Origin of the sequence: Flagellimonas pelagia (assembly GCF_003584135.1) — a bacterium.
GTDB classification, from domain to species: domain Bacteria; phylum Bacteroidota; class Bacteroidia; order Flavobacteriales; family Flavobacteriaceae; genus Flagellimonas; species Flagellimonas pelagia.
The window spans coordinates 519,042-562,213 of the sequence record NZ_QXFI01000026.1; the positions used below are offsets into that span (position 1 = coordinate 519,042).

The 43,172-nt window shown below is 45.4% G+C and carries 49 protein-coding genes (1 of these 49 only partly in view); 16 read left to right on the forward strand and 33 right to left on the reverse strand.

What is annotated here, in order from left to right; genetic code table 11:
- From D2V05_RS12305 to D2V05_RS12330, 6 genes are all read right to left on the reverse strand, one after another.
- A protein-coding gene (locus D2V05_RS12305) for an MFS transporter (protein WP_235855452.1) crosses the window boundary here: on the reverse strand, positions 1-544 show its beginning. It extends 707 nt beyond the left edge of the window; 544 of the gene's 1,251 nt are visible here — the first part of the coding sequence; its start codon is at positions 542-544; its stop codon lies beyond the left edge, outside the window.
- Between the two features lie 133 nt (positions 545-677).
- Positions 678-1,478, reverse strand: coding sequence for a hypothetical protein (locus D2V05_RS12310; RefSeq protein ID WP_119647935.1), 801 nt, complete (start codon positions 1,476-1,478; stop codon positions 678-680).
- Between the two features lie 21 nt (positions 1,479-1,499).
- On the reverse strand, positions 1,500-3,215 hold the full coding sequence (locus D2V05_RS12315; protein ID WP_119647936.1) for a SusD/RagB family nutrient-binding outer membrane lipoprotein: 1,716 nt from the start codon (positions 3,213-3,215) through the stop codon (positions 1,500-1,502).
- 30 nt (positions 3,216-3,245) lie between these two features.
- The gene (locus D2V05_RS12320) at positions 3,246-6,488 is read right to left on the reverse strand and encodes a SusC/RagA family TonB-linked outer membrane protein (protein ID WP_119647937.1); all 3,243 of its coding nucleotides are present in this window, start codon (positions 6,486-6,488) and stop codon (positions 3,246-3,248) included.
- 375 nt (positions 6,489-6,863) lie between these two features.
- Positions 6,864-7,334, reverse strand: a complete 471-nt coding sequence (locus tag D2V05_RS12325) for a helix-turn-helix domain-containing protein (protein WP_119647938.1) — start codon at positions 7,332-7,334, stop codon at positions 6,864-6,866.
- A 72-nt stretch (positions 7,335-7,406) separates the two neighbouring features.
- The gene (locus D2V05_RS12330) at positions 7,407-8,921 is read right to left on the reverse strand and encodes a helix-turn-helix domain-containing protein (RefSeq protein ID WP_119647939.1); all 1,515 of its coding nucleotides are present in this window, start codon (positions 8,919-8,921) and stop codon (positions 7,407-7,409) included.
- Positions 8,922-10,223: 1,302 nt separating this feature from the next.
- Between D2V05_RS12330 and D2V05_RS12340 the strand changes: the two genes are divergently transcribed.
- A complete protein-coding gene (locus D2V05_RS12340; RefSeq protein ID WP_119648012.1) occupies positions 10,224-10,826 on the forward strand; it encodes a DUF6088 family protein in 603 nt (200 codons plus the stop codon).
- 9 nt (positions 10,827-10,835) lie between these two features.
- On the opposite strand, the gene D2V05_RS19900 is transcribed toward D2V05_RS12340, so the two are convergent.
- From D2V05_RS19900 to D2V05_RS12350, 3 genes are read right to left on the reverse strand one after another with little or no spacing between them, the layout of a single operon-like run.
- A complete protein-coding gene (locus tag D2V05_RS19900) occupies positions 10,836-10,958 on the reverse strand; it encodes a hypothetical protein (protein ID WP_262706553.1) in 123 nt (40 codons plus the stop codon).
- A complete protein-coding gene (locus D2V05_RS12345; protein ID WP_147378274.1) occupies positions 10,955-11,266 on the reverse strand; it encodes a hypothetical protein in 312 nt (103 codons plus the stop codon). Before D2V05_RS12345 ends, D2V05_RS19900 begins: the two co-directional genes overlap by 4 nt.
- Before the next feature lie 10 nt (positions 11,267-11,276).
- Positions 11,277-11,657: a group III truncated hemoglobin gene (locus tag D2V05_RS12350; protein ID WP_119647941.1), complete on the reverse strand. Its 381-nt coding sequence runs from the start codon at positions 11,655-11,657 to the stop codon at positions 11,277-11,279.
- A 98-nt stretch (positions 11,658-11,755) separates the two neighbouring features.
- On the opposite strand from D2V05_RS12350, the gene D2V05_RS12355 reads away from it, so the two are divergent.
- Complete coding sequence (locus D2V05_RS12355; RefSeq protein WP_183114826.1) at positions 11,756-12,328, forward strand: 5-formyltetrahydrofolate cyclo-ligase; 573 nt, start codon at positions 11,756-11,758, stop codon at positions 12,326-12,328.
- A 253-nt stretch (positions 12,329-12,581) separates the two neighbouring features.
- Here D2V05_RS12355 and nadA read toward each other — a convergent pair whose 3' ends face one another.
- Entirely contained in the window at positions 12,582-13,508 is a 927-nt protein-coding gene (gene nadA / locus D2V05_RS12360; RefSeq protein ID WP_119647943.1) for a quinolinate synthase NadA, read from the reverse strand.
- Positions 13,509-13,707: 199 nt separating this feature from the next.
- Here nadA and D2V05_RS12365 point away from each other — a divergent pair, with 199 nt between their 5' ends.
- Positions 13,708-14,151 carry an RrF2 family transcriptional regulator gene (locus D2V05_RS12365; RefSeq protein WP_119647944.1) on the forward strand — a complete coding sequence of 148 codons (444 nt, stop codon included), beginning with the start codon at positions 13,708-13,710 and terminating at the stop codon, positions 14,149-14,151.
- Positions 14,152-14,206: 55 nt separating this feature from the next.
- Here the strand turns inward: D2V05_RS12365 and nrdD are convergent, their stop codons facing one another.
- From nrdD to D2V05_RS12450, 17 genes are all read right to left on the reverse strand, one after another.
- Positions 14,207-16,051 (reverse strand): anaerobic ribonucleoside-triphosphate reductase, encoded by a 1,845-nt coding sequence (nrdD, locus tag D2V05_RS12370; protein ID WP_235855454.1) that lies wholly within the window; start codon positions 16,049-16,051, stop codon positions 14,207-14,209.
- 8 nt (positions 16,052-16,059) lie between these two features.
- The gene (gene nrdG, locus D2V05_RS12375; protein ID WP_119647945.1) at positions 16,060-16,509 is read right to left on the reverse strand and encodes an anaerobic ribonucleoside-triphosphate reductase activating protein; all 450 of its coding nucleotides are present in this window, start codon (positions 16,507-16,509) and stop codon (positions 16,060-16,062) included.
- A gap of 239 nt (positions 16,510-16,748) precedes the next feature.
- Positions 16,749-17,096: a hypothetical protein gene (locus tag D2V05_RS12380; RefSeq protein WP_235855455.1), complete on the reverse strand. Its 348-nt coding sequence runs from the start codon at positions 17,094-17,096 to the stop codon at positions 16,749-16,751.
- Positions 17,053-17,514 carry a hemerythrin domain-containing protein gene (locus tag D2V05_RS12385; protein WP_119647947.1) on the reverse strand — a complete coding sequence of 154 codons (462 nt, stop codon included), beginning with the start codon at positions 17,512-17,514 and terminating at the stop codon, positions 17,053-17,055. Before D2V05_RS12385 ends, D2V05_RS12380 begins: the two co-directional genes overlap by 44 nt.
- Before the next feature lie 7 nt (positions 17,515-17,521).
- Positions 17,522-18,250: an iron-sulfur cluster repair di-iron protein gene (gene ric, locus D2V05_RS12390; RefSeq protein ID WP_119647948.1), complete on the reverse strand. Its 729-nt coding sequence runs from the start codon at positions 18,248-18,250 to the stop codon at positions 17,522-17,524.
- Positions 18,251-18,311: 61 nt separating this feature from the next.
- Positions 18,312-18,746 carry an RrF2 family transcriptional regulator gene (locus tag D2V05_RS12395; protein WP_119647949.1) on the reverse strand — a complete coding sequence of 145 codons (435 nt, stop codon included), beginning with the start codon at positions 18,744-18,746 and terminating at the stop codon, positions 18,312-18,314.
- Positions 18,747-18,877: 131 nt separating this feature from the next.
- Entirely contained in the window at positions 18,878-20,080 is a 1,203-nt protein-coding gene (locus tag D2V05_RS12400; RefSeq protein WP_119647950.1) for a hypothetical protein, read from the reverse strand.
- A gap of 33 nt (positions 20,081-20,113) precedes the next feature.
- Positions 20,114-20,896: an ABC transporter permease gene (locus tag D2V05_RS12405; RefSeq protein WP_119647951.1), complete on the reverse strand. Its 783-nt coding sequence runs from the start codon at positions 20,894-20,896 to the stop codon at positions 20,114-20,116.
- Positions 20,889-21,602, reverse strand: coding sequence for an ABC transporter ATP-binding protein (locus D2V05_RS12410; RefSeq protein WP_119647952.1), 714 nt, complete (start codon positions 21,600-21,602; stop codon positions 20,889-20,891). Before D2V05_RS12410 ends, D2V05_RS12405 begins: the two co-directional genes overlap by 8 nt.
- Entirely contained in the window at positions 21,599-22,849 is a 1,251-nt protein-coding gene (locus D2V05_RS12415; protein WP_119647953.1) for a nitrous oxide reductase family maturation protein NosD, read from the reverse strand. The genes D2V05_RS12410 and D2V05_RS12415 overlap by 4 nt, the downstream gene beginning before the upstream one ends.
- The gene (locus tag D2V05_RS12420) at positions 22,846-23,283 is read right to left on the reverse strand and encodes a CopD family protein (protein WP_119647954.1); all 438 of its coding nucleotides are present in this window, start codon (positions 23,281-23,283) and stop codon (positions 22,846-22,848) included. Before D2V05_RS12420 ends, D2V05_RS12415 begins: the two co-directional genes overlap by 4 nt.
- Before the next feature lie 5 nt (positions 23,284-23,288).
- Complete coding sequence (locus D2V05_RS12425; RefSeq protein WP_119647955.1) at positions 23,289-23,588, reverse strand: cupin domain-containing protein; 300 nt, start codon at positions 23,586-23,588, stop codon at positions 23,289-23,291.
- 19 nt (positions 23,589-23,607) lie between these two features.
- On the reverse strand, positions 23,608-24,039 hold the full coding sequence (locus tag D2V05_RS12430) for a nitrous oxide reductase accessory protein NosL (protein WP_119647956.1): 432 nt from the start codon (positions 24,037-24,039) through the stop codon (positions 23,608-23,610).
- Positions 24,040-24,045: 6 nt separating this feature from the next.
- The gene (locus D2V05_RS12435) at positions 24,046-24,660 is read right to left on the reverse strand and encodes a hypothetical protein (protein ID WP_119647957.1); all 615 of its coding nucleotides are present in this window, start codon (positions 24,658-24,660) and stop codon (positions 24,046-24,048) included.
- A 131-nt stretch (positions 24,661-24,791) separates the two neighbouring features.
- Entirely contained in the window at positions 24,792-26,744 is a 1,953-nt protein-coding gene (nosZ, locus tag D2V05_RS12440; protein ID WP_119647958.1) for a Sec-dependent nitrous-oxide reductase, read from the reverse strand.
- A gap of 20 nt (positions 26,745-26,764) precedes the next feature.
- The gene (locus D2V05_RS12445; RefSeq protein ID WP_119647959.1) at positions 26,765-27,364 is read right to left on the reverse strand and encodes a fasciclin domain-containing protein; all 600 of its coding nucleotides are present in this window, start codon (positions 27,362-27,364) and stop codon (positions 26,765-26,767) included.
- A 5-nt stretch (positions 27,365-27,369) separates the two neighbouring features.
- Positions 27,370-27,882, reverse strand: a complete 513-nt coding sequence (locus D2V05_RS12450; RefSeq protein ID WP_119647960.1) for a c-type cytochrome — start codon at positions 27,880-27,882, stop codon at positions 27,370-27,372.
- A gap of 115 nt (positions 27,883-27,997) precedes the next feature.
- Between D2V05_RS12450 and D2V05_RS12455 the strand changes: the two genes are divergently transcribed.
- Positions 27,998-28,429, forward strand: a complete 432-nt coding sequence (locus tag D2V05_RS12455; RefSeq protein ID WP_119647961.1) for an RrF2 family transcriptional regulator — start codon at positions 27,998-28,000, stop codon at positions 28,427-28,429.
- A 121-nt stretch (positions 28,430-28,550) separates the two neighbouring features.
- On the opposite strand, the gene D2V05_RS12460 is transcribed toward D2V05_RS12455, so the two are convergent.
- From D2V05_RS12460 to D2V05_RS12470, 3 genes are all read right to left on the reverse strand, one after another.
- The gene (locus tag D2V05_RS12460; RefSeq protein WP_119647962.1) at positions 28,551-29,405 is read right to left on the reverse strand and encodes a hypothetical protein; all 855 of its coding nucleotides are present in this window, start codon (positions 29,403-29,405) and stop codon (positions 28,551-28,553) included.
- Positions 29,406-29,445: 40 nt separating this feature from the next.
- The gene (locus D2V05_RS12465) at positions 29,446-31,506 is read right to left on the reverse strand and encodes a TonB-dependent receptor (RefSeq protein WP_119647963.1); all 2,061 of its coding nucleotides are present in this window, start codon (positions 31,504-31,506) and stop codon (positions 29,446-29,448) included.
- 87 nt (positions 31,507-31,593) lie between these two features.
- Positions 31,594-31,971 carry a hypothetical protein gene (locus D2V05_RS12470; protein ID WP_119647964.1) on the reverse strand — a complete coding sequence of 126 codons (378 nt, stop codon included), beginning with the start codon at positions 31,969-31,971 and terminating at the stop codon, positions 31,594-31,596.
- Positions 31,972-32,257: 286 nt separating this feature from the next.
- On the opposite strand from D2V05_RS12470, the gene D2V05_RS12480 reads away from it, so the two are divergent.
- From D2V05_RS12480 to D2V05_RS12520, 9 genes are all read left to right on the forward strand, one after another.
- A complete protein-coding gene (locus D2V05_RS12480; protein ID WP_119647966.1) occupies positions 32,258-33,346 on the forward strand; it encodes a sensor histidine kinase in 1,089 nt (362 codons plus the stop codon).
- A 2-nt stretch (positions 33,347-33,348) separates the two neighbouring features.
- Positions 33,349-34,680 carry a sigma-54-dependent transcriptional regulator gene (locus D2V05_RS12485; protein ID WP_119647967.1) on the forward strand — a complete coding sequence of 444 codons (1,332 nt, stop codon included), beginning with the start codon at positions 33,349-33,351 and terminating at the stop codon, positions 34,678-34,680.
- A 210-nt stretch (positions 34,681-34,890) separates the two neighbouring features.
- A complete protein-coding gene (locus D2V05_RS12490; RefSeq protein ID WP_119647968.1) occupies positions 34,891-35,340 on the forward strand; it encodes a GreA/GreB family elongation factor in 450 nt (149 codons plus the stop codon).
- Positions 35,341-35,369: 29 nt separating this feature from the next.
- Entirely contained in the window at positions 35,370-35,732 is a 363-nt protein-coding gene (locus D2V05_RS12495) for a hypothetical protein (protein WP_108423177.1), read from the forward strand.
- A 135-nt stretch (positions 35,733-35,867) separates the two neighbouring features.
- Positions 35,868-36,488, forward strand: a complete 621-nt coding sequence (locus tag D2V05_RS12500) for an MCP four helix bundle domain-containing protein (RefSeq protein WP_072880128.1) — start codon at positions 35,868-35,870, stop codon at positions 36,486-36,488.
- A gap of 230 nt (positions 36,489-36,718) precedes the next feature.
- A complete protein-coding gene (locus D2V05_RS12505; RefSeq protein WP_108423175.1) occupies positions 36,719-38,011 on the forward strand; it encodes a Glu/Leu/Phe/Val family dehydrogenase in 1,293 nt (430 codons plus the stop codon).
- 63 nt (positions 38,012-38,074) lie between these two features.
- Complete coding sequence (locus D2V05_RS12510) at positions 38,075-38,494, forward strand: GreA/GreB family elongation factor (RefSeq protein ID WP_072880124.1); 420 nt, start codon at positions 38,075-38,077, stop codon at positions 38,492-38,494.
- Entirely contained in the window at positions 38,491-38,883 is a 393-nt protein-coding gene (locus D2V05_RS12515; RefSeq protein ID WP_072880122.1) for a hypothetical protein, read from the forward strand. Before D2V05_RS12510 ends, D2V05_RS12515 begins: the two co-directional genes overlap by 4 nt.
- Positions 38,884-39,133: 250 nt before the next feature.
- A complete protein-coding gene (locus tag D2V05_RS12520) occupies positions 39,134-41,017 on the forward strand; it encodes a SulP family inorganic anion transporter (RefSeq protein WP_119647969.1) in 1,884 nt (627 codons plus the stop codon).
- Between the two features lie 44 nt (positions 41,018-41,061).
- Here the strand turns inward: D2V05_RS12520 and D2V05_RS12525 are convergent, their stop codons facing one another.
- Positions 41,062-41,244 carry a hypothetical protein gene (locus D2V05_RS12525; protein ID WP_119647970.1) on the reverse strand — a complete coding sequence of 61 codons (183 nt, stop codon included), beginning with the start codon at positions 41,242-41,244 and terminating at the stop codon, positions 41,062-41,064.
- Positions 41,245-41,330: 86 nt separating this feature from the next.
- Here D2V05_RS12525 and D2V05_RS12530 point away from each other — a divergent pair, with 86 nt between their 5' ends.
- From D2V05_RS12530 to D2V05_RS19700, 3 genes are read left to right on the forward strand one after another with little or no spacing between them, the layout of a single operon-like run.
- Positions 41,331-41,519 carry a hypothetical protein gene (locus tag D2V05_RS12530; protein ID WP_119647971.1) on the forward strand — a complete coding sequence of 63 codons (189 nt, stop codon included), beginning with the start codon at positions 41,331-41,333 and terminating at the stop codon, positions 41,517-41,519.
- Positions 41,520-41,571: 52 nt separating this feature from the next.
- Positions 41,572-41,715 carry a hypothetical protein gene (locus D2V05_RS19695; RefSeq protein ID WP_183114827.1) on the forward strand — a complete coding sequence of 48 codons (144 nt, stop codon included), beginning with the start codon at positions 41,572-41,574 and terminating at the stop codon, positions 41,713-41,715.
- The gene (locus D2V05_RS19700; protein WP_183114828.1) at positions 41,712-41,873 is read left to right on the forward strand and encodes a hypothetical protein; all 162 of its coding nucleotides are present in this window, start codon (positions 41,712-41,714) and stop codon (positions 41,871-41,873) included. Before D2V05_RS19695 ends, D2V05_RS19700 begins: the two co-directional genes overlap by 4 nt.
- 221 nt (positions 41,874-42,094) lie before the next feature.
- Here the strand turns inward: D2V05_RS19700 and D2V05_RS12535 are convergent, their stop codons facing one another.
- Together D2V05_RS12535 and D2V05_RS19705 are read right to left on the reverse strand one after the other, a co-directional pair.
- On the reverse strand, positions 42,095-42,847 hold the full coding sequence (locus D2V05_RS12535) for a LytR/AlgR family response regulator transcription factor (protein WP_119647972.1): 753 nt from the start codon (positions 42,845-42,847) through the stop codon (positions 42,095-42,097).
- Between the two features lie 7 nt (positions 42,848-42,854).
- The coding region (locus tag D2V05_RS19705; protein WP_335341105.1) for an ATP-binding protein at positions 42,855-43,172 on the reverse strand (318 nt) is incomplete at its 5' end.

The window sequence follows — 43,172 nt, forward strand, 5'->3', positions numbered from 1 at the left end:
TAAAGGAAAAACTCCAATGCCATTCCTGACCGATATACGTGCCAACGGGTACCCCAATTATATTGGCCACGGTAAGACCGGAAAACATAATGGCCATGGCTTTGGCCGCCTTACCTGGTTTGGCCAAATATCCTGAAACTACTGCCCCGATTCCGAAAAAGGCCCCATGCGGCATACCCGATAAAAACCGGAATAACATCATAGTCCAATAATTGCCCGAAAAGGAGGACAGGGTATTGAAAACCGTAAACCAAACCATGAGGAAGAGCAGTGTCTTTTTGGGAGAAAGTTTTTGAGTGATTCTCGCCATAAAGGGCCCCCCAATGACAACTCCTAGCGCATAAATGGCAATAAAATGCCCTGCCTTGGAAATGGAAATGCCCATGGAATCAGCAATATTGGGTAGAATGCCCATAATCACAAATTCGGTGAGACCTATGCCAAAACCTCCAATGGCGAGTGACAATAATGCCTTTTTATTGGTTTGATTCGAGTGGTTGTCCAAATAGTTGTTCTTTAGGTTGTGGTTGCAAAGAGACTGCAAAGGTACGAGGTAACACCCAATCTCCTTGCAAGCATATTTACATTATTCTATATGGAATTACCAAATCTGTTATAAAAATCAAAAGCCCCGTTCCATCGGAACGGGGCTTTGTTAGGTTGAGTTACACAAAGTATCAGTTGATGCACGGGTTTGGATTGGGACCAAAAGGCCCCCGAACATCGCCATCAGGTGTTTGGATGGTGTATACGTGTTCCTCTTCAAAGGCGCCGCTGGTATAGGATATCACCAATTGGCTGGTTCCTGCCGGTACATCCACATTAAACGTAGCAGCATCGCCAGCGGTGAAGGTATAGTTGGTGGTCACCCCATCAATCTCGAAGGTGACAAAGGCACCATCCCACCCATCGCCATAAAGGTCCTGCATCTCAATGACCCATGTGCCTGCAATGGTTGCATCGGATATAGGCGAACACTTGACCAAAACGATAAAGTTGAAAGCCTGTAGCTGTTCTGGTTGCCCTGTTACGTTCGCACTATAATTGTCTACAGTGGTCACAGTGCCATCGGTACCGGTTGATTTACCCAAGAAGCGGATAAAGTCCCCACCTGAAATATCATCTACCGTAATACCCAAGGCACTGGCAATATCCGTGTAGGGGATGGAAATGTCACTTGGAAATTGGGTAACGGTGGTCAGGACAACGGTATCGGTGGCCACCCCACCCAATTCAATACTTACACTAAGTTCCCAAGAAGCCACATTGTCACTGGGATCATCCACGGTGCCCGAGAAGGTCGAAGAAGCCAAATCGCCCTTGGCCACAATGGTCTGATCCAACTTGATGCGAACATAGGGCGCTTTGGAATCGTCCAATTCGAATACGTTGAGCGGGTTCTTGTCCTTATCCTCACAGGCCGCGATGGCAAGTACCAGGAGTAGAAGGGCGAAAATATATTTAAAAGTACTTTTCATATTTGTCATTTTTAATTTTTATCAATCAACGAAACCTTCAGGATTGGTATCCCAGAACACGGGAGTGTCGGGTGCACTCTTTTGGGTAATGTTCGTATTGCTGTCCGCAGCGGTCTGCGAATACCACATGGATCTAAGGAAGGTACCTGGATCCTGCAATGCAAAAGCAGGGGTCAGGTTATCTGGTTGCCCCGTTCTTCTGTAAGTGTTGTAGGCTTCGATCCCGTTGCACCACAAGGCGATGAAATACTGCTCTACAATGATGCGAAGCTTATCCGTATCGTTCCCTGCATCATAATTGGCTAGGATTTCGGCCACATGGTTGTCAATGGCAGTGGTGGAGGGTTCAAATCCTGTACCGCTGGCAAGTGGAGCCCCAAAATTAACCACGGTGTTGATGGATTGCCTGATACCGGTTTCCAGATAGTCACGTGCATTCCCGGTGGTGTTCAACGTCAACGCCGCTTCGGCCAACATAAAATACGTGTAGGAAGACATCAATATTGGGGAGATTCCCGCTCCGGCCAATCCTTCATTCACTGCTCCGGACCCAGAGACATTCCTAAAGGAATCGTCATCGAAAGGACCACCGATCGGATAGGTTCCATGTAGGGTCCTAAAGGCATCGTCTGGTGGAATACCATCGTTGTCCAAGTGGTTTCTACCCCAATAACCGCCTAATCCATTGGTGGCAGGTACAATACAGTAGGGTTCGCTGGGATCCCACCATGATGGCAAGGAAACCTCGGTGACGCATTCCTTGGTAACTACATCTGCACCTGAAAAATCACTTTGCTGACGATAGAAATAGTACCGTATTCTTGGATCGGGCTCATTATATTGGTTGGCCATCAGGTTCATGTAGTAGTTACAGGTATAGAAGTCTGAGCTTGGGCCCGCACCATCATAATTGGCATCAAAATAAGGGTGTCTGCTATCAGGAGAGGCATTGTTTGTTCCCCATTGGAAAAAGAAATCATCCGAGGAATCCAAGATCAATTGGTTGCCACTGATCAACTCGTTGATACGAGCGGTGGAAACTCCAGCCCCAAATCCATCCGCATTGGCAATACGCGTCTGCAGGTACAATTTTAGGCGCATGGTATTGGCCACCTTAATCCATTGGCCTTCATCACCATCATAAAAAAGATCATTTAGTGGAAGTGCTGTTTCATCCTTGTTGAGATTGGCAATCGCATCGATCAAGAGTTGATCTACGGCGGCATAAATGGATGCTCCAGTATCCAATTTTGGATTCAGGATGCCTTCTCCGCCCTTTGCGGCTTCGGAATAGGGCACATCGCCAAAGAAATCAACCATGGACATCATAATATAGGCCTCTAAGATTTGTCCTATGGCAATATGGGTATACTGCCCGGCTTCTTCTGCCAATGGGTTCATGGTACGGATGTCAATCAAGGCCCTGGCATAAACATTGTCCCAAACCCTGTCAAAGTTTGAGGGGTCATAATTTTCCCTATAGGTGGGGCCAAACCCATGTTGCATACGGACAGGTTCCATACCGAATTGGCTCAGGCCGTTTTCGGCGCGTCCCTCTTCCCCAGAATGTATCTGGGCCGTCATGAGTTGTATCTGATTCAAAAAGAAGTCTACGCTCGCTTGTGATGGGTTGAGAGCATTGGGACTCTCAACAACATCCAACGCGGTGGTCTCACAGCCTACCAAAACAGTCAGGGCGGCAAACAAGAGACAAATTATCTTTGATATTTTTTTCATAATATGTTTTTTAAAACGTGTTAGCAGTTTTTAAAATGATGCCCTTACGGTAAGTCCATATCTTCGGGTAGATGGTCCTGTGAAGAAATCGATTCCTTGCCCGTTACCGACACCGGTACTGGATGAGTTGGTGTCATATCGAACATCATCGGGAAAGTTCACCGCCTTGTACCATAGGTTGGAACCGGATAGCGTAAACGACATGCTTCCAAATGGCGTTTTTTCCAACAATTTCTTCGGAAGGGAATAACCCAATGAAGCTTCTTGTAACCTAATGGTGGTACCGTCGTAGATATTCACTTCATTGATATTGCCTGCGAAAAAGGTATTGAAACCGAATTCTGTGGAGGTAATGGCCACGTTGTTGGGGGTGCCATCTGCAAAAACACCGGGAAGGATATAGTTGGATTCCCGATCGATGGGTTTGTCGGGATCCACTACTCCACGACCTATCAAACCTGCCGTGGTCACGGAATAGATATCTCCACCATGCCTATATTGGAGATTTGCCGATAATGAGAAACCTTTGTAAGTAAAGGTTGGTATCAATCCTGTGGTCCAGTCAGGGTTGGGATCTCCAATCTCGGTGATGTTGTTGTCCACCAAGTACTGTCCATTGTTCCCAACAACCTTGTTTCCGTTGTCGTCCCTTAGAATGGTGGAGCCCAAGAATACGCCAAAAGGCCTTCCTTCCACTGCGTAGTTGGCGGCTTCGCCAGAAACCGCAAAAGTCAATAGGATATTATTGGTGCCTTCCGCGAGGTCCGTTACAATAGTCTCATTGGCCGTGAAATTTCCAGCCAGATTGAACCCAAAACCAGATTCACTTTCCCTAAAGATATTAAGGTCATAATCCACTTCAACACCCTTGGTCTCCACTTCCCCGATGTTTACAAAAGTGGAGCGAAAACCCGTGGAACTGTCCAGGGTACGGTTGGTAATCAAATCCGTGGTTGATTTTTTGAACAAGCTCACATTGAAATTCAACCTGTTGAACAACTTCGTGTCTAAACCAATTTCCAGTTCCTGTACTTTTTCTGGGGACAGGTCCCTGTTTCCAAGTACATCTGAAACCGAGTTGCCCGAAACCACATTTCCATTGGCATCAACAAAGGTCCTAGCTCCCAAGGTCAATACATCCCTTGTATTAAATGGTGTTGGAAAACCTGCAGACGAACCATAGCCCAATCGGATCTTGGCGTAGTTGAGTGCATTTCCTTGTATGGACGGGAATGCGGTAGTGGGGATGAAGGAAAGACTGGCTCCAGGATAGAAAAGTGAATTGTTTTCCCTTTCCAAAGTGGACGACCAGTCATTTCTGCCCACCACATTCAAGTAGAGCATATCTTTATAGGACAACGTGGCATCCAGATAGATACCTACAAGGTTCTCCTCAAAATTTTGGTTGAGGTTGGCTCCTGAAAATGAGTTTGTCGAAGAGGGCGTGGTGAAGTTATAATGTTCCAAAACCCCGAACACCAATTGCCCTTGGCTTTCAATACCATCTTGGGCATACGTGTCCCTTCTGCTATTGGCCCCAAAGGTGGCGGTGAGGTTAAGGTCATCTGAAAGGTTCTTTTCCCCACTTAAGATGAGGTCATGGTTCCATATGGAGTTTCTTACGGATGTTGTTCTCAAAATACCCAAGGTAGGACCATCCACACCGCCTCTGTTTTGCCCGTAGGAGTTTAATTCGGTATAGGTATCAAGCCCCACTCTATAGGTAAGGTTCATCCAATCGTTGAGGGCATAGCTCATGGACATGTTACCCGTAAAACGATCGGTCTCCTGTGATGTCTTTGAATTGGCAACGGTCCAATACGGGTTTTGGATGTCGTTTCCAGAACGATAGTACACGCTCCGTCCATCCACAGCTTGGTAAGGAATATTGGTAAGGTCCACACTGATCGGGGTATAAAGGACATCCCCAAAAATGGCCGAACCGTTGAAGGCCGCCCCACTACCCGTACTTACGGCATTTGGAGGAGATTTGTAACCTGTCCTTGCAAAATTGAAAACCCCGGAAACCGTAAAATTATTGGATAGCCTGGCATTGCCTCCCAAGCTGAAGTTGTTTCGTAACAACCTATTGCCACGGGTGACCCCAATATCCTCCGTTCGGCCGTAATTGGCATTGAAGCTCACTTTTTCAGAACCTCCCCGAACATTTACCGAGGTACTGTATACATATCCCGTTCTAAAAAATTCTTCAACACCGTTGTATGGTTTATACGGATATTCATCATCCAATAAATCTTCAAAACCGGCTATTAAGGTAGGGTCTGCCATGTAATTGAAAGGATGCCTCAAAATGGCTTCCCCATTGGGTCCTGTACCTATATATTGACCGGCACTGGCAATGCCATCATCATCGGTTCGGTCAAAACGGGGACCCCAGTTACTGAAGAAATACCCAAACCCTTGGTGGAAACCACCTCCATAATTTTGTTGGTATTTGGGAAGTACAGCATTAGACATAAACACCGATTGGGTTACGTTAACTTCGGTCTTGCTTGGCGCATCTCCTGTTGCAGCTCCTTTTGTGGTAATCAGGATTACTCCATTTCGGCCTCGGTTACCATATAGTACGGTTGCACTCAAGCCTTTCAGAACACTCACACTTGCAATGTTGTTGGGATCCAGGTCCAAGAATCGGCTCGATTCGGTATTACCATCCAAAAAGTTGGTTTGGGTGTTGGTTCCCGAATCAAAGGGAATCCCATCAACAATGAACAAAGGTTGATTGGATTGCGTAGCCGATGAATATCCCCTGATAATAATATTGGTTCCCGAACCGGATAGACCATTATTGGAGGTAATGTTGACCCCCGCAACCTTGCCGTTCAGTACCCTAGCGATATCAGCTTCAGGTCGGGCTTCTACTTTTTCTGATTCGACCGTAGTGACCGCATAACCCAAGGAACGCTTTTCCCTTACGATACCCTGTGCGGTGACCACCACTTCTTCAAGTTGGGAAGCATCTTCCTGCATTTGTACATTGATGACGCTTTCAGCCCCTACGTTTCGCTCAATGGTTTTTTGCCCCAAATAGGAAAAAACGAGTACATCACTCGCAGTTACCCCAATAAGGTAGTTGCCATCAAAATCGGACTGTGTGCCATTGGTCGTACCCTTAACAATAATGTTTACTCCGGGCAATGGAACACCATCTTGGTCGGTGACCGTTCCGGTGACCGTTTTTTCTTGAGCATAGGCAAAGGCCATGGATAGACACATGGCCAACAGCGCTCCAAACAGTTTCTTTACTTTCATACGAATAAAGTTTTGTTAGTAATTGAATTGAGTCAGGCAACTGAGAAAGGTGGGCGGAGTAAGGAAAAATGATAGCTAATTCAAATAATACTTCTGGGAAGAGAACAAAACTTAATGGATTCTGTTTTTTTAGAAGTAAGGCCTCTCACCGCCCTACCTTTACAATTGCATAACAAATCAATCCATTACTGAGTTGGGATAGGTACTTCTAAAACGGCAAGTACCCCAAAAAAAGGGACGCCCATGGGGGAGTACTTTTTTTAACATTTGCAAATCCGTTGTTAACCGGTTGGACCCAAAAAACAAAAGACCTCTTGAATTTCAAGAGGTCTTCCTTACCAAATTGAAGAGAGAAATTGGAATGTTTACTATTGCCTACGCCATTTGAACATCATACTCGTAAGCGACGATGCTTCTGTAATCATTTGGACTGAGCCCGGTGATTTTCTTAAAGGAAGAGTAAAAACTGTTCTTGCTATTGAAACCTACTTCGTACATGATGGCTTTTACACTTAACTGCGGATTGTTCTCAAGAAGATATTTCGCTTCTTTGATTCTGTAGTCATTTAGAAAAGAATAAAAGTTTTTGGAAAAATAAGTGTTGATGACTTGGGAGACTTTATACCTATTGTGTTGGATGTGGTTGGCTAGGTCATCAAGTCCGAGCTCGTTGTTGCGGTACAGCCTATCCTCATCGAAGGCCTTTTTGATCTTTTGTCTGATGGTATGGGCTTGATCTTGGGTAAGACCCGATTTCTTGTATTTTTTTTTTGGCCTCTCTGGGACCACCTTGGGAGTTTCATCGCCCAGGTACCTGGAAACGATTTGTATTAGTAGTCTTTTCATTGCTCGATGATTTTGATTGATGACTACTAGTTAGGAAGAATCCTTGTTAATTTAGGTGTTCCCGATAAGAGTTTACCTTGTTTTTGTGTTTATAAGATATTGACTTGGTGTTAGGTTGGTATCTTTTTTAAAAGCTTTATTGAAGGATACCTTGTTATTGTAGCCAACCTCGTAGGCAATGTCGATGATATTGCGTTCCTTTTCTTTTTTGAGCAACTCTTTGGCATCGTTGATGCGATAGTGGTTCACAAATTCATGAAAACTCATGTTGAAGTGTTCGTTGATCAACTGGGAGGCATTATGGCGGGTGGTACCCAATTTTTCTGCCACCAGATCAAGGCTTATATCGTTTCGTCTATATAGTTTGTCCTTGTGAAAGATTTGATGAAGACTTTCCTTCAGTTCTAGGGAAAGACTTTCCGTTAACCCAGATTTGACATATTTTGGAAACAATGGATTGGTGTAGGCATACTGTCCACTGAACACATTGGGCTGCACATTGGCGGCATACCCAATATAAAGTACCATGGTGCTCATTAAAACGATAGGGGCATGGAAAAGAACCCCACTGTTTTTACCGGCAATAATGTAGAGCCCATAGACCAGATAGATCACTACATAGCTGACATGTATGCCGTACATGTTTTTTTGCCAGATTCTTGTTTTTTTCTCGAGTCCCTTTTTGTTCTTGGTAATAATCAGATGTACAAAATAGGCGTAGACGGCCAAAGAAATAGCTTTTATGACGACCATTAATGTCAATTTTGTTGAGTCTCCTGGGTTTAGGCCTTGCTGTAACCTGTCCAACATCTGGTCTATTTTTTCCGGTCCAGTAAAGGCATAAACGTAGAAAATCATATAAATTACAAGACCTAGGGTTGGAAAAAAATGCCATAGGTCCGAGAATTTGAGTTCACTGGATTTTGAGACCCTTCTAAAGTATAGGAACAGTAAGGGGCCATAAAGAAAAGATGACCAGGTGGACATTAAATAGGTATGGGGAAATTCAAAAACATAATTAGTATTGTTCACACAGATATTCAAAATGAACAGGGAATGGATAAAAACAAACAAGGAAATCAGTACTCTGGCCTGCAGATCAATGCTTTTGTTGAACAAGAGCACGAACATAACATAAAACCCAATAATGGAAACAAAGAAGTATAATATGGACCATGCTGAAATTTTGGGTAAAACGGCACCTGATAATTTTGTGAATTCCTTGGTTTCCCGAATTTCATCAAAGCCTTCGTGTGATAGAAAATTGGGATGAAACTCTATTCTGAAATAGTCATAAATATAGGCAACGGATTCTTCTGGTTTGTGAATGGCCGCCTCACTAAGAGATAATTTTTTTAGGGTATGTACCTTTTGCTGAACATCCGACTCTTCCAAATTCTTTTCATAGATCGGAATCGCTTTTTCATACCGATGGATGTTGAAATAGTAATCTGCCCATTCAATGGAGTCTTGAAAAGTGAGGTTGTAAAATTCCTTGCCATTTATTGCGTTGGGGGTATTCCCATGCAAACAAATCACATAGAGCAATAGTAGAACTAAGACAATATTTTTGAAGAATTGTCTCATTTTTGATTGATGATGAATTAACCTTGTTAACAATTTATGAAAAACAAGTGTTAAATTCGTTAACAAACTATTAAAATAGGTAAGCCCCGATAATAATTTACTTGCTAAATCCCCAAAAAATGAGATAATGTGTATATGAAGTTTTACAAAACAAAAAAGCCGAGAACAATGTCTCGGCCTTCTTTTTTAAGCTTTGTAGCGGGGACTGGACTCGAACCAGTGACCTTCGGGTTATGAGCCTGACGGGTCAATTTCCACCTATTTTAACTTACTGACTGACAGTTGGTTAATATTTTATTTTTAGCCCAAAACAGTACTTTTGTATGCGGTACCGTATGCGCTTTGGACAATTTGGACTCGTAATAACGAGTTGATTGTCAAATATATAAAAATCCTACGAACTCTAAGCGGATTTTCTGTTTTTAATATATACTGGGTTTTTGGTTCAAGAAAGCAATGATTTACCATGTCATTTGTGTTTTGATCTTGTGCGATGTGAATACAAATTTCAGATTTAAATCCAGTGTTGAACAATGAATATAATTTGGTCGGGTATAGCCCTACCTATAGGTAAAAGCTATAGAAAACAAGTGCTCGATTATTTTCAATAAATTTTGAAAGGTTAGTTTATTATGGAGGAACATAAAGCCAATTGTGTTTAACATCAAAACAATTTACTTTTTTTGAGTTTGCCCAATCATAACACATGGTAAAATGAGATTCATGTTCCGTAATGGAAGAGATATGATGCTGTTTCTTTTGGAATTTTAGCTTCGAGTGGAAAAATATAAGGGGGACGTTTAAAATAAGATTGATGGTATAACTAGGTTCGTTCCATGGCTTCCCATTTTTAGAGGGGAAATTCTTCACACTTGGATTACTTAACAAGTATTTTTTTATTAGTAAGTAAACCAAACACAAGCTGACACAAGATGTAAAAAGAATTACAAGGATAGAGAACCATTCAAGAACTGTAATCGCTTTCGTATGCGGCGTATTGCCTTTTTACCATTCCATTCTACTTTGTTTCCATGACAATTTTTAGATTAAACAATATTTGAAATTTAATAGAGATAGTGGAAATACTTTATAACGTCCCTTTTTCCAAGAATTTTTTTGCGACGTTTATCTTTCGGGAGTATTTTATGAATACTATCTATTACCGTACCATTTAAGGGTAACATTTTTTTGGTAAATGGGTTTTTTCAATGCATAAACTATTGATTGGCAAAGAGAAAAGTAAGAATCACAACCAAAATGTATTGTAACAAATATTTACTAAATTTGTTACAAAATAAGCCCGTGGAGAGTATCGAGTCCAAAATAAAGAAAAGTATTTCCAGGAAGAAACGGGGAGAGCTATTATTCCCTGACGACTTTCGGGGGCAGGGTTCATCCGAAGCGGTGCGTTTGGCCCTCCATAGATTGGAAAAGGAAGGTTATGTACAAAGGGTGGCCCAGGGCATCTATGTCCGTCCCAAAATAAGCAAGTATGCGGGGGAGGTATTGCCAACGGCAGAGGAAATCGCAAAGGCCATAGCCAAAAGGGACAAGATAAGGTTGGTGCCTACCGGGGCATATGCCCTAAGTGCGCTGGGGCTCAGTACACAAGTTCCGATGAAACTTGTCTTTCTTACCGATGGAGCCCCTAGGGAAATAAAACTGGGCAAACGAAGCATAAAACTGAAGAAGACCACCCCCAAGAATCTATCGGCCAAGGGCGGGATAAGCAGATTGGTGATACAGGCCCTCCGTGAAATTGGTAAGGACAGATTAACGGAAGAGGAGGAAGCAAAAATCATGGCCCTTTTGAAAAAAGAAGACCAAAAGAACCTGCTCCATGATATGGAATTGGCACCGGTATGGGTACAGAAAATTATGGAAAAGAGCTTGGACATTGGATAAAACCACATTTTACAACATCCCCAAGAGGATAAACTTGCCATCTATCAAAATGTAGGGAACAGAACGGCAGTATACAATTTTGCTGTTGAAAAGGGTATGCTGCACGAGGAACCATATTTTGACTTCTTTCACGGATCCATGGATTTAGAGAATACTACAGTCCCGGATTCCAAATCGTGGATTCCAGGCTCCAGTACCTTGTCCAGGTACATCTTTAAATCAGATTTTGTAAAAATCTGCCGATACCCGGACCGCATGCCAGGGGCTTGGGCATAGCATAGATTATCCATACTATTTTCCCTTTCCATGTATTTCAACCCCAAGTGTTTGGCCAAGCGCATCTCAAATTCGGTTTTGATGTCCAGCTCCAACAGGGCCGTTTTGGTATAACGCACCGTATCGGTTTTGTTTATGAATATTTCTGAAAGCTTAACTTGCATGGTATTGGGCTTATGTTCCTTTTTGGAAATATTCAATTTTCAATTGGAACATTTCCGCCATTTTTTCGGCACGGAACTTGGCCTCTGCCGCCTTTTCACCGATGAAATTTTCATCGACGGTCTGGATGAAGAGCTGTTTCCAACGGTCGAAATGTCTCCCTTGGACCGGTAGATTGGCGTGGGGGGCGAAGGGACTGCCATAATAGGTGTGCTTCCCCAATAGGACGGTTTGCCAAAAACGGGACATTTTCTCCAAATGTGTTGGCCAATTTTCTTGGATAATTCCATTGAAAATACCCGCCAATAGCTCATCTTTTCTGACTTTTCCATAAAAGAGATCCACCATTTGTCGTATTTCTTCCAAACTTGCAATTTCCTTTTTTCCTACCATTTCCAGAGCGGATTTTCGACAATGTCTAAAATTATAGGTAAAAATACGTTGATTTGAAAAATAACGGATACTTTTATCCGATATAATCCATGGTTGTTATGAATCCTATCCAGACACAAAAAAAGGATATAAGAAATAGGTTATTGGGCCAACGAGATCTTATACCCCATTTGATGAAGATGACCTATGACCAAAGAATCTGCCACTTCCTATGGGAGCTTATGGAACGGATGGGACACCAAACGGTACATACCTATCTTCCCATGGGTTCCGAGATCGATATTTTTCCATTTATTGGGAAATGCCTTCAGCACAAAAAAACGATCATTGCCCCACAGACCTTGCCTGGAAGAAGGTTCAACAATTTGGAGCTTACATCCCTGCAAGATGTGGAGCTAGGGATATTCGGAACAATGCATCCAGCAGGTAACAGGGTATTTGAGGGCTCCTATGACTTGATCGTTCTTCCTGGATTGGCCTGTGATGCTGAGAAATATCGAGTTGGATATGGGGGGGGATATTATGATACTTTTCTTGCGGACTGGCCCGAGGCCCATAAAGTAGGGGTCTTTTACCCTTTTCAGCAAATCGAAAAAGTTCCTCGAGAACCCCATGACATGCCCTTAGATGATCTTTTGATAGGTAGGGATGGATCAATCGTATTTAGCTAAACTGTTTTTTTGGAATTTCCTTGCCCAAGATTCCACCAACGGGGTAATTATATAATGGTGTCCTCTGTTTGATGCAAAGATTGCGTTTATCATTTACTTCAAGGCCGTGGTGTGTTTGGTATTGGATTCCCTTACATCGGATTTGAAGGCAATTAGTAGCTTGCGGCGAGGGAGGCCTTGGGTCATTTTGACAGGGAGCGAGAGTCCATTATATGGGAACCGATGACCAAACAATCCACTGGAACCACACCGCTCATCGTGAAAGTTCCAACATTCGTTCAATGGGTATAGAAGCCTTTTGCATGAGGGTTTTGGGAAGATCGATATGGGGCGTTTCATGGTACAGGCAATGGTACAGTTTTTCCAAGGTATTGGCCTTCATAAAGGCGCATTCGCTGCAACCACAGGTATTGTCCTCATGGGAAGGGGCGGGGATCAACTGGGCCCCTGGGACCTCCTTCTGCATTTCGTGAAGGATACCGGCTTCCGTGGCCACAATGAACTTGTCCTTGGGAAACTTCTTGGCATGGGCAATCATTCCTGCCGTAGATCCTATATAATGGGCGATCTTGAGGATGTGGGACTCGGATTCGGGATGTGCCATGATCTGGGCATCGGGATGTTTTCGGTAAAGGTCGAACAGCTTGTCCATGCTAAAGGCCTCATGGACGACACAGCTCCCATCCCAGAGCAATAGTTCCCTGCCGGTTTGTTGAATCAGGTATTTGCCCAGATTTTTATCCGGTGCGAAGAGGATGGGACGGTCGGGAGGAAGGGACTTGATGATCTTTTCCGCATTGGAGGAGGTGCACACATAGTCGCTCATGGCCTTGATTTCCGCCGAACAATTGATATAGGTCAACACTATGTGGTCGGGGTGCGAATGGATGAAATCCCGAAAAGCTCCGGGAGGGCAGGAGTCCGCCAAGGAACATCCTGCGGTCAGGTCGGGCAGGAGTACCTTTTTTTCGGGATTGAGGATCTTGGCCGTTTCCGCCATAAAGTGTACCCCGGCGAAGACTATGATATCCGAATGGGTATCAGCTGCCCGTTGGGAGAGTCCCAAACTGTCCCCAATATGGTCCGCGACCTCTTGGATTTCGGGGCGCTGGTAATAGTGGGCCAGAATGACCGCATTTTTTTCTTTTTTGAGTCGTATGATCTTGTCCTGAAGGTCCATAACGTTCTTTCATTCCTATCTGTGCCATCGGTAAGGAAAGCACACTGTTTCTATTTCATGGCAATGGCCGTAGTTTTCGCTTTGATGGCCCTGACGGGCAAAACTATGGGGTGGCCGAAAACCACAACATGATTTTTATCATAATAAACAATAAAATGATCTTTTTATTAGCTTTGTGTCCCCATCCAAAAATGACAACATGCTCACAAATGCCGGGAAATATGCCATACGAGCCGTGATATATTTGGCCATCCACAGCAGTGCCGACAAAAAATTGGGGGCCAAGACCATTGCCAATGCCCTGGAGATTCCCCAGGCATTTTTGGCACAATTGCTCCGAACCCTGACCGTGGACAAATTGATTTCCTCTTCCAAAGGGCCCGGGGGTGGTTTCTTTCTGGACGATGACGACCGGAAAAATACGCTTTGGCAGGTCATTGTGAGCATTGATGGAGAACATCGCTTCCATGAATGTTTCCTGGGGCTCTCCAAATGTGACGATGCACATCCCTGTCCTATGCACCATATGGTGTCCCCCTTCAAAAAGGAGATGCTGTTCAACTTCCAAGAGAGGACCATAGCCCAACTGATTGATGAAATCAAGGACAATGGCACCGTCGTATCCCTGAAGATGTCCCATTAAAGGGGGGCAATTTGATTATTTTTCCGACTTTCATCCAGATGCCAAAGACCAGCGTTCAGGCCCTTGTCGTCTCCAATACATTTAAGGGTTCCAAGCTGCCGTTGGAGTTTTTGGGATATTTGTTTTCCCCGAGATGGTAATGCCGCAGTGTATGTTCCTTTTGCCTTCCCGAACTGAAATTGGACACCCGTTTGAGGTACCCGATGACCCGGGTGGCATGGTCCACATCCTGTGAATGGCAGGCACTGCATTCCCAAAGGGTGCGTTTGTCGATATGGGCACAATCGTTGCAAATGGTAATTCGGATATTGAAGCAAAAATAGTTGCACCCGGCCCTGGCCGTGGCATGGATCAATTTTTTGAACCCTTCTTGGTTCGGGGTTTCCTCTAGGTTGAGATGGAGTGCCGACCCCCCGTCCAAATATTGGATGGTCTCCCTGCCGTGCAATATAATCTTGTCCAAGGCATTGGTCCGTTCATCCTCCACGACATAGAAATAGGAATTGTAGCAGTCCCGGGGGACGAAAAGTCCATCTTCCCGATCCCATTTGGCATTTTTGACGCCCAGGTTCTCGGCAGGGACGAATTCGGTGTTGAACATATACCCATAGGTTTCCCGGGCCTTTCTGTTCTCTTGGTAGATGGCCTTGAGATAATGGTTGACGAAGTCCTTGTACATTTCGTTATTGCCGACTTGGATGCCTTGGCTTTCCGCGGCCTCGACCATACCGTTGATGCCCACGGTCAGGAACTGCTTGTCCAGGGAGATCAATCCGGCATGGTACACCGGCAACATGCCCGCTCTTTCGTAATCATCAATAAGCTTTCTAAAGGCGACTTGGTATTTGTGGACCTTTTGGACCTCTTCCACAATATCAGTCCCTTGCTGTACCAAGCGGTTCATGTTTAGGGTGATGACATTGATGGAGCCCGTGGCAACCCCTCCGGCCCCTAGGGAATAGCTGAAGGTGTGGTCGCTGATCTCATTGCGCAGGCGGCAGCAGGAAGCCAAACTGTCCGCATTTTCGGATTGGTAGATGAAAAAGGAGTTCCCCTTGCCCAGTTCATGGGCACATAGGTCGGTAAACTCCGTATCGACAGGTGCCCCGTCCTTGGTCAACATGGCGGCGGTGACCACAGGGAAGGTGAGGACGGCCTTGGTGCGTTCCTGGTTGAACCAATCCATGAAGAAGGCCTGTAGCCTTTTGACACTTTCCCATTGGGGCCTGCCCATCTCGGGAAAGACAAAATCCCCGAACATGTTGTCAAAGTAGGGCTTGTCATAGATGGAAATGTTCCAGAACACGGATTGGTAGCCCCTGGCCGCGGCAGGTTGGTTGATAGCGTAGACGACATGCTGTAAATGGTTGGCAATGATGTTCTTGTGGGTCGCCAGATAGTCGGGCCCATAGTCCTTGGCCGCGAAGTGGTCAAAATACATCAAGAATTCCACGGTGGCCAAGGCCCCTGCGAATTGGGAGCTTACCGCAAAGACCAAATTGACGAATTCCCCGCAAAAGCTTTCCAAGTGTTTTGGGGCCAGACTTTCCCCGCCCAATTTGGTCAGCCCGTCCAATAGGAAGGGATACATGCTTATGGAGGCACAATAGGGCTTTAAAGAGGTCTCATCGTGGACGTAGATTTCGTGCGACTCTATCTGTCTGACATATTCGTCGGCCAGGTCCTTTCCGAAAAGGGAGGCGATCTTCTGTTGGACCAGGGCCCGGTTCACTTGGATATTGATGTCCTTATTGAGCTCGGCTTCCATGGTGGCAATGTTCTTGGAGGTGACATTTGCATTGGCGTCGACCTTGGAGCCGTCCGCGGCATTGTTGGAATGCAGGTAATGGTCGATGAACGCCATTTTTTTGGCAATCTGTTTGTCGGTAAGTCGTATCATATGAAATGTTAGTTTCGGATGAACAAATGGTTGAGCACTCTGTTGGTCCCGACTTCACGGAAGATTTGGTTGGTGGTCTTGCACCCCAGTCCCCCAAGGTCCTTGTCCCACTTGCCCGTCTTGATATAGGTCAGGTGTTCGAGGATTTCGGGCGGGATTTGGTCGGCACCCGTATAAAGGCATGTCCTATAGCCTTGTTGCCGGGCATGTATCAGACGTTCCACCAGTGTCCCGGGATGCCATTCACCTCCCATGAAGAGCACACAGCTTGCAAAACCGGTATATTGGTCCAAGCGTTTTTGGAAATACTCGGATGTAAGCCTGATACCGTTTCCTTCCTTCCATAAAAAAGGGGAGTGGCAGCCCTCACAACGCAAGGGGCAGCCCGAGATGGAAAAACAAAGACTGATCTCCCCGGGAACCTCTTGGAGCACTACCTGAAAATCGTGACAGAACATATGCGGGACATTTGGGTTTTGATGTTGTATAAAATTAGACTAAGGGTTTTTTGCATGGGATCAATCCGTTGAAAGTTATAAAGAGAATTATTAACAATAAAATGACCTTTTTATCATTTATTATGAAGAATTAACCTTTGAAGAGGATGCAAAATGGCCATGTCCCGTTCCCAAAGGTCAAATGGAAAGGGGAATGGCCAGTAGGTGCATGGACCATAAACCATGGTGTGGCCGGAAGCCTAAATGATATGGAACAGGATGACCAAGGTGTTGAACACCACGCTCATGATCAATAGATTGAAGGTGGCCAAAGGTTTTAATTGGGCCAATACCGCCCCGTTGAATGCCATGCAGAAGATGGTCACAAAAAAGAGTAGGGTCATCTGGACCGCTGTATCCAGGGTTCCCATCAACAGTACCATGGCCGCTGCCGAGCCCAAACAGCTCTGGCCTATGATGGCAATGGTGGCATAGCCCATCTGACCTTTCCTGTATTCCAGGAACATGCGTTCGTGTATGCGCTTCAATGGGTTCGTCCTGTGCTCAGTTCCAGAATGGGTCATGGGTATTGTCCTTGAATTTTTCATGGTGATGGTGTTTTTCTATGATGTCCATTTGGGCCTCTTGGGCCACTTCTTGGAGGTGGTTGAACAGTTCGCGCTCCTCAAAACGGATATGGCGTTCCAATTCCTCCTCGATCTGTCCCAGTGTCTTCAGGGTGGCATGGGGCGAACTGAACAGCCGGGTCAACCTTCGGTGGTCGGCAAGGGCCCTCTTGATCCAAGGATGCTCCTGTCCCAGTATGGGGAAAATGTGCTGCTCTTCCAGCTCAAAGTGGGGGACCAGATAGGTCCTGTAAAACCAGTCCGTGTATTGTTTTATCCGTTCCGGTGCCACTTTTTTTGAAAGGCCCGTTCGAATTTTCCAACACAGGAGCAGGCCATGATGGTGTTCACGGCTAACGCCCTGAAGGGCCTGGTGGCGTTTGATGGGGGTACGTGCCATCGCGCTTTTAGTTACTGAGCAATTTTTTTTCCAGGATTTCCGCCTTGGGGAACAGGATGTTGTTCTCCAAATGGATGTGACGGTGGAGGTCTTCCTCAAATTCCTGCAGTAGGGAAAAGGTGACCCGGTAGGTGTTACAGGCATCCGCAGGAGGGGCATAGTCACTGCTCAAGGTGGCGATTTTTCGGAACCGTTCCCCTTCGTTGTCGTGCTCCTCCATCATCATTTGGATGGGGTTGGCCACCGTACCAAATCGGGGTCGTTCCAAAGTCTTTCCATCAGGTGTTGCATCGACCAATTTACGGATCCAAGGGAAGAGGATCAGCTCCTCTTTTTTCATGTGCATGGCCAGTTCCCCGGCAGAACCGCTGAAATGTTCAAAAATCCCGAACAGCTCGGGATGCCGGTTACCGTGTACATGGCACAGCTTGTTGAGATACTGTTTTAAAATGGGGATCTGTTGTTCCACATACCGGTGGTGCTTTTTTTCGATGTAGTCGACCAAGAGATCCAAGGGCCATGTATTGAAATCCGGCCCATCACCTTGATCCCTGTTTTGGACCTCACCCAGTTCCTTCAAGAAGGTTTCCGTGTTCAGGCCTTTTTTTTCTGCAACTTCCTGGAGGGTCCGGTTGCCCTTACAGCAAAAATCGATCTTGTGGTTCTTAAATATCTGGGCGGTACGGTAATCCTCGGCCACCATCTGGCCCACTGTTTTTTCCAAGGTAGGGTTCATGATAGTATAATTTATTATGCTATAATTCGGACAAAATTATCCTTTATTTTTTTAAATTTTTTTAGCGCTTCAAATAGGTCAGTCCCACTTCCAATCCCGTTGCCAGTTCGTACAGGCTCGTGCTTTCCAACATCTTTTTCAGGTCGGTGCGGATGGCCACAAACTTATCATGCAGGGGACAGGGTTTTTTGGCATTACATTCCTTGAGGCCCAGACCACAGCCCACATAGATATTATCCCCATCGATGGCATGGACGATCATGCTCAATTTTACCGTATCCATGTCGGTCCGTTCAATTTCAAAGCCTCCCGTGGGGCCCTTGACGGAATGGATGACCTTGCTTCTTGTGAGCTGTTGTAGGATCTTCGCAGTGAACGCAACAGGGGAATCTATCTCCTCGGCAATCTCATTGACACTTACACGTCTTCCCTCCAAGGATTGCAGCGCAACATAGACCGCTGCCCGAATACCATATTCACAGGCTTTTGAAAACATACAAATGTTTTTACGTTACAAAGATAGTATATCGCTTAATTCAGACAAATTTATCCGAATTATAATTTCCTAAAAGTTCAAAATCCAAAGATACAGGTTTATGTGGATATTGGATAAATTGGTCAAAAGGTCTAGGTCTTGGCACGGTTCCGTGCCAACATGATGAGCAGGCCCAAAGGGATGAAAAGACTGCCCCATGCCAGAATTTCGGTATATCGGTTGAAGACCGCCCAGTGTTGCCATGCAGCGAGTCCCTTGTAAAAAATGAGGGACTCGGTGATCAGAAATCCCAATACATACAGGAGATAGGGTCTTTTCGTTATTCGGAACAGGCCAAAGTGATCTACAAAAAAGAAAAGCCCCATGCTGATCACCCCCAAAAAGGTCAGGTGCAGATACCCAATGGTAAAATCGAGATGGATGACCGCCATCTGGGCAAAATAGGGGAGGGAGGTCAGCAGTTGTAAAATTATTTTTATAGTAACCAATACCATCACTGTCCGGAGCAGCAAATACTGAATTATTGATAACTGTTGAACAAGGTTCCCCTTTTTGGCCAGGACCCATAAAAGGACAAAGGAACAGCACTGGGCCAGGGCCCCGATTCCCCCTAGGACATAAAACCCTGGTGAGGGTCGTGTCCACAGTGTTGAGAGAAAAAAGGTGAGCACGACCCCTGCGTTCAATATCCAAAGAAACCGCATAAAACTTTTTTTGGGTATCGCCGTGCCGCATCGTTCCATCGCAAAGAGGAACAGCCCGATCAAGGCCAGGAGCATCCAACCATTGTATTGGAAATGGAGATAAAAATAAATGGCCAACCGGTACCAAATGGATTGGGCACCCAAAGTGGCCATGATGACCCCAAGGGCCCAAGGGCCCAAACTGGAGATGACCATGTACCAAAGGGCAGCCTTGATGCACCTTAGGGCATTACTGTTCCCAAATTTCGGGTGGATATGTTTGGAGAAATGATGGAAGAACACATAGGACACGATTAGGAACAAGGTGGAAAAGATGATGGAGAGCAGGGCATACCCTTGGAACGGGAAGGTGAGCAACATCCCGATCAAAGCAATCTGGGTGGCCCAAAAGATGTGTTCATACCGCCTATCGGAAGTGTCCTTTTTCACAAAACAACAGTGGATCAACGTGGTCAGTGCCACATAAACCCAACCCAATAGTGCAATGTGCGAATGGGCATGGACCACATACCTGTAATTGAAGCCAAAATGGATTATGGGGTAGAAGCGGAGCAGAATGCCTAATAGGGCGGCAATGGCAAAATAGACCATGGCGACCCGAATATGTCGTTGATATATGCTGTCCTTCATGCTGCTTCATTTATGAAAACCATTGTGTTGACCTTAAAAGTCCTTTCTCTTGGCCTTATGGCCCAGTCCCAAAATGGGCACCACGGTCCATAACAATAGAATGCCCATGGAGACCAGAAAGCCGAGGTCGGTACCGAAGAATTTTTTGAAAATGGCCCCGGTGTACCCCAATAGGGCTGAAATGTCCAATTTCAACAGTATCAAGATTCTCGAAAGGTCAATGGGATTGAGCATGGTCGCTACCAGGGAAAAGGTGTCCAAGGGATATTCCTCAAAAACGATGAGCGACATCAGGAAGAGCCCATCATAGACCACGGCCAAAAAGAGCCACAGCAGTACGGCGTACCCAAATCCCTTGATCTTGTTTTCGTTGGAAATGGCGATTACAAAGGACAGCGCCACAAAAATAAAGGTCAAAAAGGCACCGGTGACCAACAATAGGGAGAAATCAAAGATGGCATTACTCCGCAAGAGACCATAGAGCACAAAGGGAATGCCCAGGCCCAGGACAAGGCTCAGGGCCAGCGAGCCCGCCACCCCGAAATATTGCCCCATAAAAATGGAACTGCGTTTGATGGGCTGCGCCAAGAGGAGTTCCGTGAACTCCCGGGAATTGTAGTAGTACATCACTCCGAAAATCGTCCCTATCAAGGGGATCAAGACAATGATCACGTTCATCAGGGTGATTACGGCCTTGGAGACATCGTTGTTCAGGAACAACAGGACAAAGCCCAAGGTGAGGTAGAACAAAAAATAAATGTAGCTCCAACGGCTGCGGATAAGGTCGTAAAAACTGTATTTAAGGATCTTAAGCATGGCTTCCAGTAGTTGTTAGGGCCGCAATGGCATGTTCAAAATCAGGTTCTCCCGTTTGTTCCAAAAGTTCCCCGATATTCCCTTTGAAATAAATCTCCCCCTCCAGCAGGTACAGGATCTTGTCGGCCATTTCCTCTACAAACTGCATGATGTGGGAGGTGATCAAGATGGTCTTACCCTGGGCCTTCTCCCGTTGGATCAATTCCTTCAAACGGATGAGGGCCATGGGATCCAAGCCCGTGGTCGGTTCATCGAGGATGATCAACGGACTGTCGAACATAAAGGTCAGGACGATGTTCACCTTTTGTTTGGTGCCGCCCGATAAGGTGGACAGTTTTTTGTTCAGAAAGGGTTCAAGGCCAAAAAGGGCAATCAGTTCTCCCTCGGCACTGGGACTGTTCCGCAGGTCCTTGATCATGTGGATCAGTTCCTTCACCTTGATGTTCGGGGGAAAATTGGCAATTTGGGGGAGGTAATCAATTTTTTTACGGTACCTCCAATCTTTTTTAATGGGCTTGTCCAGCACGGCGATAAGTCCCTTGTTGGGAATGACCATCCCCAAAATGCTCTTGATCAAGGTGGTCTTCCCCGAACCATTGGGTCCCAGGATGGCATAGATGTGACCTTCGTCGATGGTCAGATCGATTCCCTTCAATATCTGGTTCTTGCCAAAATTTTTGTGTAGGTCCTTTATTTCAATGGTCATGATCGTATTTTCATTAAGGGTTGGTCATCTTTTAGATTGTCCGGGGTGAACACAGGGGAAACCCTTTCAGAGAAATCGATGATATCCATGAACAGGCTCCGTAAAAGAACAATGGTCTCCGGGGTGCGGTTCACCACATAGGAAAAAAGTTTTACCGGACGATAGGGCACATCTCCGATACCATTCCTATCCAGGTCATAACCGGTATAGCTGCTCCAAAAGTTGCCCTCAAATACATTATCGTTCAGTTTGCTGTTGTAGGAGATGTCAAAGGAATTGTACAAGAAATTGTTGCCCTTGAACGTATTGGTATAACAGGCCCCAATGACCCGAATGGCCCATCCGTTGCCTATAAAGTCATTATTGGAGTAATCAATCCGGTTGGATCCCTCGATATTGATGCCGATGGTGTTTTCCTCAAAGGTGTTCCCTGTGATTTCGGCATCGTTGATCTCTTTTAGCAGCATGCCATAGGCCGCAGTGCCCCAGTTCTTTCGGAAGGTGTTGTTTTTCATAGTAATGAACTTGGAGAACATCACCGCTACCCCCGCGCCATTGTTCTCAAAGGTATTTTGGGTGTAGACATCATGGTCGGAAAACATAAAATGGAGCCCGTATCGAAGATTGTCCATACTGGTGTTCCCTGTGATGGTAATCTGATCGGAGAACTCCAGATAAATCCCGTCCCGCGTACCTTGGACATGGTTTTTGGTCACTTCGATATCCGAGGAATACCACAGTTGGATGCCATTGCCCGAATTGTATTCGTCCACCGCTTCTCCGATGATACGATTGTGATAGACCTTTCCATGGGAAGATTTTTCCAGATAGATGCCGAAGAACAACTGTTCCAAAACCATGTTCTGGATGAGGAAATCCTTGCTCCGGATGACCCGTATGGCCGCGTTGTCCTTGGTATAGCTGACCCCGACATTGATGATGAACAGACCGTCTAGGGTCACCCCGTCCGATCGGATCTGGAAGATCTCCCCCTTTTTCTCACCATCGACAATGGGATATCCGATGCCCTTGATATATAAAGGTTTATCCACCAGGATCTCAAATTCCCGGTACATGCCCTTTTGTACCAATAGTGTGTCATGGGCATTGGCCAGTTGGATGGTTTGCTTGATGGAACTGTGCCCACAGGAGTTGCAAACGGTCCAGGTCTTTGCCAAGACGGTTTGGGCGAAGATCAATAGGATGCACCCCAGGATATAACCCTTATGTCGTGTGTCCGTTTTCATAGTATTCCTCCACTTCGCGCACTGAATCCCACCAATACGAACAGGACCGCAGTGATGGTGACCCCGATGATGTGCCATGCCAGGGGACGCAATTTCTTTTTGGGTATCAGGAAAAAGCGGGCATGGATGGCTAATCCTACCGTGATCAACAACAACAACAACAATTTTAAGGCGATATGTCGGGTGTAATGGTCGTCCAAATCCCAATCGAAAAAGGATGGGGCATATACCGCGGCCATATAGATTCCGGTAACCACCAAGATCAATAGGGAAGGGATGCCTATTTTCTCATACCGTTCCTCAAATTGGGCGATAATGGAAAAATTGTTCTTTTTCAATGCCCTGGGCAAAAAGCCAAGGGCAAGGATCAAATGTCCCCCCGTCCATATCATGGCCGCCAACAAATGGATGAAAATGATTGTCTTGGGTACCATGCCTTCTATCGGATCACCAGGAATTTTGCGTCTGCCGTGGCCTTCACCCAATGTTCCACTTCCTTGGAAAAACCAAAATGTTGTTGCGCCGTTAAAGTAACGATTTGGTTCTCGATATGAAAATCGATGGAGCCCTCCAAAACGACCAAATGGGCATCTTTCGGGGAGCTGTGCTTTGGAAAGGTGGCACCCTTGGCCAGGCTGATGCTCAAAATCTCCAATGATGGGCTCTTGACCAGTTGTTCAATCTGCAAATTGTCAAAGGGTTGTTGGGCGATGGTATTGTCAATATCAATTACATACATGGATATAGGGTCTTTATTGCTATTTGTACCGTTGTTTCAATGCCGACCAATCCAGGAATTCCCCACCATGGGCATCCAAGGCCCCTTGGGCCATTTGCCTGTCCGAAAACGCACTGAGAAAGGCCCCCATGGGACTTGGAATGTTCTCACTGATCAAATAAGTGGCCGTAGTGGCGTCCACCAACTCCCCGGGCCGGTCATAGTCGTTGACAAGGTACAAGGCCATGGTGGATGTATCCACTTCCATTAAGTGGTTCATCATACATTCAATGGCGTCAAAATTAAAGACCTTGCCCTTGGTGGTCACCAACTGTGCGGCATGTTGTCTGTCCACAATGGTCATGCTGCAATAGTGGCAACCGACATGTCCGTAGTCAATGGGCTTTGGTCGTATGCTGCAGCCCAAGGACAGGACCAGGACCAATAGTAAAGGAAACAGCTGTTTTTTCATGGATCGTTATTTTTGGGTTTTTGTGCTTTTCCACCCCATGAATGCAGCGGCCAAGGTGAGCATCATGCCCACGAACATGAACCAGGCACCTGTGGAGGGCAAAGAGGTGACGTCAAAATTCAGCATTTTCACATGGCCCAATAAGGGGGGCTTGTAGGTCATCGGACTTCCATCGGGGTTGGTCAATTTCATGATGGCGTTGGGATCCAAATTGGTCCCGTAGTCGACCAACCACTCATTGAAATCGTACATGCCCAACAGACCCAAGATGGACATCAATAGGAACCATCCGAGGAACCATTTGTAGCTTACCTTGTCCAAATAGCCCAAAATACCGATCAATACCCCTAGGGCTACCATGATCCCAATGACCATGGGGAAGGTGCCGAATTCCCACATATCCTCTGCCTTGGGCAGGGTATGCATTCCGATATAGTGGTTCAGGCCATCGATGTTCTGTATATCGAATTCGCTTACGCCCTGAAGGCCATTGATATGGATGTTCAAACCCAATGGATCGGGATATTGGGGGGCACCCAACATAATGTTCCAAAGGGGGAAGATGTACAATCCCAATAGAAAGAGTGGGCCAATGATCATTGCTATACTAGCCTTTTTCATTTTTTTAGGTTTAAAGGTTACAAACTGAGAGTGGTTTTTTTGATAGGTTGATGTACTTCAATTTGTAAAAAGCGGGCTGTGTCGATGACCTGCCCGCTTTGTTTTATGAGGATGACAAAGATCATCCTGTATTATTCACCCAATGACCATTTAAGTTCCACGTTGGAATTGGCAGGGGAGACCCTGACATAGCCTTGCATCTCCTGGTGCAGTGCGGAGCAGAAATCCGTACAGTAGAAGGGCCATACCCCAACATCCTTAGGCTCCCAAACGGAGGTCTTGGTCTGTCCGGGCATCACGAGGAGCTCGGATGAATTTTGGCCAAGGATGGCAAAGCCGTGCGGTACATCAAAGTCCTGTTCGTGGTTGGTGATATGGAAGTATACCTTGTCACCGACCTTGATACCTTCAATGTTGTCCGGGGTAAAGTGGCTTCGGATGGTGGACATGTACACATGGACCTCGTTTCCGTCACGTACCACCTTGGAGCCATCAGCGGAAGTCACCGCATAGGGGTGCCTGTTTTCATCCAATCGATAAATTTTTTGTGACTTTGGTGCCAAAAGTTCCGCTGGACATCCGGCGGCATAGTGGGGTTCCCCATGAGTAGGAAAATCATAGATCAGTTCCATCTTGTCCCCGGAAATGTCATAAAGTTGGGCCGAGTGTTCCATTTCAGGTCCGGTGGGCAAATAACGGTCCTTAGTGATCTTGTTCATGGCCACTACATATTTTCCAAAAGGTTTTCTGGAATTGCCCCCTGGGATCATCAAGTGTCCCACGGAATAATAGGTGGGTTTTCTGTCGATGACCTCCCAAGTGCCCAATTGCCATTTTACCACCTCGGATGAGATAAAGAAGGTGGTATAGGCATTGCCCTTGCCATCGAACTCAGTGTGCAGTGGGCCAAGGCCGCCACTTTTTACCTGTCCGGCCAATACATCCTCAAATTTCAAGATCGGGATGCCATAGGCTTCCCCATCGAAATTTCCGCCCTCGATGGCCGTGATCATTTTATCAAAGGAGTGTACGGTCAGGTCAGCGGAAAGTTTGCCGTTACCGATGATGTATTGTCCCGTGGGGTCAACATCACATCCATGGGGGGATTTTGGAGTGGGTAGAAAGAAGACCGCTCCGGGAACTTTTGTGGGATCTACTGTCAGTACCTCCTTGCGCATGGTGGATGTCCCGGTATGGGAATGCTCATCATAGACATTATGGGCATAATTGGCTGGGATTTTGGTGCCACCACCATTGTTTACATACTCTTCTATTTTTTTCCAATTGATGGCCGCGATAAAGTCCTTGTCATTTTGGGAGGCGTTCACTTCCAATAGCGAGTTGGCCTCTTCCGTATTATAAGTGGTAAAGAAGAACCAGCCATGGGATTTGCCCCTACCTGGGTGGGATAGGTCATAATTGAAGCCAGGCATCAATAATTGGAATTTGATGGCCATGTGACCATGTTCAGGATCGACACTGATAAAGGTCAGAGCCCCCTTAAAGTTGCCCTTATATTCATTTATGGGCATATCGCGTTGGGGTACGGGAACAGAAAAGCGTGTGCCGGCCACCACGTACTCGGTATTCTCTGTAATAAAGGAAGAACTATGGTTCCCAGCACTGTTGGGGACTTCGATGATTTCTGCGGTCTCAAAAGTGCTCAGATCAATACGTGCGATGCGTGGGGTATTGTTTCCATTGATAAAAATCCATCGCCCGTCCAATTCGCCATTGGTCTGCGAAATATCGGGATGGTGGGCATCGTCCCAGGGTACAAAACCATGGGAGGTATTCAACATGGGCACGGTTTCCTCGGAATATCCGTATCCTGAAGTAGGGAACTGGGAGAACACGGGGATTTCCTTGAACATCCTTCCCGAGGGCAGACCATAAACGGTCAGGTTACCGCTGTATCCCCCCGAAAGGAAGGCGTAATATTCATCTTGCTCGCCAGGGGCAACATACACTTTTTCAGCGGCACTGGACGACAGGGCCCCGTTGGAGCTTTGGTTCTGTTGGCCACAGGAAACCAGCATTAGGGCCGCTCCAATGGTCAAGATCAAATGGTTATAAATTTTCATTGTATTAGGATTTATTCGTTTTACGGGTGTTGAAGTTTCTGCTGGGTGGGGGGTAGGATGACCTTGTCCACGACATGGACGATTCCATTGCCAGCTGGTATGCTGGTAATGATCTTGGCACCCCCGATAAAGACATCGTCGCCCTTGACCTCTACTGGGACATTTTGATTGTTGGCCTGTCCCAACTTCTTGAATTTTTTCAAAAAGTCTTTGGAATAGTTGCCCGGGGTCACATGGTACTTGAGTATGTTGGCCAAGGCTTCCTTGTTCTCCGGTTTTAACAGATTTTCAACGGTACCTGCAGGTAACGCATCGAAGGCGGCATTGGTGGGAGCGAACACCATAAGGGGTCCTGCATTGACCAGGGCATTCTCCAATTCAGCTGCTTGCACCGCAGCTACCAAAGTACTGTGGTCGGGTGACCCGATGGCGATCTGGAGCACATTGGGCGTAGAGGCATCATCTTCGATAAAGGCCTGCCCCTTGTTGCTCTCAATGACTGCCTCGGATGTATTCGGGGTAACAATGGTCGTTTCGTTTTGGGCCCTATCCTTACAACTGAGGTTGAGCGCAAGTAATAAAATTAGCCCCAGGGTACTGAGTTTAATGGTTGATTTCATATGTATTATTTTAATGTCCTAAAATATTCAAGGATGGCACGGGCCTGCTCTTCGGTCAACCCTTGGTTGGACATAGGGGATCCGTTGAACTCTTGGAGCAGGTCTTTGGCCAAGGGATCCTGCTGCACCATTTCCTGGGGATTCAGAATCATGTTCATCACCCACTCGGGACTCCTTCGCTCCAATACCCCGTTGGGTGGGGGACCAATGAACTTTTTGCCGATCCTGTGGCACGCCAGACACATTTGTTCGTAGACTTCTTTACCATTTGCGGCTAAGGCTTGGTCGATTTCCTGGGCCAAGGCCACGGATTTTATGGGACCGACCCCTTTCGTGCTCATATCCACACGCTCGGAGGCCTTCACCTCATTGGCCATATTGGTCTCAACAGGCTGTTCTGTTGCAGCCTTTTTCCGTTGTACGCTAAAACCTTCCTCTTTTTTCTCCTCTTTCTTACCCCCGCAGCCCATCAAGATGAGCGCAAAGAGTAGGGCCATGCCTTTTATGATTGTCTTCATGTGATAAATGGTTAAAATTTTGTTTCAAATGTAATTAGGGTTACATATCAAAAATATGATAATAATCATAAAAAGGATAAAAATGTCTTTTAATCTTTGTTAGTATATTTCCACCATGCTTTCCAATTCATCCAAATATGCCATAAAGGGGGTACTCTATTTAGCATTGAACTCCGATGAGGACCATAAGATTATGGTCAGGGATATTTTTGAGGTGGTCCATGTGCCCGAGGCTTATCTCGCCAAATTGTTACAGGAGCTGTCCCGGCACAATATTATTTCCTCTACCAGAGGTCCTAAGGGAGGGTTCTATTTGAGCGCTGAAGATCGGAAACGGACCCTGATGGACATCGTAAGGACCATCGATGGGGAAAAGCGGGTAAAGTCATGTGTTTTGGGCATTCAGGACTGTGATATGGACAACCCTTGTGTGCTCCATAAATTGGTGGGCGCCAACAAATCAAAGTTCATCAAAGTATTGGAGAACACGACCATTTTGGATTTGATCGAGGGAAAACAGGAAATCAAGCAATTTTTCCCTTTTTGATCCCGGTCATTTGCGGTCGGACCCCAGATGCTTTTTTAATTTAAGCCATACCAGTCATCAAAAAGGTCATCCACAATGGGATGACCTTTCAAACAAACGAATAAAAGCGCAAACAACAGCTTTAAAATTCAATTTCAAAAAATAAACTGCTTCCTTCATTTTCTTCGGTAACGTCCTCACCTTTGAGGACATCCTCTTGGTCATTGAGAAGTTTTAGATTGATCTTCCAATAGCCGGTCATGGTCAAGGACAGTTTTCCGGAATAGATGCCAGTATCGGCATCAAAGAGCAGATCTTCATTGTTCGGGGAACTATGGTTGCCCATACTGGGCATTCTGGGATCTATGGCCACCGTGTAATCCGCAACTGCGGGAAAGCTCATCATGGTCTCCATTTTAAAGAGGACCGCGGATAGATTGTTCACGGCGACTTCGGGTGTCAGGGGCATCATGGCCAGTACATATTTTACATTGTCCGTTCCGGTGAACACATTCACCGTCCTTTTTCCGTCGGAAGGGGCATTGACGGTTATCTGCTCGGTGGTGGTGTAGGTAGAGCCCCCAAAACTGTATTCCAGGTCCAGTTCCCAATACTCATCATCGTTACTGGCCATTTGAAAGACGATAAAGCCCTTATAGACGGTATCCTCTCCCGTTGTTGAAATTTCGGATCTTGGGCAGGAATGGGTCTTATCGGTCATATGCATGACCGGGTTCCAATGTATCGTGGCATCGGATACATAGTTCCCCGTCGATAGTTCCTTAATGCGGATGAACAGTTCATTGTATCCTGTGGTAAACCCCTCCTGTTCGGAATAGATTTCCAGGGCATGGCCATTGGTCTCGAAACTACCTATCAAGTTGAATCCCTCAAGGGGATCGTCCGCTACTGGAAGAGGGTCATCCGTACCATCGGAACACGATACGATTCCCAAGGAAAGTACAAGAAGGGCGAAAATGGATTTTATATTTTTCATTGTTAGGGTTTTAAATGGAATTGGTAAAAAAGTTTTATGATCAATTGATGGCATAGGATAGAGTCATGAAAAAGTTCCTTCCCATGCGGGGGATATTGTTCCAGTCGGTATAAGTGGAATAATACCGGTCAAAAATGTTCTCGATACCCACTTTGGCATACAGGGTGTCACCTCCTATGGAAAAGGTTTTGCCCAGGGATAATGACAATAGGGTATATGCCGGTGTGCGGTCCTCACCAAAGTCTGGACTGAAATCGCTTTGGTCCAAGGCCCCGGAAAGGGTCAGGGTTCCAGAAAAGTTTCCATGACCATAGGTAAGTCGGGAGCTATAGGCCAGCGGACTGATAAAGGGCAGGTTACGACCATTTTGATCGGTACCCCTGTGATAGGAGACCAACCCACTCCAATCCAGTTCCGATATGAGTTTGTATGTCATGTCCAAGGACACATTGTAAAGGTTGGCATGGTCCAGATTGGTATATACCTTGACCCCATCGGCACCAATGGTCATAACGTCCAGTTCGGGATGGATCTCTCCAATGATGTAATCCCAAGTATGGAAATAATTGCCTTCCACGGCGATGTTTAGATTTTTTATAGGCAAAGCCATTTTAAAATTGGCCTCTAGGGCCTTTTCATTCTTAAGGTCTGGATTCCCAATATAGTCGTGGTTGTCGAAACTGTTGAACAGGTAGAACCCAAAACCTTCCGAAACCGATGGTGCACGGTCCCCATAAGCAAACCCGCCACTGAGGTGAAGTGCCTTGAACTGTTTGTGGTAGTGCGTGGAAACACTCTTTAGCACCCGGGTCTGTCGTTGGGCCATATCGGGATAGAAGATGCGAAGGCTATTCAAGCCGAAATCATCGGCCACATTGAAGGTTTGGAGTGCCAAGCGTGTCGATAGCTTCACCGAAGCTTCTTTAAGCGAAATTTTGTCCTCCAAATAGATGCCTGAGTTCAAGGTCCGCACGTCGGGCCAGGTCAACATGAACATGTCCTGCTCGTTGGGATCATTGGGATACATGGTCATCTCCGCTTGGGAACGGTTGTAATAGCCGTCGAGTTTGCCCATAAGATGATGGCCATCCAAGGCCAGTTCGGTCTGGGTGTAAAACCCATAAGTGTCACTCCAACCGGGCATGTCCATCCGAATGGGCACATCGGGGCGTTGACTATCATCCATGATATGCGTAATGGTGTTCGCATAGAGTTTGGTCTCCCAATTCTCAAGGTCGCCGATGAACCTGTCCTGTAGCCAGCTCAGGGAGCCGATAAAGGCACGTGCTAGGGACACATCCATAGGCAGTGCGGGATACCCTACGTCCCGGGCCTCATCAAAGATGAAACTGGCCAACAGTTTTTGGTTTTCCGAAACTTTATATCCCGCATTTGTGGAGAGGTTGTATTTTTCAAATTGGGAAAAAGCAACCTCTTCACCTCCGCCTGCCGAATAGTTGTCCGCTTTGCGGTAAATGAGGTCCATATCCACATAAAAACGTTGATTCGAAAAGTTGAGTTCCCCGCCCGCGATCTGGGCCGCATTGTTGCTCTCATAGCCGGTTTCCACTGCACCCGTCCATCCCAAAGGCCTAAAATCGCTTTTTTCCAAACGCATGTCCAAGGCGCCCCCGATCACATTGCCGTGCCGTGCCCCTTGCTGGCCGCTTTCCACTTGGATGTCCGAAAGGTTGGACACGTCCACATAGGAGGTAATGGGATCCATTTTATCAGTACAGGCCCCAAAGATCCGCATGCCATCTATTGTGATGGACAGCCGTTCGGAGGTCATGTCATTGAGCATGGGATCCCAGGCATAGGCTCCTCGTTTGACCATGGAAACCTTTTTGGAGGATTCCAAATATTGGTCCAATGTGGATAGGGGCTTTGGTTGGGATTTGTGTTCAATCCCCTTGTTGAAGGAAGAAATGACGATGACTTCCTTTAAGTCAATAGGGAGAATAGAGTCTATGATAGGGGCCAAGATCGGTTCTTGGGCTTGGGCCTTTTGTGGGGACAATGGTATGATCCCCAGACAGAGGGCCAAAATCAAATTGCCCAAATGGCCCGACCATGCCCCATATGGATATATGGTTTTCATTGAAAAATGTTTTGAATCAATTCAAAAAGGGATTGGGGTACTGCCCCAACGAGCTTTAATGCGTAGGGATGTGTACAGGGAAGCTGTTCAGACCACTTCTGGGGGATGGGAAATATCCCAAATGAACAGTTGGGGATGGATCCCTAGATATAGGAAGGAATTCCTGCTTGGGAATACCTGAAAAGGAGTGCTGAGATTCAAGACCAATAAGGATTGAAAGAAAAACAGTGGTTGGATCTCCGTTTTTGATCGTTGTTCCCCAAAGGGATTCTTGTCCTGGTCTTTTTGCTGTTTCTCCAATTGTTTGGCGAGATAGCATTTGCCGTTGCAGTGCAATTGGGGCCTGTCCTTGTTCTCGCAGAGCACCTTTGCTATATAATCATAATTGGCCACATATTCGATGACCGGCCAAAGGGGTTTGACCAACATGATGAGAGCCACAAAAAGAATTATATAAGGTTTCATAGGAACAAATGTAGGGTTGACCAAAAAGTGGGGACATGATAATTGTCATAAAGAGGATAAAAATGTCTTTTTTATCTATTTTCGTTTTGTAAATGGGTTAAAAAGATGTTTGGGTAGGGGACAGGACAATTGTTTTAAATATATGGCGTGGGCTTTCATGATCGACCATGTTGTATTTTTGTCAATAAAGGGACAGATCGTTTTTATGAACCTTACCCACGCCCAGTATGCCATCATTAGGATTGGGAAATTGTTTTTTTAAATTGTAAAAATGATATATGGCTTTATGACAAATACAGAACAAAAATTAAAGGAACGTGTCAAGGAACTGACCTGTCTTTATGAGGTTACCTCCATTATTGTGAATTCAAATTATGATGAACTCGAGACCTCCCTTGAAGCCATTGCCCATTGTTTAAAACGGGGTTGGCAGTTTGCTGAGGCAGCAGCGGTCCAGATAACGATCGGAGATTACCAGGTACAGACCAAAAATTATGGAAACGATATGGTCTCCCATTCTTCCGATGTCAAGATATTCAACAAAGTAGAGGGGCGAATAACAGTGGGCTATCCTTCTGCCGAATTTAGCGTAACAGATTTTTTGGATGAGGAAAGGACCTTGCTCAAAAATGTCTGTTTGGCCATCGGTAATTTGATGGAACGCAAACACATCCGTGATTCGGAAGAGGAAACCAAAAGACAAATGGAACGAGCCGATCGGTTCCACATCATGGGTGAGATCACCGCGGGAATTGCACATGAACTCAATACCCCTTTGGCCAATATTTTAGGTTTTGCCGAACTGCTCGTGGAAAATACTGGAGATGAAGCCACAAGGAGAGATCTCCAGAAAATTATCGATAATGCTATTTTCAGTCGAGAGATCGTTAAAAAGCTCATGTTCTTTACTTGTGAAATGCCCCAAGAGATGGAACAGATTGAACTGAACGCAGTTGTGGAAAATGTTTTACGCTTGTTGGCACCATCCCTTAAGGCCAAACAGCTGAACATTGTCAAATCTTTTGGCCGGGAACATATCCAAATGCGGGCCAATACCGTTCAACTGACCCAAGTACTGTTCAACCTTATCATGAACGCAGCCTATTACTCCCCGCCGAAGGGGGCTATACATATTGAACTTGACAAATCAAACGACAGGACCATCATCCGAATTGCGGATGAAGGACAGGGCATAGAAACAGAACATGCGGATAAAATTTTCGAACCCTTTTATACATCAAAACCAACAGGTGAGGGCACAGGACTGGGTCTAAGTGTAGTACACGGTATTGTGCGTAGTTACAAAGGAACGATCTCACACCGGCCCAATACCCCCAAAGGCACTATCTTTACCCTAGAGTTTCCCAAAATTTAGGTATGGCACTGCACAAAGAGAACATCTTAGTTGTCGATGACGACATTCACATCCTGGAACTTCTTTCCAGACAGTTGAAAGGACTCGATTACCATGTCTATAAGGCCATCTCGGTAAAGGAAGCACTGTATATTTTAAAGGATAGTGTTATTGATCTTTTGATCACCGATATCCAAATGCCCGAAGTGGATGGCCTACAGTTATTGAAATATGCAAACGAACATTATCCCCTAATGCCCAAATTGGTGGTCACGGGCTATCCTTCGGTGGACGGGGCCTTGGAAGTCATCAAATCGGGCGCAATCGATTATTTGACCAAGCCCTTTACCAAAGAGGAACTCAAACAATCCGTTGAAAAGGCCTTGTACAGCAAGGAGGAACAACCTTTGTCCATAAAGAAACAATCAACACCTGACATAAGTGATAACCGTTTTGAAGGAATGGTCGGCAGTTCGGACGCCTTTCAGAAAATCCTCAATATCATAGATCGCGTGAGGGACAATAGGGCCACTGTACTGATCACGGGGGAAAGTGGAACAGGAAAGGAACTGGTGGCAAGGGCCATCCATTATTCCGGTAAGTTTTCCAAAGGACCTTTCATTGCAGTAAACTGTGGTGCCATCCCCGAAAACCTCCTAGAGGCAGAACTCTTCGGATATGTAAAAGGTGCCTTTACAGGAGCCAATGAGAACCGCAGTGGATTCTTTCAGGCCGCCGAAGGAGGAACCCTTTTTTTGGATGAAATAGGAGCAGCTGGTTTGGCGGTACAGACCAAGCTGTTGCGTGCACTTCAAGAAAAGGAAATCACCAGGGTGGGGTCCCGAAAACTGGAAAAAGTGGAAATCCGCATTGTTGCGGCCACCAATGTGGATCTTTTGGAGGAGATCAAGAACAAGAACTTTAGGGAAGACCTATATTATCGACTTACGGTTGTGGAAATCAATGTGCCGCCACTTCGGGATAGAAAATCCGATATTCCTTTGCTAGTGGAAAAGTTTCTCCGAAAATATGGTGTTGAATATAAAGACCGTCTGCCAAGAATTAGCCCTGAGGCCTTAGGGATTTTGGAACGATACCACTGGCCAGGGAACATCAGGGAACTTGAAAATATAGTCCAGCGCGTGGTGATCATGTCGGATGGCCCCATAGGGATCGAAGATATACCCGAGTTCTTGAAGTACCGGATTGATTTCCCCCAAAAAGGTCTTGTGCCCCTTAGGGAAATGGAGAAGGAATATATCAAAAAGGTACTCTTGCACACAAAGGGAAATAAGACCAAGGCCGCCGAAATACTGCAGATAGATCGCAAAACCTTGCGTGATAAGCTGGATTGAACCGGTTATAAAATAACCGACTGGGGAAATATACCCCGTTTCCATTTCCACTCCAAAATTTTTAATATTCAATTGTATATTGATAATCAGTTGATTACAATCAAACCTCCTTTTTTTTGAACATTGGGTACGGACTTTGCCCTTTGGATTGCCAAACGTGCCAAATCTGGACAATACTGGTTGACAGATTTGTGAAAATAAGAGAACCTTATGAAGTATGGCAGTCTCATTTTGGAGAAGAATGATTTTCTGATGACCAGAAAGTTCATGAAACAGAATTGTATATGGGAAGATTATATCCATACAGGTGTATTGGAGATCTTGGACCTGAATTTGAACAATGCTGTGGTGTTGGATGAGGGCCAGATGCCCTCTGACATTGTTCGACTGTATTCCGAGGTTACCCTTGTTGGTTCCTCGGACCATCGGGATTCCTTCCGGCTTGTACCTCCTGGCGAAGAAGATCCGACGACAAACCAAATTTCTGTGACCAGTAGTTTGGGCGCGTCATTGATCGGTTTCTCCAAAGGTGACCGAATTACCTATGGCCTTCCCGGTAGTAAAATATCTTTTATGATCGAAAAAGTAAAGCAGGGTAGGCAAAAGGTCAAACTCTCCATTTCAGATGGTGACATGCAAAAGATGGTACCCGAACAGTAAGTGATTTATTGATTCTAAATATTATGGTTATGATTAAATATGTAATTGTCCTTTTGTTTTCTATAAACCTGTTGCATGCACAGGCCAATGCATCCCAAACGAACACAAAAGTCAAAGTCGGGGATGTATTCGAAATCGGGAAACCTGAAACGAACAAGTACAAGTATATTGACTTCCCCAAGGCGAACTTTATCATCAAAAGAGGGGGTATCGCAAACTACAAACGTGTGGAAGGGGAAAAAGTGGTGGTGACTTCCGTCAAAGAAAAAAAGGATGGATCCACAAAGATCAAGATCAAACGAGTTGATGGTAACAGGTTCTTTGGCAGTCATAGCATAGTGGCCGTCGACTTTTTTGGGGCAATGGAGTCCGGAGAGCTCCAAACCTTATAGTTGATTTATGATTGGTGGTTAGTTGATGATGTCCACCCGGTTTTCCAAAATTGTTATTTGCTCAACAAGGTAGTGGCCGGGTGGATTTTCGATCCAGCGGATAATTCTTTGATGTAATACCTAAATGATTAAAACATGAAAACTAAATTTTCAATAAAACAACGAATATTGGTCGGTCTGGTCCTGGCCACCGCTTTTTTGTTGGTACTGGGCTCCAACCTGTTGGACCGGAAATATTTTTCCACAATACAAGCATCGGTCAAATCCATTTATGATGATCGCATAGTGGTGCAGGATTATATCTATCAATTACAGGATATGGCACATGAGATGGAAGTGGCACTCTTGAAAGGTGAGTATGTGCAGGGTAATGAAAGGTCTGAAAAAATCAAAGCTTTGTTGGCTGATTTTTCCAGAACCAAGTTGACACGGGACGAGGCCAGGCTGTTGGAGCGATTGGACCGTCAATTTTCCGATTTGGAACCCAGTGGGACAACCAATGCATCAAAAGAGGGGAAACCGTTGGCCGAAGCAAAAGTATTGCCACAATTGGCACAAATAAGACAAACCTTGGATGGCCTTGAGGAAATCCAATTGGAACAAAGTGACATGCTGACCCAGCTATCAGAAAAAACCTTGGGGGTCAATAGGATGTTGTCCAATTTGGAAGTGGTATTTCTGGTCATCATCGGAATATCGATTTTGGTACTGGCGTTCTATCCGGTAAAAGTGCTAAACCCTGTGCATTGGAATTAATACCCTAATCTCAATTAATAAAATTTAAAGAATCCATGAAAGAATTAGTACGGAGCCTATGCTCAACGTGCAGGCATGTGGCCTATTGTTCCTTAAGTACGGATAGGACCAATATCCAATTATGTAATGAATACGTCCATCGACTTGATGAAAGCGACGGACCGGCCATAATGGTCACAAATGAAATGATGAGTAATTAAGCACACCTAGTGCAACCAAAATTTTATACAATGACAACAACGATAACATCGGAAAAAAAACAACTGAAACAAGGTATGTTGGACAATGTCATGAGACAGTTCAACAATGCAGCGGACATTATTGAACTGAACAAGAACATCCGTAAGATCCTTGAAGTGACGAACAACGAGTTCATTGTCCATTTCCCGGTCCGCATGGATAACGGTGAAGTGGAAATATTCACGGGGTATCGGGTTCAGCACAACAATGCCCTGGGCCCCTATAAGGGAGGACTTCGTTACCATCCTACAGTGGACATTGATGCTGCGCGGGCACTGGCCATGTGGATGACCTGGAAGACCTCATTGGCAGGATTGCCCTACGGGGGGGCCAAAGGGGGTATCCAATTGGATCCGACAAAGTATTCACAGGACGAATTGCAACGGATCACCAGACGGTTCACCTATGCCCTTGGGGACAATATAGGCCCAGAATTGGATATTCCGGCTCCGGACGTGAACACCAACGCCCAGACCATGGCTTGGATCTTGGACACGTATATGTCCACCAAATCTCCCAATGAACGTTCAAAGAACCTACATGTGGTCACTGGAAAACCCATAGGGGCAGGAGGCTCCGAAGGCAGGGACAGGGCGACCGGTTACGGGGTGTTCCTGACCATTAAATTTTGGGCAGAAAACAAAAAGGTCGATTTGAAAAACAAAAGGTTCATTGTACAGGGTTTTGGCAATGTGGGCTATTGGGCCGCACACTTTCTGGAAAAGGAGGGGGCAATACTCACAGCGGTACAGGATGCCTATGGAAGCATATATAACGAGGATGGCATCTCCACTGAAAAATTATTGGAATATGTACAGGCCAATAAGGGAAGTGTCCTTGGCTTTAGTGGTGCAAATACTATGGACAGTGCCGATTTTTTTGGTCTGGACTGTGATATCTGTATCCCGGCAGCATTGGGAAACCAGATCACTGTTGAAAATGCCCCGAAGATAAAGGCCCGTTTGATCGCTGAAGGAGCCAATGGACCAACCGATGTAAAGGCCGAGGAAATCCTTTTGAAAAGGGGAGTCGATATCATTCCTGATATCCTATGTAATTCCGGAGGTGTAATCGGAAGTTATTTTGAATGGTTGCAAAATCGCAACGGAGAAATATGGCATTTGGATGAAGTATTGGAAAAATTGGAAAAAAAGATGAGAGAATCCTTTGGCAAAGTGGTCCATAAGGCGAAATCCAAAAAAGTGGATATGCGCACAGCCGCCTTTATCATTGCCATTGAGCGACTTGAGGAAACGTATGTCCAAAGGGGTATTTTTCCATAATCCAATAATCCATTTAGGGTTCCATTTGAATGTGATGGAGGCTAAAACATAAAACGAAAAATAATGAAATACGGTAGTTTGGTAATTGAAAAAAAAGAATATGTCCTTTTGAAGCGGTTGATGAACCTATCAGGATACTATAAGGACAATACCCTTAGGAGCTCGGTAAAAAAGCTCGTGGGTGAAATGGAAACAGCACGGATATTGGATGAAGCGGAAATGCCGGATGATGTCATCCGGTTCAATGCCGTGGTGACCATAATTTCCGAAAATGGATGGCACAAAAAATTCAAATTGGTACTTCCTAGTCGGAGCGATGTGAAAAACAACCATATTTCAATCCTGACCCCCATGGGAGCAGCGGTCATGGGGTATGCCAAAGGGGATTCCCTAGTTTGGGAGTTTCCTTCCGGAAACCAAAAATTGACCATTGAAAATGTGGAACAGGAGAATGAACCCATAAACCTAAATATGGTATTATGAAGCAGGTGAACAGACCCTATTTTCACGAGTCCATAAGCCAGATCATAGTTAAAAAGGACAAGTTGGAGATTTCCAATTGGACCGAAACCATGGAGTTGATCAATAATGAACTGCAATATTTGATTCCATTGGAAAAACGCCTATTGGGAAACCCTGCGGTAAACCAAAGCCTTTTGGCCATCCAGCGGGATAACCAACTTCGCTTGGGCACCCTGTATCGATATGAAAGGACAATGATAAATGCCATTGAGTGTGATACCACGGAATGTGACGCCTATTATCTGAACACCCATGAGAAAAATAGGGATAGTTATATGGACCATATCAAGACCTATACCAAGATCAAGACGATATTGCTTTCAAAAATTTTGGAAAGGTATCAAAGGTAACCTGGATGATCAATACGTAAGAATTAAAATTTAATGAAGAATACGGTTTTCACCCTTTGTTGGTGAAACAGGGAGGGAACGACCATTGCCACCAATGCCAATGGTCCATTCTGAAAGTACCTTGGCCATTACTTGGCGACCCCTACCCAAGGATCGGTAGCACGTTAGTACAAAAATTCAATAATGTCTGGTTGTAGTTATCTGGGCGTAAAAAGTACCGGATTTGGATTTAAAAAACCATACAAACAACATGAAGAATTTTTTTTCCAATTTACGAGGAGACATATTTGGAGGGCTCACAGCAGGAATTGTAGCCCTCCCTTTGGCGTTGGCGTTCGGTGTCAGTTCTGGGATGGGTCCCAGTGCAGGACTCTATGGTGCCATCTTCATCAGTTTTTTTGCGGCACTTTTTGGAGGGACCAATACGCAGATTTCTGGTCCAACGGCCCCTATGACAGCCGTCAGCATGGTCGTGGTAACAAGCATTCTGGCATTCAATGATGGGGATTTTGAGAAAGCTTTGCCAGCAATACTTATGGTCTTTTTGATGGCAGGACTTGTCCAAATAGGATTGGGACTTGTAGGCATCGGAAAGTATATCAGATATATTCCCTATCCTGTTGTTTCCGGTTTTATGACCGCCATAGGGATCATTATCCTTGTAACCCAGATTTTGCCTTTGGTGGGGTATTATCCCAAAGAGGACATGGCACTTGTGGATCAGTATAGGCCCATGGCCCAAGAATCAATTTTGAGAAAAATCCTTAAAGAGGAATCTAGGGAAAGTATGCTTGTCCTCGAGGATTTCCAAGAAACCATCGACCGATCTGAAGAAGTTTCAGAAGAAAATATTTTGAAAGAGGCAAAGGCACTGGCAGGAAAGGATACTTCTGGTGTGATGGGTGCCATCAATATGCTTCCAAGGGCATTACAACATATCAATTGGCTCGAATTGGCCTTGGCCTTTGGCACGATTGTTATTATTTATGGGTTTAAAAAAATAACGACGTCCCTTCCCAGTGCACTTGTAGCTTTATTGGTCGTTTCAGGTGTAGCTTATGGTCTTGGACTGGACTATAGATCCATCGAACAGATACCTGGAGGCTTTCCCATAATTCACTTTGATATGTTCACACAATTTAGGCTGGATTCCATAACACCGTATGTATTTACGGCATTTACACTTGCTTTATTGGGAGCTATTGACTCTTTGTTGACCTCGGTGGTCGCGGACAATATGACCAAGACCCAGCACAGGCCGAACAGAGAATTGATCGGGCAGGGAATAGGAAACAGTATTGCGGCATTTTTTGGTGGGTTGCCTGGAGCAGGGGCCACCATTCGGACTGTGGTGAACATCAATGCGGGAGGTAAAACCAAATTATCTGGAATGGTAGCCGGAGTACTCTTGTTGACGGTGTTGTTGGCATTGGGTCCAGTGGCATCCAAAATTCCAGCGGCAGTTTTGGCAGGCATCTTGGTAACAGTCGGAATCGGGGTGATAGATTATAAGGGACTCAAGGCCATTCCGTTTCTACCTAGGGACACGAAAATTGGCCCCTTTAAGGTTAGTTCAGAAGTGATCATCATGCTCGTGGTTATGGTGTTGTCCACTGTTTGGAACTTGGTGTACGCAGTTGGTGTTGGCTTGGTATTGGCATCATTGATGTTCATGAAAAAAATGGGGGACTTGACCGCGGAACGCTCCGATGTGAAGACCCTGGAGCAAGAGAAGGGTTGGGCGGATGAAGCTGCGTTTCCGGAAAGCCTAAAAAGAAAGGTATTTATCAAACATTTGAAAGGACCTCTGTTTTTTGGATTTACCAGTGAGTTCCAGCAATTGGCCAAACAGATTCCACGCTCTGCATCAACGGTCATTATCCGCATGGACCGTATGCAATATTTGGACCAATCGGGACTCTACACCCTAGAGGATGTATTGATCGATCTCAAAAATTCAGGAATCGAAGTGTTGTTTGTTGGATTATTGGAACAGCCCAGGTACATGATGGAACGCGTTCGGTTGATTCCTTCATTGATCTCGGAGAACCGCATATTTATCGACTTTAAAGCATGTACGGCGTATTTAAAAAGCAACTTGGATCAAACAGTTGATGTATCGAAGGAAAATTAGATCTGCCTGTGGTTCAAACGACTAGATTTTTTTGGATAGACTTGTCAGTTCAAAATAACGGTGCCCTTGATCAATGAATATGCAATCGTTGCTATTATGCCTATCAAAAAGATTCCGGATGATATCAAAAGCAAACCTTGTTTTTTTGCTATGGCCTTGCCCAAGAAGTAAAGATCGACCACCATTTCATCATAGGTGTTCTGTCCACTTTCCCTTATGCGGTTCAATTCTTCCTTAAACTCAACGAGGGATTGGTTGGCAAAATTGTCCGCATGGAGAATGCCCTTATAATTGCTGGCCTTGGAGTCAAATTATGGCAATAAGCAGGACTTTGCGCTCTCCCATCAGGGACAACACCCGGGAAAGTCTACATGGTGCTGATTCCTGTGCACACCGGGCCAAGGAGCACATATACGTCCATTTGCACGTGAACCGGATAGGTTTTAAAGGAAAGGCCAACAATGACAACTTTATCGGAAAGCGGAGCCAACAGATGACCTGACATGAGGAACTTACCGCGGTAAGGGAGAGCATTGCAGGAAAAACTGTACAAGATGCAGGAGACCAGGTCTGAAATTCAGAAAATACATGAAAAGATAATAACCAAGGAACAGGCGAGGGGCTTTGACCCGTACATCAAATCAATGGGACAGAACAGTATAAAGGTTATCCCAGGTATCAACACGCAAAACCAATGACAAGGGCTTCAATCGAGTACAAGGAAACCAACTTTAAGGGAGGCGAGGCGCATCGTTCGATGTCCATGGACAGGATAGCGGGCCAAATGAACTTTGAAATGAAAAGAACACAAAGAATTGCCAAGAACAAAAGCCGGAACTTTTGGGCAGGACGGTGAATGTCCCAATGAGTCAGTCCAAGACCATAGTAAAGAAAACCATCAAACTGATCAGGTACACTGGAATATGACAAAAAGTAGGACAGCGCCTTATCTGGTTTTTGTCTGAGGCTTATCTTTCCGAACGCTACAAGAACCGGATAGGATCCATGCGCTAAAGTTTTTGTAAGATTTTTGGGAAAAATTTGGTGTATGGATCATTGAGATAGCTAAATCTTGAATCAGGAATTTGGAATGAGTTTTTTTATGAGCTCGTCCCTACGTCTTACAGCTACTTCTATTTTGGCCCCATCGGTCAAGGTAATGTAACCCCCTTTTCCTTTTAGATAATGTTCCACAAAGGAAAGATTGATCAAATGGGACTTGTGTACCCTAAAAAAGTTGCTGCCATCAAGAATACCCTCAAAATATTTTAAGGTTTTGGAAGCCGTGATTTTTTTGTTCGATAAGGTATGGATGTGGGTATAATTGGCATCTGACTGTAGTCGGACTATGTCATTGGTGTCCACCATGACGAACCCATCCACTGTAGGGATGGCAATTCGTTTGGAATTTCCCGACCCCTCCTTAAAATTATGGAAAAGCACATCAATTTTTTTTGTGGTCTCTTTGAGGTCCTTGTTCTCCCTCACTTTTTGTAGTGCTTCATGGAGGTCTTCTTTGGCAATGGGCTTCAACAAATAATCCAAGGCAGAAAATTTGATGGCCTTTAGGGCATAAGTGTCAAAAGAAGTGGTGAAGATCAGTTCAAAATCAAGATGGTTTAGTTGGGACAGTAAATCAAACCCGGTAGTACTCCCGAGCTGGACATCCAAAAAAAGCACATCAGGATTGTATTTTTCTATATGTATTTTACCCTCTGAAATGGTATTACAACTCGCCAGTATTTGGATATCCGGGCCAACTTCCTGCAGAAGACCCGTCAATCGGGAAATGCAGTGCTGTTCGTCATCAACGATAATGGCTTTTAACATGGCGAGGTCAGAATTGAAGTTCCAAAGGTAGGTTTATTTCCACACGCAGGCCTTCTTTCTTGTCTATCATGTCGATGGAACCTTCCGTGTTTTTCATATGGTTGATGATCTCGATACGGTTGGTGGTGATCTTTACGCCCAAAGAACTTTTCTCCTTGGTATCCATAGAAGCGGTGGCCCGACCGATCCCATTATCCTCCACCACGCATAAGAGCATGTCTCCCTTTTTCTTGATTTGGATATCAATTTTCCCAGTGTTCCCTTTGGGGGCAATACCATGCCATATACTATTTTCAATAAAGGGCTGTAGGATCATCGGGGGAAC

Coding starts and splice junctions, on each gene's coding strand:
- D2V05_RS12310 (WP_119647935.1), bottom strand. CDS start 1,478: ATGAAAAGTACTTTTAAATATATTTTCGCCCTTCTACTCCTGGTACTT.
- D2V05_RS12315 (WP_119647936.1), bottom strand. CDS start 3,215: ATGAAAAAAATATCAAAGATAATTTGTCTCTTGTTTGCCGCCCTGACT.
- D2V05_RS12320 (WP_119647937.1), bottom strand. CDS start 6,488: ATGAAAGTAAAGAAACTGTTTGGAGCGCTGTTGGCCATGTGTCTATCC.
- D2V05_RS12325 (WP_119647938.1), bottom strand. CDS start 7,334: ATGAAAAGACTACTAATACAAATCGTTTCCAGGTACCTGGGCGATGAA.
- D2V05_RS12330 (WP_119647939.1), bottom strand. CDS start 8,921: ATGAGACAATTCTTCAAAAATATTGTCTTAGTTCTACTATTGCTCTAT.
- D2V05_RS12345 (WP_147378274.1), bottom strand. CDS start 11,266: ATGCAAGTTAAGCTTTCAGAAATATTCATAAACAAAACCGATACGGTG.
- D2V05_RS12350 (WP_119647941.1), bottom strand. CDS start 11,657: ATGGTAGGAAAAAAGGAAATTGCAAGTTTGGAAGAAATACGACAAATG.
- D2V05_RS12355 (WP_183114826.1), top strand. CDS start 11,756: ATGAATCCTATCCAGACACAAAAAAAGGATATAAGAAATAGGTTATTG.
- nadA (WP_119647943.1), bottom strand. CDS start 13,508: ATGGACCTTCAGGACAAGATCATACGACTCAAAAAAGAAAAAAATGCG.
- D2V05_RS12365 (WP_119647944.1), top strand. CDS start 13,708: ATGCTCACAAATGCCGGGAAATATGCCATACGAGCCGTGATATATTTG.
- nrdD (WP_235855454.1), bottom strand. CDS start 16,051: ATGATACGACTTACCGACAAACAGATTGCCAAAAAAATGGCGTTCATC.
- nrdG (WP_119647945.1), bottom strand. CDS start 16,509: ATGTTCTGTCACGATTTTCAGGTAGTGCTCCAAGAGGTTCCCGGGGAG.
- D2V05_RS12380 (WP_235855455.1), bottom strand. CDS start 17,096: ATGAAAAATTCAAGGACAATACCCATGACCCATTCTGGAACTGAGCAC.
- D2V05_RS12385 (WP_119647947.1), bottom strand. CDS start 17,514: ATGGCACGTACCCCCATCAAACGCCACCAGGCCCTTCAGGGCGTTAGC.
- ric (WP_119647948.1), bottom strand. CDS start 18,250: ATGAACCCTACCTTGGAAAAAACAGTGGGCCAGATGGTGGCCGAGGAT.
- D2V05_RS12395 (WP_119647949.1), bottom strand. CDS start 18,746: ATGTTTTCAAAAGCCTGTGAATATGGTATTCGGGCAGCGGTCTATGTT.
- D2V05_RS12400 (WP_119647950.1), bottom strand. CDS start 20,080: ATGAAGGACAGCATATATCAACGACATATTCGGGTCGCCATGGTCTAT.
- D2V05_RS12405 (WP_119647951.1), bottom strand. CDS start 20,896: ATGCTTAAGATCCTTAAATACAGTTTTTACGACCTTATCCGCAGCCGT.
- D2V05_RS12410 (WP_119647952.1), bottom strand. CDS start 21,602: ATGACCATTGAAATAAAGGACCTACACAAAAATTTTGGCAAGAACCAG.
- D2V05_RS12415 (WP_119647953.1), bottom strand. CDS start 22,849: ATGAAAACGGACACACGACATAAGGGTTATATCCTGGGGTGCATCCTA.
- D2V05_RS12420 (WP_119647954.1), bottom strand. CDS start 23,283: ATGGTACCCAAGACAATCATTTTCATCCATTTGTTGGCGGCCATGATA.
- D2V05_RS12425 (WP_119647955.1), bottom strand. CDS start 23,588: ATGTATGTAATTGATATTGACAATACCATCGCCCAACAACCCTTTGAC.
- D2V05_RS12430 (WP_119647956.1), bottom strand. CDS start 24,039: ATGAAAAAACAGCTGTTTCCTTTACTATTGGTCCTGGTCCTGTCCTTG.
- D2V05_RS12435 (WP_119647957.1), bottom strand. CDS start 24,660: ATGAAAAAGGCTAGTATAGCAATGATCATTGGCCCACTCTTTCTATTG.
- nosZ (WP_119647958.1), bottom strand. CDS start 26,744: ATGAAAATTTATAACCATTTGATCTTGACCATTGGAGCGGCCCTAATG.
- D2V05_RS12445 (WP_119647959.1), bottom strand. CDS start 27,364: ATGAAATCAACCATTAAACTCAGTACCCTGGGGCTAATTTTATTACTT.
- D2V05_RS12450 (WP_119647960.1), bottom strand. CDS start 27,882: ATGAAGACAATCATAAAAGGCATGGCCCTACTCTTTGCGCTCATCTTG.
- D2V05_RS12455 (WP_119647961.1), top strand. CDS start 27,998: ATGCTTTCCAATTCATCCAAATATGCCATAAAGGGGGTACTCTATTTA.
- D2V05_RS12460 (WP_119647962.1), bottom strand. CDS start 29,405: ATGAAAAATATAAAATCCATTTTCGCCCTTCTTGTACTTTCCTTGGGA.
- D2V05_RS12465 (WP_119647963.1), bottom strand. CDS start 31,506: ATGAAAACCATATATCCATATGGGGCATGGTCGGGCCATTTGGGCAAT.
- D2V05_RS12470 (WP_119647964.1), bottom strand. CDS start 31,971: ATGAAACCTTATATAATTCTTTTTGTGGCTCTCATCATGTTGGTCAAA.
- D2V05_RS12480 (WP_119647966.1), top strand. CDS start 32,258: ATGACAAATACAGAACAAAAATTAAAGGAACGTGTCAAGGAACTGACC.
- D2V05_RS12485 (WP_119647967.1), top strand. CDS start 33,349: ATGGCACTGCACAAAGAGAACATCTTAGTTGTCGATGACGACATTCAC.
- D2V05_RS12490 (WP_119647968.1), top strand. CDS start 34,891: ATGAAGTATGGCAGTCTCATTTTGGAGAAGAATGATTTTCTGATGACC.
- D2V05_RS12495 (WP_108423177.1), top strand. CDS start 35,370: ATGATTAAATATGTAATTGTCCTTTTGTTTTCTATAAACCTGTTGCAT.
- D2V05_RS12500 (WP_072880128.1), top strand. CDS start 35,868: ATGAAAACTAAATTTTCAATAAAACAACGAATATTGGTCGGTCTGGTC.
- D2V05_RS12505 (WP_108423175.1), top strand. CDS start 36,719: ATGACAACAACGATAACATCGGAAAAAAAACAACTGAAACAAGGTATG.
- D2V05_RS12510 (WP_072880124.1), top strand. CDS start 38,075: ATGAAATACGGTAGTTTGGTAATTGAAAAAAAAGAATATGTCCTTTTG.
- D2V05_RS12515 (WP_072880122.1), top strand. CDS start 38,491: ATGAAGCAGGTGAACAGACCCTATTTTCACGAGTCCATAAGCCAGATC.
- D2V05_RS12520 (WP_119647969.1), top strand. CDS start 39,134: ATGAAGAATTTTTTTTCCAATTTACGAGGAGACATATTTGGAGGGCTC.
- D2V05_RS12530 (WP_119647971.1), top strand. CDS start 41,331: ATGGCAATAAGCAGGACTTTGCGCTCTCCCATCAGGGACAACACCCGG.
- D2V05_RS19695 (WP_183114827.1), top strand. CDS start 41,572: ATGCAGGAGACCAGGTCTGAAATTCAGAAAATACATGAAAAGATAATA.
- D2V05_RS19700 (WP_183114828.1), top strand. CDS start 41,712: ATGACAAGGGCTTCAATCGAGTACAAGGAAACCAACTTTAAGGGAGGC.
- D2V05_RS12535 (WP_119647972.1), bottom strand. CDS start 42,847: ATGTTAAAAGCCATTATCGTTGATGACGAACAGCACTGCATTTCCCGA.